The 57671-nt window shown below is 59.4% G+C and carries 53 protein-coding genes (1 of these 53 only partly in view); 30 read left to right on the top strand and 23 right to left on the bottom strand.

The window, feature by feature from the left end:
- Positions 1–220: 220 nt before the first annotated feature.
- The 3 genes from NPS56_RS15000 (at position 221) to NPS56_RS14990 (ending at position 2537) form a co-directional block, all read left to right on the top strand.
- On the top strand, positions 221–1042 hold the full coding sequence (locus NPS56_RS15000; protein ID WP_274075308.1) for an SDR family oxidoreductase: 822 nt from the start codon (positions 221–223) through the stop codon (positions 1040–1042).
- Between the two features lie 428 nt (positions 1043–1470).
- The gene (gene parS, locus NPS56_RS14995) at positions 1471–2040 is read left to right on the top strand and encodes a type II RES/Xre toxin-antitoxin system antitoxin (RefSeq protein WP_274075307.1); all 570 of its coding nucleotides are present in this window, start codon (positions 1471–1473) and stop codon (positions 2038–2040) included.
- Entirely contained in the window at positions 2040–2537 is a 498-nt protein-coding gene (locus tag NPS56_RS14990; RefSeq protein ID WP_274075306.1) for an RES family NAD+ phosphorylase, read from the top strand. Before parS ends, NPS56_RS14990 begins: the two co-directional genes overlap by 1 nt.
- Before the next feature lie 120 nt (positions 2538–2657).
- On the opposite strand, the gene NPS56_RS14985 is transcribed toward NPS56_RS14990, so the two are convergent.
- Complete coding sequence (locus NPS56_RS14985) at positions 2658–3839, bottom strand: fumarylacetoacetate hydrolase family protein (protein ID WP_274075305.1); 1182 nt, start codon at positions 3837–3839, stop codon at positions 2658–2660.
- A 112-nt stretch (positions 3840–3951) separates the two neighbouring features.
- Here NPS56_RS14985 and NPS56_RS14980 point away from each other — a divergent pair, with 112 nt between their 5' ends.
- The 5 genes from NPS56_RS14980 to NPS56_RS14960 all read left to right on the top strand — a co-directional run bounded on the left by NPS56_RS14980 (position 3952) and on the right by NPS56_RS14960 (position 7863).
- Positions 3952–4902 carry a LysR family transcriptional regulator gene (locus tag NPS56_RS14980; RefSeq protein WP_274075304.1) on the top strand — a complete coding sequence of 317 codons (951 nt, stop codon included), beginning with the start codon at positions 3952–3954 and terminating at the stop codon, positions 4900–4902.
- Positions 4899–5108, top strand: coding sequence for a hypothetical protein (locus NPS56_RS14975; protein WP_274075358.1), 210 nt, complete (start codon positions 4899–4901; stop codon positions 5106–5108). The genes NPS56_RS14980 and NPS56_RS14975 overlap by 4 nt, the downstream gene beginning before the upstream one ends.
- A 13-nt stretch (positions 5109–5121) precedes the next feature.
- Complete coding sequence (locus tag NPS56_RS14970; RefSeq protein WP_274075303.1) at positions 5122–5970, top strand: ureidoglycolate lyase; 849 nt, start codon at positions 5122–5124, stop codon at positions 5968–5970.
- 184 nt (positions 5971–6154) lie between these two features.
- Complete coding sequence (locus NPS56_RS14965) at positions 6155–6835, top strand: nitroreductase (protein WP_274075302.1); 681 nt, start codon at positions 6155–6157, stop codon at positions 6833–6835.
- A 131-nt stretch (positions 6836–6966) separates the two neighbouring features.
- Positions 6967–7863: a LysR family transcriptional regulator gene (locus tag NPS56_RS14960; protein WP_274075301.1), complete on the top strand. Its 897-nt coding sequence runs from the start codon at positions 6967–6969 to the stop codon at positions 7861–7863.
- 5 nt (positions 7864–7868) lie between these two features.
- On the opposite strand, the gene NPS56_RS14955 is transcribed toward NPS56_RS14960, so the two are convergent.
- The 3 genes from NPS56_RS14955 to NPS56_RS14945 are packed head-to-tail and all read right to left on the bottom strand — an operon-like array spanning position 7869 to position 12023.
- Positions 7869–9302 carry an aldehyde dehydrogenase family protein gene (locus NPS56_RS14955; protein WP_274075300.1) on the bottom strand — a complete coding sequence of 478 codons (1434 nt, stop codon included), beginning with the start codon at positions 9300–9302 and terminating at the stop codon, positions 7869–7871.
- Positions 9299–10489 (bottom strand): iron-containing alcohol dehydrogenase, encoded by a 1191-nt coding sequence (locus tag NPS56_RS14950; protein WP_274075299.1) that lies wholly within the window; start codon positions 10487–10489, stop codon positions 9299–9301. Before NPS56_RS14950 ends, NPS56_RS14955 begins: the two co-directional genes overlap by 4 nt.
- A gap of 58 nt (positions 10490–10547) precedes the next feature.
- Entirely contained in the window at positions 10548–12023 is a 1476-nt protein-coding gene (locus tag NPS56_RS14945) for an APC family permease (protein WP_274075298.1), read from the bottom strand.
- Between the two features lie 346 nt (positions 12024–12369).
- On the opposite strand from NPS56_RS14945, the gene NPS56_RS14940 reads away from it, so the two are divergent.
- Complete coding sequence (locus NPS56_RS14940) at positions 12370–13443, top strand: NAD(P)-dependent alcohol dehydrogenase (RefSeq protein WP_274075297.1); 1074 nt, start codon at positions 12370–12372, stop codon at positions 13441–13443.
- 47 nt (positions 13444–13490) lie between these two features.
- Here the strand turns inward: NPS56_RS14940 and NPS56_RS14935 are convergent, their stop codons facing one another.
- Positions 13491–15176, bottom strand: a complete 1686-nt coding sequence (locus NPS56_RS14935; protein ID WP_274075296.1) for a sigma-54-dependent Fis family transcriptional regulator — start codon at positions 15174–15176, stop codon at positions 13491–13493.
- A gap of 422 nt (positions 15177–15598) precedes the next feature.
- On the opposite strand from NPS56_RS14935, the gene NPS56_RS14930 reads away from it, so the two are divergent.
- The 7 genes from NPS56_RS14930 (at position 15599) to NPS56_RS14900 (ending at position 21279) form a co-directional block, all read left to right on the top strand.
- Positions 15599–15853, top strand: coding sequence for a phenol hydroxylase subunit (locus NPS56_RS14930; RefSeq protein WP_274075295.1), 255 nt, complete (start codon positions 15599–15601; stop codon positions 15851–15853).
- Positions 15854–15893: 40 nt separating this feature from the next.
- A complete protein-coding gene (locus NPS56_RS14925) occupies positions 15894–16889 on the top strand; it encodes an aromatic/alkene monooxygenase hydroxylase subunit beta (protein ID WP_274075294.1) in 996 nt (331 codons plus the stop codon).
- Positions 16886–17158: an MmoB/DmpM family protein gene (locus NPS56_RS14920; protein ID WP_274075293.1), complete on the top strand. Its 273-nt coding sequence runs from the start codon at positions 16886–16888 to the stop codon at positions 17156–17158. The genes NPS56_RS14925 and NPS56_RS14920 overlap by 4 nt, the downstream gene beginning before the upstream one ends.
- A 56-nt stretch (positions 17159–17214) precedes the next feature.
- Complete coding sequence (locus NPS56_RS14915; protein WP_274075292.1) at positions 17215–18771, top strand: aromatic/alkene/methane monooxygenase hydroxylase/oxygenase subunit alpha; 1557 nt, start codon at positions 17215–17217, stop codon at positions 18769–18771.
- Between the two features lie 73 nt (positions 18772–18844).
- Positions 18845–19204, top strand: coding sequence for a phenol hydroxylase subunit P4 (locus NPS56_RS14910; protein ID WP_274075291.1), 360 nt, complete (start codon positions 18845–18847; stop codon positions 19202–19204).
- Positions 19205–19214: 10 nt separating this feature from the next.
- Entirely contained in the window at positions 19215–20276 is a 1062-nt protein-coding gene (locus NPS56_RS14905) for an NADH:ubiquinone reductase (Na(+)-transporting) subunit F (protein ID WP_274075290.1), read from the top strand.
- A gap of 91 nt (positions 20277–20367) precedes the next feature.
- Positions 20368–21279, top strand: coding sequence for a SphA family protein (locus NPS56_RS14900; RefSeq protein WP_274075356.1), 912 nt, complete (start codon positions 20368–20370; stop codon positions 21277–21279).
- 165 nt (positions 21280–21444) lie between these two features.
- Here NPS56_RS14900 and NPS56_RS14895 read toward each other — a convergent pair whose 3' ends face one another.
- From NPS56_RS14895 to NPS56_RS14875, 5 genes are all read right to left on the bottom strand, one after another.
- Positions 21445–22692 (bottom strand): OprD family outer membrane porin, encoded by a 1248-nt coding sequence (locus NPS56_RS14895; RefSeq protein WP_274075289.1) that lies wholly within the window; start codon positions 22690–22692, stop codon positions 21445–21447.
- 241 nt (positions 22693–22933) lie between these two features.
- On the bottom strand, positions 22934–24118 hold the full coding sequence (locus tag NPS56_RS14890) for a M20 aminoacylase family protein (protein ID WP_274075288.1): 1185 nt from the start codon (positions 24116–24118) through the stop codon (positions 22934–22936).
- 4 nt (positions 24119–24122) lie between these two features.
- A complete protein-coding gene (locus NPS56_RS14885) occupies positions 24123–25412 on the bottom strand; it encodes an MFS transporter (protein WP_274075287.1) in 1290 nt (429 codons plus the stop codon).
- A 329-nt stretch (positions 25413–25741) separates the two neighbouring features.
- Positions 25742–26665, bottom strand: coding sequence for a LysR family transcriptional regulator (locus NPS56_RS14880; RefSeq protein ID WP_274075286.1), 924 nt, complete (start codon positions 26663–26665; stop codon positions 25742–25744).
- Positions 26666–26745: 80 nt separating this feature from the next.
- Positions 26746–27648, bottom strand: coding sequence for a LysR family transcriptional regulator (locus NPS56_RS14875; RefSeq protein ID WP_274075285.1), 903 nt, complete (start codon positions 27646–27648; stop codon positions 26746–26748).
- 322 nt (positions 27649–27970) lie between these two features.
- Here NPS56_RS14875 and NPS56_RS14870 point away from each other — a divergent pair, with 322 nt between their 5' ends.
- Positions 27971–29311, top strand: a complete 1341-nt coding sequence (locus tag NPS56_RS14870) for an MFS transporter (RefSeq protein WP_274075284.1) — start codon at positions 27971–27973, stop codon at positions 29309–29311.
- Positions 29312–29478: 167 nt separating this feature from the next.
- Positions 29479–30762, top strand: coding sequence for a salicylate 1-monooxygenase (gene salA / locus NPS56_RS14865; protein ID WP_274075283.1), 1284 nt, complete (start codon positions 29479–29481; stop codon positions 30760–30762).
- 62 nt (positions 30763–30824) lie between these two features.
- Here salA and NPS56_RS14860 read toward each other — a convergent pair whose 3' ends face one another.
- From NPS56_RS14860 to NPS56_RS14845, 4 genes are all read right to left on the bottom strand, one after another.
- On the bottom strand, positions 30825–32177 hold the full coding sequence (locus tag NPS56_RS14860) for an OprD family porin (RefSeq protein WP_274075282.1): 1353 nt from the start codon (positions 32175–32177) through the stop codon (positions 30825–30827).
- 245 nt (positions 32178–32422) lie between these two features.
- Complete coding sequence (locus NPS56_RS14855; protein ID WP_274075281.1) at positions 32423–33064, bottom strand: 3-oxoacid CoA-transferase subunit B; 642 nt, start codon at positions 33062–33064, stop codon at positions 32423–32425.
- A gap of 8 nt (positions 33065–33072) precedes the next feature.
- The gene (locus NPS56_RS14850; protein WP_274075280.1) at positions 33073–33765 is read right to left on the bottom strand and encodes a 3-oxoacid CoA-transferase subunit A; all 693 of its coding nucleotides are present in this window, start codon (positions 33763–33765) and stop codon (positions 33073–33075) included.
- Positions 33766–34011: 246 nt separating this feature from the next.
- The gene (locus tag NPS56_RS14845) at positions 34012–35835 is read right to left on the bottom strand and encodes an NAD(P)/FAD-dependent oxidoreductase (RefSeq protein WP_274075279.1); all 1824 of its coding nucleotides are present in this window, start codon (positions 35833–35835) and stop codon (positions 34012–34014) included.
- A gap of 244 nt (positions 35836–36079) precedes the next feature.
- Here NPS56_RS14845 and NPS56_RS14840 point away from each other — a divergent pair, with 244 nt between their 5' ends.
- Positions 36080–37975 (top strand): sigma-54-dependent Fis family transcriptional regulator, encoded by a 1896-nt coding sequence (locus NPS56_RS14840; protein ID WP_274075278.1) that lies wholly within the window; start codon positions 36080–36082, stop codon positions 37973–37975.
- 16 nt (positions 37976–37991) lie between these two features.
- On the opposite strand, the gene NPS56_RS14835 is transcribed toward NPS56_RS14840, so the two are convergent.
- From NPS56_RS14835 to NPS56_RS14820, 4 genes are all read right to left on the bottom strand, one after another.
- Positions 37992–38219 (bottom strand): AbrB/MazE/SpoVT family DNA-binding domain-containing protein, encoded by a 228-nt coding sequence (locus NPS56_RS14835; protein ID WP_274075277.1) that lies wholly within the window; start codon positions 38217–38219, stop codon positions 37992–37994.
- A gap of 102 nt (positions 38220–38321) precedes the next feature.
- Positions 38322–38816, bottom strand: a complete 495-nt coding sequence (locus NPS56_RS14830) for an aminoglycoside phosphotransferase family protein (RefSeq protein WP_274075276.1) — start codon at positions 38814–38816, stop codon at positions 38322–38324.
- A gap of 79 nt (positions 38817–38895) precedes the next feature.
- Positions 38896–40029, bottom strand: coding sequence for an aminotransferase class V-fold PLP-dependent enzyme (locus NPS56_RS14825; RefSeq protein ID WP_274075275.1), 1134 nt, complete (start codon positions 40027–40029; stop codon positions 38896–38898).
- Positions 40030–40156: 127 nt separating this feature from the next.
- Positions 40157–40435 (bottom strand): hypothetical protein, encoded by a 279-nt coding sequence (locus tag NPS56_RS14820; protein ID WP_274075274.1) that lies wholly within the window; start codon positions 40433–40435, stop codon positions 40157–40159.
- Positions 40436–40703: 268 nt separating this feature from the next.
- On the opposite strand from NPS56_RS14820, the gene NPS56_RS14815 reads away from it, so the two are divergent.
- The 6 genes from NPS56_RS14815 to NPS56_RS14790 all read left to right on the top strand — a co-directional run bounded on the left by NPS56_RS14815 (position 40704) and on the right by NPS56_RS14790 (position 46480).
- Complete coding sequence (locus NPS56_RS14815) at positions 40704–41204, top strand: CinA family protein (protein WP_274075273.1); 501 nt, start codon at positions 40704–40706, stop codon at positions 41202–41204.
- Between the two features lie 9 nt (positions 41205–41213).
- Positions 41214–41732: a hypothetical protein gene (locus tag NPS56_RS14810; protein ID WP_274075272.1), complete on the top strand. Its 519-nt coding sequence runs from the start codon at positions 41214–41216 to the stop codon at positions 41730–41732.
- An 8-nt stretch (positions 41733–41740) separates the two neighbouring features.
- The gene (locus NPS56_RS14805) at positions 41741–42187 is read left to right on the top strand and encodes a DUF421 domain-containing protein (RefSeq protein ID WP_274075271.1); all 447 of its coding nucleotides are present in this window, start codon (positions 41741–41743) and stop codon (positions 42185–42187) included.
- A gap of 4 nt (positions 42188–42191) precedes the next feature.
- Positions 42192–43568, top strand: a complete 1377-nt coding sequence (locus NPS56_RS14800) for a cytochrome ubiquinol oxidase subunit I (RefSeq protein WP_274075270.1) — start codon at positions 42192–42194, stop codon at positions 43566–43568.
- Positions 43569–43580: 12 nt separating this feature from the next.
- Positions 43581–44582 (top strand): cytochrome d ubiquinol oxidase subunit II, encoded by a 1002-nt coding sequence (gene cydB / locus NPS56_RS14795; protein WP_274075269.1) that lies wholly within the window; start codon positions 43581–43583, stop codon positions 44580–44582.
- Between the two features lie 110 nt (positions 44583–44692).
- Entirely contained in the window at positions 44693–46480 is a 1788-nt protein-coding gene (locus tag NPS56_RS14790; RefSeq protein WP_274075268.1) for a thiamine pyrophosphate-requiring protein, read from the top strand.
- A 291-nt stretch (positions 46481–46771) separates the two neighbouring features.
- Here the strand turns inward: NPS56_RS14790 and NPS56_RS14780 are convergent, their stop codons facing one another.
- Complete coding sequence (locus tag NPS56_RS14780; protein ID WP_274075266.1) at positions 46772–47008, bottom strand: hypothetical protein; 237 nt, start codon at positions 47006–47008, stop codon at positions 46772–46774.
- 37 nt (positions 47009–47045) lie between these two features.
- The gene (locus tag NPS56_RS14775; RefSeq protein ID WP_274075265.1) at positions 47046–47861 is read right to left on the bottom strand and encodes a DUF1206 domain-containing protein; all 816 of its coding nucleotides are present in this window, start codon (positions 47859–47861) and stop codon (positions 47046–47048) included.
- 558 nt (positions 47862–48419) lie between these two features.
- Between NPS56_RS14775 and NPS56_RS14770 the strand changes: the two genes are divergently transcribed.
- Positions 48420–49208 (top strand): enoyl-CoA hydratase/isomerase family protein, encoded by a 789-nt coding sequence (locus NPS56_RS14770; protein WP_274075264.1) that lies wholly within the window; start codon positions 48420–48422, stop codon positions 49206–49208.
- A gap of 41 nt (positions 49209–49249) precedes the next feature.
- Here NPS56_RS14770 and NPS56_RS14765 read toward each other — a convergent pair whose 3' ends face one another.
- Both NPS56_RS14765 and NPS56_RS14760 read right to left on the bottom strand, forming a co-directional pair.
- On the bottom strand, positions 49250–50371 hold the full coding sequence (locus NPS56_RS14765; protein ID WP_274075263.1) for an acyl-CoA dehydrogenase family protein: 1122 nt from the start codon (positions 50369–50371) through the stop codon (positions 49250–49252).
- Positions 50368–51510 carry an acyl-CoA dehydrogenase family protein gene (locus tag NPS56_RS14760; RefSeq protein ID WP_274075262.1) on the bottom strand — a complete coding sequence of 381 codons (1143 nt, stop codon included), beginning with the start codon at positions 51508–51510 and terminating at the stop codon, positions 50368–50370. The genes NPS56_RS14765 and NPS56_RS14760 overlap by 4 nt, the downstream gene beginning before the upstream one ends.
- 142 nt (positions 51511–51652) lie before the next feature.
- On the opposite strand from NPS56_RS14760, the gene NPS56_RS14755 reads away from it, so the two are divergent.
- Together NPS56_RS14755 and NPS56_RS14750 are read left to right on the top strand one after the other, a co-directional pair.
- A complete protein-coding gene (locus NPS56_RS14755) occupies positions 51653–52438 on the top strand; it encodes an enoyl-CoA hydratase/isomerase family protein (protein ID WP_274075261.1) in 786 nt (261 codons plus the stop codon).
- Between the two features lie 11 nt (positions 52439–52449).
- Complete coding sequence (locus tag NPS56_RS14750; RefSeq protein WP_274075260.1) at positions 52450–53106, top strand: TetR/AcrR family transcriptional regulator; 657 nt, start codon at positions 52450–52452, stop codon at positions 53104–53106.
- Between the two features lie 85 nt (positions 53107–53191).
- Here the strand turns inward: NPS56_RS14750 and NPS56_RS14745 are convergent, their stop codons facing one another.
- The gene (locus NPS56_RS14745; protein ID WP_274075259.1) at positions 53192–55879 is read right to left on the bottom strand and encodes a LuxR C-terminal-related transcriptional regulator; all 2688 of its coding nucleotides are present in this window, start codon (positions 55877–55879) and stop codon (positions 53192–53194) included.
- A 158-nt stretch (positions 55880–56037) separates the two neighbouring features.
- Here NPS56_RS14745 and NPS56_RS14740 point away from each other — a divergent pair, with 158 nt between their 5' ends.
- Together NPS56_RS14740 and NPS56_RS14735 are read left to right on the top strand one after the other, a co-directional pair.
- Positions 56038–57450: a coniferyl aldehyde dehydrogenase gene (locus tag NPS56_RS14740; RefSeq protein WP_274075258.1), complete on the top strand. Its 1413-nt coding sequence runs from the start codon at positions 56038–56040 to the stop codon at positions 57448–57450.
- Positions 57451–57519: 69 nt separating this feature from the next.
- Positions 57520–57671: the 5' portion of a Zn-dependent alcohol dehydrogenase gene (locus NPS56_RS14735; RefSeq protein ID WP_274075257.1), read on the top strand. 934 nt of this gene lie beyond the right edge of the window; 152 of the gene's 1086 nt are visible here — the first part of the coding sequence; the start codon lies at positions 57520–57522; its stop codon lies beyond the right edge, outside the window.

Genomic DNA, 57671 nt, shown 5'->3' with positions numbered 1-57671 from the left:
GACAGAGATCCAATGTAGGAGCGAGCTTGCTCGCGATGGTCGTCAACGAAGGCGCGTGCTTCCCGGGTGAATGCGGCGCTCTGAAGTTCTTCGCGAGCAAGCTCGCTCCTGCAGGAGAGGCGCGCAGTGCATATCGCTGTTGGCGGTGAGCAGGGTGGCGTTTGCCGAGGCAGTCTATACTCGGGGTCGATTTGGCAACCAGGTGGGGGCATCCGCTTTCATGACCGGTAAACTCACTTCCAAGACCGCGATCGTCACCGGTGCCGCCCAAGGGATTGGCGCAGCGATTGTGCGACTCTTCGCGCAAGAGGATTGTTTTGTCTACGTCACCGATATCAATGACGAGCTCGGCAAGACCCTTGCAGATTCACTCGGTGATCGCGCCAGCTATCTGCGCCTTGATGTGCGCCGCGAAGAAGATTGGCGGCGAGTGACGACGCAAATCCTCGAGGAACGCGGCAGGCTCGACATCCTGGTGAACAATGCAGGTATCACCGGATTTGAGCACGGCGCCGTACGGCATGACCCGGAGCATGCGCGCCTGGAAGACTGGCACGCCGTGCACCAGACCAATCTCGATGGTGTGTTCCTGGGTTGCAAGTACGCCATTCGCTCCATGCGGCCTCACGGAACCGGTTCCATTATCAACATCTCCTCTCGTTCGGGCCTGGTGGGCATTCCCGGAGCGGCGGCCTATGCGTCGTCCAAGGGTGCTGTGCGTAATCACACCAAGACGGTGGCGCTGTACTGCGCTGAGCAAGGACTCACCGTGCGCTGCAACTCGATTCATCCAGCGGCCATCCTCACACCCATGTGGGAGCCCATGTTGGGCACGGGCACCGATCGTCAGGCGCGAATGGATGCGCTGGTTCAAGATACACCGCTCAGGCGGTTCGGCATGCCCGAAGAGGTTGCAGCGGTGGCATTGTTGCTGGCCTCGGATGAGGCGACGTATGTCACCGGCAGCGAGTTCAATATCGACGGTGGGCTCTTGGCAGGCACGGCTGCGACGCCTGCCGTGGGCGATGACACTGGGGCCTAGCGCAAAAGGAAAGGACAGAACTGTAGGAGCTGTCGAGTGAAACGAGGCTGCGATCTTTTGATCTTGTTTTTGAGGGCAGGGTCAAAGGATCGCAGCCTGCGGCAGCTCCAGGGGGGACGGAGGGATGGGGGCGAACCGCGCCACCATCAGGGAAACCGGCACACCGCCAGCGCAAATGAAGGCCATCCGTGAGCGTATAGCGCGCCACAACAATTCGAATCCGCTCGCAGATCAGCTTGAACCCGGTGCCTCAGGGTTACGTCCTGAAACCTACAAAACCCGGCGCCATTGCCTACGACTACGCCAGAATGCGCCGACTTGTGGGCCATGGGCGTTCGTTCTACCGTTGCGAACCACCATATCCAGGTTGGCCATTCTGCCATTTGGCACTATAGTCAATGCCAGATGTCTGGGCGGTGGAGGTTGCCATGAGCGCCAAGAAAAAAGATGTTGTTGTCGAAGAAACTGTCAATGGAGCCGGTCGGATTAAAAAATCCGAACTGCGTGAGCGTGAAGCAGACATGAAGATTTCGATGAATGAGCAATCTGTGCTGAGGATGAGTGCTACACATCGCCCCCCTCAAATGGTTTCGATCTTGCTCTCCGGAAAAATCAGCGATGATCGTATGGATATTTATAGGGCCGTTAAAAACGGTTTTTCGCTGCAGTCGGTGCTGAATATGATCGAAAACAGTACTGTATATAAGCAAAGCGGTGTGTTGTCGAAGATCGTGGGGGCGTCTGATCGTACGCTTGCGCGGCGGTTGAAAACACCCAATGAAGCGCTGACCCCGGAGCAAAGCACGCGCGCGCTCAATTATGCCGAAGTGTTGGAAAAGGCCACGGATGTGCTGGGTTCGCGTGAGCTTGCCGAGCAGTGGATGGTCAAACCTGCCCGGGGTCTGGATGGTGAGACACCTATCGACCTGATTTCTAATTCAGTCGGGTATGAGTTGGTGAATGATTTTCTGACGCGCATGGAATACGGGGTCTATTGATGGCTAAAGACCCTTTAAGCAGTGAGATTCATTTTTGGCGACTTGATCCTGCTGAGTATGCCTCCACCTGGAATGCGGGCGTGGGCGCTGAAAAGGTGGGCGGGCGCTGGAACCCTAAAGGGATGACCACAGTTTATGCAGCCCTCGATGCATCTACGGCCATCCTTGAGGTGGCGGTGCATAAGAATTTCGAAGCACTGGATTGCAAGCCACATTGCCTGACGCAGGCCCTCGTGTTGGACCCGTCGAAGATTTATGTGGTGCAGCCTGAAAGCATTGCCAACGCCAATTGGCTGGCACCGGGTACCCCAAGCCGCAGCCAGCAACGGTTCGGTGCTGATCTGTTGAGCCAGCATCCCTTTGTGCTGGTCCCTTCCAGTGTCTCGCGACATAGCTGGAACTTGTTGATGAACCCGCAACTGGCTCTTGGGTTGTACGAGTTGGTGTTGCAGGAGCCTTTCGCCCTTGATGGACGACTTAATAGGCCGTTGCCCTGAAGACGGTTCTGCCTTCTAACGTGGACAGCTGGCCTACCAATTGCCGGTACAGCTCTTGCCAAGGAGTTTACGAGGCAGGGATGTCCAGTGCCGGGTCATCGATCCGGGTCTTGCAGGGCTTCAGCGTGCAAGCAGTCCTCGGGCGGCCAGGTTACGCAGCAAGGCACCCACGCCAAAGGTCCATGGCGCTGCCTCGGAACTGTGGGTCACCTGGTTGTGCAGGCTGCCAAGCAAGGGGCTGCTGATACTGACCCGGTCACCGAGTTTGTGGGTGAAACCGCTGCCGGCATGATCGCGATCTGCGGTAGGGGCGAACAGCGTACCGAGGAACAGCAGGAAACCATCGGGATACTGGTGATTGGCGTTGAGGGTCTGGCCGGCCAGGTCTTGCGGGTCCCGGCTGATCTGACTCATGGAGCTCGATCCGTGCATCCGGTAACCGTCCTCACCTTGTACCTCAAGGTCGACCACGCAGGCGCGGACATCGTCCAGGCTGAAGTGATCGTCGAACAGGCGGATGAAAGGCCCGATCGAGCAGGATGCATTGTTGTCCTTGGCCTTGCTCAGCAACAGCGCGCTACGGCCTTCGAAGTCCCGCAGGTTGACGTCGTTGCCCAGGGTCGCCCCGTGGATCTGCCCGCGACTGTTTACCGCGAGCACCACTTCCGGTTCCGGGTTGTTCCACTGCGAACCCGGGTGAATGCCAATCCGGCTGCCGCTGCCGACAGAGGCCAGCACCGGTGCCTTGGTGAAGATCTCCGCGTCCGGACCGATACCTACTTCCAGATACTGCGACCACATGTCCTGTTCGATAAGAAAGGCTTTCAAGCGCATGGCCTGCTCGGAGCCTGGAACGATCGAGCGCAGGTTGTCGCCGATCACCCCGTGCACGGTGGCCCGCACGGCTTCAGCCTTGGCGGCATCACCACCGGCCTGCTCCTCGATCACACGCTCGATCATGCTGGCGGCGAAGGTTACGCCGGCAGCCTTGATCACTTGCAAATCCAGGGGCGGTAGCAAGTACGGTCTGGATGGATCGGCGTCGGGCCCCGTGTTGGCCAGCAGGGCTTCGACGCTGGCGATGAAAATGCCGGGCGCGTCGCGAACTGCCGAAAGGGGAGCATCGGATTCCAGCAAGTCACTCAAAGTCGCGAAATGCTCCGACAGGTCGAATACGCCGTCGGCGCGCAGGACGATTGGCGAAGGTCCGGCGATTCGTCCTGGTACCCAGGCACGGCCAATCAGGGTTCCGGCTACACCATCGGCTGGCAGGGTGTTTTCGGGGGTAAGCATTAGCGACATGGCAATCTTCCTGGTTCGTAAAGACTTCACGCTAGGGCGCACAGCCGATAAACTCCAATGAGATAATTTCAATAATTGATAACGTACAGTTATCGCCTGGCGAGGTGTGCCCATGTCGGAACTTTCATTCACCCACTTTTGCGGATGGCTCAAATTCAGGCATTTGCAGCTGATCGACACCTTGGGGCGCACCCGCAACATGCACCTGGCGGCGCAACAGATGAATCTGAGTCAGCCGGCCATCAGCAAGATGCTCAAGGAAATCGAAAGCCTGCTGGGCTTTGCTTTATTCGAACGCCTGCCGCGTAGCATGCCACCTACGGCACTGGGAGAGCATGTGCTGCGCTATGCGCAGATTGCCCTGAATGACGCGCGCTCGTTCGTCGAACAAATCAGCAGCCTGCGCGAAGGCGGTCATGGCTACCTCAGGATCGGCGGTATTTTCGCCGCCACCGCCGTGGCGTTGCCCGAAGCCATCTTGCAGATCAAGGAACGCTGGCCGTTGCTATCGATCGAGGTGGTGGAGCAAACCAGTAACCACCTGATGAAAATGCTAGAAGAGAAAAAACTCGACCTGGCCATCGCCCGTTTCACCGATCAAAGCCAGCAGCAGCATTACGACTTCCAGCCACTGGCGCCCGAACCGTTCTGCATCGTGGTCAACGACCGACACCCGCTGGCCGCTGCCGGCCCCCTCTCATTGCAGCAATTGGTGGACTTGCCGTGGATTCTCTACCCGGTGGGTACACCCATTCGTGGCCGCATGGAACTGGCGTTCGCCGAAGCTGGCGTGGGCATGCCGCGAAACACCGTCGACACCATCTCCATGCAGACCTTCCTGCAGGTGCTGCAACGCGGGTCCATGATCGGAATGCTGCCCAACGCCATGGTCAATCCGCTCCTCGAGAGCGGCCAGCTCAAGATCCTGGATACGCCGTTGCACCTGGTGCCGCAGGATTACGGCATCCTCACGCGCAAGGGCGAGCAGCTGGTGGGGGCGGCCCTGGAGTTTGCCGAAATATTGAAGGACAACGCCCGGCTGGCCCGGGATTCGACGTTTTGAAAACGGCAACGTTCTGGATGCCCTCGATCATCAAGAGCACCGGTATCACCAACAGCTTGCACATGGGCTTCCTGACCGCCATTCCCTATGCGGTGGCCGTCGTGGCCATCCTGCTCAACGCCCGCCACTCCAACTGCAAAAACCGCGACCACATCCGCGAAGCTGGAGACGGCATGAAAGGGCAGGGGTTACACTTTTCAGTTTAAGCAGGAGAAGCAAATGAAACTGTTGCGTTATGGCGAAAAAGGTTCGGAGAAGCCCGGCCTGCTGGATGCCGACAATCAGGTACGCGATCTCTCGGGCCACGTGGCGGATATCGCCGGGACGGCCCTGAGTCCTGAAAGCCTGGCGACGCTAGCCGCGATCGATCCGGCCAGCCTGCCGATCGTTTCTGGGCAGCCGCGGATTGGCGCTTGCGTAGGGCAGGTCGGGAAATTTATCTGCATCGGCCTGAACTACGCCGACCATGCGGCCGAGTCGAACATGGAAGTGCCCAAGGAGCCGATCATCTTCAACAAATGGACCAGCGCCATCTGCGGTCCGAACGACAACCTCGAGATCCCGCGGGGCTCGCTCAAGACGGATTGGGAAGTGGAGCTCGGCGTGGTCATCGGCAAAGGCGGGCGCTATATCGATGAAGCCAACGCCATGGAGCATGTCGCCGGCTACTGCGTGATCAACGATGTCTCGGAGCGTGAATGGCAACTGGAGCGTGGCGGCACCTGGGACAAGGGCAAAGGCTTCGATACGTTCGGCCCGCTCGGCCCGTGGCTGGTCACCCGCGATGAAGTTGCCGACCCCCATGCGCTGGACCTGTGGCTGGAGGTCGACGGACACCGCTACCAACAAGGCAACACGCGCACGCTGATCTTCAATGTGCCGCAATTGATTGCCTACCTGAGCCGCTGCATGAGCCTGCAACCGGGCGATGTGATTTCCACCGGCACGCCACCGGGCGTCGGCTTGGGCATCAAGCCACAGCCGGTGTTCCTGCGTGCCGGGCAGACGGTTCGGCTGGGCATCACGGGGTTGGGCGAGCAGCGACAAGTGACCGTGCAAGCGGATTGAAGTGCCGACAAACAGACCCTCCTGGAACGCAAATGGTTTGATAGCAGCCTTGGATGCAAGGGTGGGGCAACCCGGACGTTCCCCCCACCCATTCAAGGGTGGGACATGCACGACCTTCTCTGGATAAGCTTGGATCTGGTAGCAGACTAGCCTGGTATCGGCTTTCATCAATGGAGACAGGATCATGAACCCGACCGAGTTCGATGCGCTTGAGGGTTTGCTGCACCGCCGCCGCAGCTGCCGCGCCTTTCTTCCACAACCCGTCGATCCCGCACTGATCACTCGCCTGTTCGCCTTGGCGCAACGCACTGCGTCATGGTGCAACACGCAGCCATGGCAGGTCATCGTGACCCGGGGCGATGCCACCGAGCGCTTCCGCGCCGCGTATATCAACGAGCTGCAGACGGGCTCTGCGGCGCCGGACTTGCCTTTCCCCGGTGAATACCAGGGCGTCTATCAGCAGCGTCGCCGTGAATGCGCACGACAACTGTACGAAAGCATCGGCATCGCGCCGGGCGACCGGGTCGCCAGCCAGCAACAGACCCTGCGCAATTTTTCACTGTTCGACGCGCCGCATGTCGCGATCATTACCAGTGATCGCACACTGGGTACTTATGGTGCAGTCGATTGCGGCGGCTACGTAGCCAACCTGCTGTTGGCAGCCGAGGCACTGGGCCTGGGGATCATTGCGCAGGCCGCGCTGGCCAGCCACGCCGGGTTTGTGCGTCGACATTTCGGCATCGACGAGGACCGGCTCGTGGTCTGTGGTGTTTCCTTTGGTTATGCCGACCACGATTCACCTGCCAATGGCTTCTACACGACGCGAGCACCCGCGCAGGAGACGCTGCTGTGGCATGACAGCTGAGATCGATTCGAGGCGCGTTTTCGAGCTTTTGCACAAACTTAGATTGACGCGCAACAGGCCCCGATCGTTGAATGGACCTCTTCCATTAGCGCCCGACAATGCGCCCCATTCAACTGAAAGCGAGATCATCGGTGCTCAGAAATGTGACGGACATGGATCTGCGCCTGTTGCGCATTTTCTCCATCGTCGTGAAGTGCGGTGGGTTTACGGCTGCGCAGGCCGAGTTGAACATGAGCCAATCCAACATCAGCACGCACATTTCAAGCCTGGAAAAACGCCTCGGTTATCGCATCTGCGAGCGCGGCAAGGGCGGGTTTCGCTTGACCGAAAAAGGCCAGCGGATACTCAAGGCTTCGGCAGCGTTGTTCGGCGCGGTGGATGCATTTCGCGACGAGGCACAGGACCTGGCCGGGCGCCTGGTGGGTGATCTGTATCTCGGCCTGGCCGATAACATCGCGACCTTGCCCACCGCCCGGATCGATGCGGCCATCGGCCGTTTTTATCAGCGCGACCACGACATGCACGTGCACATCTTCGTCAATTCGCCCACGGAGCTTGAGTTGGCGGTCATCGATGGGCAACTGGACCTGGCGATTTCCTATTTCAGCCGGCCGTTGCCGACGCTGGCCTACCAGCCGTTGTACAAGGAAGAAATCGGCATTTTCTGCGGGGACAGGCACCCGCTGTTCTCGGTCGATGCGCCCACTGTCGAACAGCTGCAGGCCAGTGACTGGATCAGGCATGGTTTCCTGCCGGCCGACCAGGTCCTGCCGGTGACGCCCGAGCGCGCTTCAGCCACCGCCCATCATATGGAAGCGGTGGCCCATGGCGTACTGGCCGGGACACACCTGGGGTATCTCCCGGCCCATTACGCCCGGCCCTGGCTGGCGAGCGGACAAATGCGCGCGTTGCAGCCGGCGACGCTACGCTACGAGGTACAACACAGCATGATCACCCACGTCGGTCACCCGCAAAGCGAAGCCGTGCGTGCCTTCATCGATGACTTGCTGGCCGAGCACAACCTCTAAGCCTGTCAGCCAAGGCAGCGGGTGATGTGTTTGACCGACTGATAGGCGGCCAGGCCCCACGGCCCCAGCTCACGACCGATGCCGCTGCCCTTGGTGCCGCCCCAGGACGTCTCGACGAACACCGCCTGGATCGAGTTGATCCAGACGTGGCCGACTTCCAGCGCCTGGGCGACCCGTTCGGCGCGAACCAGATCGGCGCTGATGACGGTAGCCACCAGGCCAAAGCGGCTGTCGTTGGCCAATGCCAGCGCTTCTTGCTCCGTGGAGAAGCGACGGGTACACAACACCGGGCCGAAAATCTCTTCGGTCCACAAGCGGCTGGTGACCGGCACGTCCGCATAGAGGGTCGGGTTGACGAACCAGCCCGGGTCACGCTGCTCGTCGCCGCCGGTCACGCAATGCAAGCCTTCGCTGCGAGCGATGGCAAAGTATTCCGACACTTTGGACCATTGCGCCTGACTGGTGAGCGGGCCCATGTCGACTTCGCCATTCAGCGGATTGCCGACCCGCAGTGTTTCGAATGCGCTCTTCAGGCGCTGCATCAATGCATCGGCGATGCTGTCCTGCACGAGCAGTCGCGAGGTCGCCGAGCACATTTGCCCGGCATTCCAGCAGATACCGGCGACGATCCATTCAACGGCCTGATCGAGGTCGCAATCGTCGAAAACGACAATCGCGGACTTGCCACCCAGCTCAAGCGTCAGAGGGCGGCAATGCGCGGCCGAGCTGCGCATGACCTGGCTGCCGACGGCGTTGCTGCCGGTGAATGACAGCTTGTCGATACCTGCATGGTTGCTCAGCGCTGCGCCGACTTCGGCTTTACCGCCGACGATGTTCAGCACGCCCGCGGGCAGGCCCAGTGCATCGGCGATGTGGCCGTAGGCCTGCTCGATCAACGGAGTGACCTCCGACGGCTTGAGCACCACCGTGCAACCGGCGGCCAGTGCCGGTGCGAGCTTCCAGGCACTGGTGACCAACGGGAAGTTCCACGGCACGATCAAGCCCACCACACCCACCGGCTCAAGGCGCGTGTAGGCATTGAAACCCGGTACGGCCAGCGGCACATCACGGTCCTGCCGGGCATCGAGTGCTTCAGCCAGGACTGCGTAATAGCGAAACGTCGCGACGGCATCGTCGATGTCCACCACGGCTTCATGGCGGGGTTTACCGTTGTTCTGCATCTGCAGCGCGATCAGTGCTTCGCGGCGCGTTTCGATCTGTTCGGCAAAACCATTCAAATAAGCTGCGCGCTGCGAGCCACTGAGGTTGCGCCAGCCGGGGAGTGCCTGGCGCGCGGCGGCAATGGCTTGATCGACTTGCGCGGCACTCGCTGCAGTCAGCTCGGCAAAGGGTTGGCCCAGTGCCGGGTCGAAGACGGTGATGCAGTCGACACCTTCACCGGCTACCCAACGGCCGTCGATGTAATGGGCGGCGGTCATGGTCGTACTCCCTGAAGCACGCCCTGTACAGCGTTGCGGAAAATCTGGCTGTAGTCGTCAGCACTGAGGACGCAGGCATTGGTGTCCGATGAGGAAATGTCGGCCAGCGCCTGTTCTCCCACCCAGGACGCGGCGTCGGCATCAAGACCGATTTCAGCCAATGAATGAGGAATGCCGAGGCGTTTGCGCAGGTCCAGCACCCAATCGAGAAAGCCGTCGAAATCCGCTTGCGGCAACTCCAGGTAGCGCGCCAGCCGCGCGATGTCCGGGGCAATCGTTTCCCGGTTGGCCATCAGCACATAGGGCAGGAGGATCGCGTTCAACAAGCCGTGGTGCTTGTGATAGCGGGCGCCCAGCGGATGGGCGAGGGCGTGCACACCGCCCAGGCCTTTCTGAAAGGCCACGGCAGCCATGGCGGAAGCCACGAGCATGCCTTCGCGCGCGACCATGTCCTGGCCATCGGCATGGGCATTGATCAAGTGCTGCTGGATCAGGCGAATGCCCTCCACCGCAACGCCCGAAGACATCGGGTGATACAGGGGCGAGCAAAAGGCTTCAATGTGATGGGTCAAAGCGTCCATGCCCGTGGCCGCCGTCAGGGTGGGCGGCAGGCCTCGGGTCAAAACCGGGTCGAGAATCACCGTGGCCGGGAGCAGTTCAGGGTGGCTGATCACCCGTTTGACGTTCTCTTCGCTCTGGGTCAACACGGCTTCGCGGCCGAGTTCCGAACCCGTGCCAGCAGTGGTCGGCAAGGCAATCAAAGGTGGCAACCCCAGGCGGGGAAAGTCCGCCAGGGTGGGGTAGTGGGCGATGACCTGGGACCATTCGAAGCGTTGCAGTCCTTGCCCGTCGACGGCCGCCAGGCTGATGCCCTTGGCGGCATCCATCGCGCTACCGCCGCCCAGGGCGATCAGTGAGTCATGCTTGCCGGCCTTGAACGCAGCAACGCCTTGGGCCACGTCCGCCATGCTCGGGTTGCTGGCGACTTCGCTGAACACGCTGAACGGTATATCGGCCTGGGTCAGGTGAGCCTTGAGCAGCACCAAGGGTTCCAGGGACAACATGCCAGGGTCGGTGACCAGCAAGGGATTGCGCATGCCCAGCAAGGTGCAGCGCTCCGCCAACGCATCGAGCGCACTCGGTCCGCAGAAAATATCCGTGGGGTAATTCCAATAGTGAAGGGACATCTGAAACTCCAGATCGGCAAGGCGCAGGAGAGGCGCCTTGCACGGCAAGACAAGGGCGTTATTGAACGTGCAGGTGGGGGCTGACGGTGCGTTGATAGGGTTTGGCGTAGACCATGTAGATCAGGCCCAGTACCGCCAGGATCGAGAACACCAGGATCACCGCCCAGACCTGAAACCAGGGCGCACCGGGTGGGGCGAGGGATTCCCGTGGCCAGGCCACGTTAATGCTTTCGAACACCAGCCAGAAGAACGCGGCAAGGTTGATCGGCACACCCCAGCGGCCGAGGCTGAACACGCCAGGCTCGGCTTTCCATTTACCGCTCAGGCGAGCGAGCAGGGCGCAGGTCACCACGATCAGGAACACCACGAAGAAACCGCCGCTGCCAAACGCGATCAGGGTGCCGACGGCCGTTGCGTTCAAGCCCAGGGCCAGGCCGAAGCTGGCAAACAGCGTGCTGAACAGCATGGCGGCAAAAGGCACTTTGCGCTTGTCCACGCGGCGCAACAGCTTTGATGCGGGCAGGATCGAGTCCCGTGCCATGCCGAATACGGCACGACCGATGTAGGTCTGGACAGAGACGACACAGGCGATGAACGCGACCAGCACGATGCCCACGAATGGCCGTTCCGACCAGGCGCCAAAGGCATCGACGACAGCAGGCGTGACCGGGTCGACGACCTGCCCGGACACCATCGCCGCCGTGTCGGTGTAGGACAGGGTGACGGCGAACGCAGTCAGCATCACGGTCAGCCCGACCAGAATCATCGAGCGCAAGATGGCCCGTGGGGTCGATGTGCGGGCGTCTGCGGTTTCCTCGGACACTTGCGAGCAGGCATCAAAACCGAGGAACGCCCATCCACCCACGGCCATGGCTGTCAGGAAGCCCGACAGGTAGGAACCGTCGGAACCCTGCGTAGACGTCAGGCCTTCAAACACCAGCGACAACGAATGGTTGCGGAAGAACAGCAGCAACAATACGCCGATGCCAATGGAGGCAATCGCCTCGGCGATGATGCCGGCATTGACGAAATACTTGAGCGGGTTGATCCCGAACAGATTCACCCCAAGACCCAGCAGCAACAACACTGCACCACTGAACACCTGGGCGTTGGCGGAAGGCGGTAAGCCTGTGAAAAACAGCCACAGCCAGAACCCGCCCAAATAGGCCACGGTGGTTAACGAGGCCAGTGCGGATGCCAGGTACATGAACCCGGTAAACCACGCCCAACGATCGCCCGCCAGGCGCTTGACCCATTGGTAGCAACCACCGGCAAGCGGGTACTGCGAGGCCAGCTCGGCATAGACCAGGGCCACCAGCAATTGCAACGCCAGGCACAACGGCACGATCCAGACCCACGAAGGACCCACACTCATGGCACCCAGCGACATGACCGAATAGATACCGACCACGGGCGAAACCGTGGCGAAGCCGACCGAAAATGATGACCACAGAGACAGCCCCCGATGCAGCTCCTGGGCATAGCCCTGGCTGTGCAGCAGGTGTTCATCGGCGCTTTGCCGTGTAGATGACATAGGAATTCCTTGAGTCGGCAGACACATTTATTTTTAGGATCGCCTTGTTCGTTCAGGCGTACCGACGAAACGAGCTCCTTCGGGAAAGGAGTGACAAGGAGCTTAAAGCGGGGAAACATCAAAGAAAATTCATATGTATTGAGGCTGACATCTGGATTTATTGATGTATTGGAAAGCCATTCCGATACCTTTGCGCCTCCCCCGTAGGAGCGTGGCTTGCCCGCGATGAACGATAACGCGGTGTACCTGAAGGCATACAGCGCGCGATCAACCTTTGATCCGGCAATCCGTCAGCCTCCCGATTTCGTGCTGAACTCAATCGCAGCACTGATCAGGAGGGATCACCATGGCCACCATGAAAGCCGCAGTATTCGTCGAGAAAAACCGGATAGTGCTCGACGACAAACCCATACCCGAAGTCGGCCCGCTCGATGCCCTGGTTCGCATAACCACCACCACGATCTGCGGCACCGACGTGCATATCCTGCGTGGCGAATACCCTGTCGCCAAAGGCCTGACAGTGGGCCACGAGCCAGTCGGCGTCATCGAACGACTGGGCTCGCAGGTGCGCGGTTTTGCCGAAGGCCAGCGAGTGATCGCGGGCGCAATCACCCCCAGCGGGCAAAGTTACGCCTGCCTGTGCGGCTGCGGTTCACAGGATGGCCCGGACACCCGGCACGGTTTTCGGGCCACCGGTGGCTGGAAATTCGGCAATATCATCGATGGTTGCCAGGCTGAATACGTATTGGTGCCGGATGCGTTGGCCAATCTGTGCCCGATACCGGACGGCCTCAGCGACGAACAGGTGCTGATGTGCCCGGACATCATGTCCACCGGCTTTTCCGGGGCCGAGCGAGGCGGGGTGGAAATCGGCGATACCGTCGCGGTGTTCGCGCTGGGGCCTATCGGGCTCTGCGCGGTGGCCGGCGCACGCCTTAAAGGCGCGACCACGATTATCGGCGTCGATGCGGTCGCCGAACGCATGAGCGTCGCCAAACAACTGGGTGCAACCCATGTGGTCAATTTCAAGGACGGCGATGTGGTTGAACAGATCATGGCCCTGACCGATGGGCGTGGTGTCGATGTCTCCATCGAGGCATTGGGCACCCAGGGTACGTTTGAGTCGGCACTGCGGGTTTTGCGTCCGGGTGGTCGGCTTTCCAGCCTGGGGGTTTACTCCAGCGACCTGCGCATTCCGCTGGACGCTTTCGCTGCCGGTCTGGGCGACTACAGCATCATCACGACCTTGTGCCCCGGCGGCAAAGAACGCATGCGGCGCTTGATGGCGGTGGTGGAAAGTGGCGGGGTGGATCTGTCGCCGCTGGTGACTCATCGCTACAGGCTGGATGACATTGAAGCGGCGTATGATTTGTTTGCTCATCAGAGGGATGGGGTGATGAAGGTGGCGATTACTCCGTAGAGCTGATTGCAACCTTTCGCCCCCACCTGCGAACCTCAACCTGATCCTTAGCCCACGGGCAGCTTCTTCAATCGATAGGCCAGCGCTGGTCGCGTTATGCCAAGTAAGCGGGCAGCTTCCGAGACGTTCTGATTCGCTCGATCCATAGCGCCCTGTAACAGCTGTTGTTCCACGTCATCCAGACTCACCCCCATATCGAGGAGCCTGTCCACCCAATCATCTGCGGGCTGAAGCTTCTGGCTGACCAGGTTACCTTCGCTCGACAGCCCAATGCTCAGTGCCTCTACAGACATGTGCGGGAAGAGCGCCTCCACCGATATCGTCTTGTTGTTGTCCGTGATGATCACACCACGCTCCAGCAGGTTTTCCAGCTCGCGAATATTGCCCGGCCAGTCATAGCGCAAGCACGCCTCGTAGGCACGATCGGATAGGCCGAGGGTCTTTTTTTCGTAGCTCTGGTGCAACTTTTCCAGGAAGTGATCAATCAAGAGGGGGATGTCTTCGCGACGATCACGCAATGCCGGAATTCGAACGGGATAGACATTCAGGCGGTAGTAGAGGTCGGCTCGAAATCTTCCATCCTTTACCGCCTGGCCCAGGTCTTCGTGTGTCGCGCCGATTACGCGCACGTCCACTCGTCGAGTCTGGCTATCGCCCACCCGTTCGAGTTCTCCCTCCTGCAGCACACGCAATAAACTCGCCTGGGCGCGTGGAGAGAGTTCGATGATCTCGTCAAGAAACAGGGTGCCTCCATGTGCCCGCTCGAAGCGGCCCATGCGAGATTGTTGTGCACCGGTATACGCGCCTCTTTCAACGCCAAACAGCTCGGCTTCTATCAGGTCCGGGCTGATTGCCGCACAGTTCATGGCAATGAAAGGACCTCCCGCACGCTCACTGCGCAAATGCAGGCTGCGGGCGATGACTTCCTTTCCGACGCCCGTTTCACCCAACAGCAACACGGATGCTTTTCCTGGCGCGACCTTGTCAATCAGTTCACAGGTCTTGCGGTAAACGGCAGATTGGCCAATCCCGTAAAACTGACCTTCACGCAACTCGAGGCGTTGATTCATGTTTTCGACTTGAAGCTGCAGGGTGCGCAACTCATCGATGATTGGATCACTCTGGAAGTAGCGCATGAAGGTATCGGCATCCTCCCACTCTTCAGCGGGTTTACCGATGATGCGACACATGCTGTCGCCACAGCCGCGGCAGCTGACTTCCTTGTAGATGATCTGACGACCCGTGAAAAATGACGAATAGCTGATCGCGTACCCGAGCAAGGTCCAGCAGACGGGTTGATCGGAATGCAGCTGCTCGCTCTGATGGTTCTCGACCTCGAACGAGTCGATCCATTCGATTTCGGCGTAGAAGGTTCCTGCCTCGATATCAATGTTCATGACGATCGGACGTACCTTGACCATACCCTTGAGCGAGTGCAGTTGAGGGCCTATCAGGAACATGTCGATGTCACTGCCGTTGGGGCGTAATTTGCGGGCCAATTCAGCATCTTTCAGGCCGGACTGATAGCCCAGCCGCAGGAAAAACCCCTTTGCACGCTCTTCGCCGATCGTCTCGATGAGCTCTCGGCGAAACGATGCCATCGATGAAACCTGCATCAGCATCATCCGCTGTTCATCCAGCCAGATTTTCCCCTCACTGCCGAGGAAGTGGATGCGATCGGTCAGATCCTTGAGCAGCGCGGAGTGCTCCGAGGCTCGGTACTTCATGGTCATGCAAACACACCCCTAAGTCTTTTTTGTTGGTGGGGATGATTCGTCACCCTACGCCCAGGCTGAGGCGCGTTTTGGGGGTGCGAACCAGAACTCTTGCTACTTGCGCTCCTTGAAAACTCCCTATCCGGAGCGTCCTGAAAACTGTCTTGAAGGCATCGCCAACACAGGGTCAAGGATAGTCCGAATGGTCATTGTCATGTATGGGCTATTTGCTCAAATCGGCAGGCCCGGGATTGATCAAATGATCAAATCGTCGCAATCAGCACTCACTCCAAATTAACCCCGGGATTAGAAAGCAGAACCCTGGAGAGTGGTTTATCTATCTGTTTTATAAGATATATATTTTTTGTTTTTTCCTCACTGCTGTTGCTGGCACCGTTGTTGCTCCGTCTCCCTGCAGAACAACAGGGGAGTACCCGAGCATGAACCAACCTGGTAGCAACTTCGACCAAATGCCGCGCTTCATCCGAGTGCGCAGCAAGCCGGAAGATGCCTTTGTCGAATTCGATTTCGCAATCGGCTACCCGGAGCTGTTTGTCGAGCTGGTGCTGCCGCATCAAGCCTTCAAGCAGTTTTGCCAGAACAACCATGTGCAACACATGGACGCGCAAATGTCCGACGCCCTGGACGCCGATGCACGCAAGTGGCGTTACGGCGACTCCCGCGAAGCTGAATAAGCCGCCCCCCCAAACAACAACAACTACAGGAGACCGCTCCATGAGTGTCGAGATCAAGACGACGACTGTCGAGACGATCCGCAACACCTTCAGCCATACCCGTCGCCGTTTTGGCGACAAGGTTGCCAGCCGTTATCAGGAAGCCAGTTTCGACCTGGAATCGGCGACCAATTTTCATTATCGGCCGCTGTGGCAACCCGACAAACTGCTCAACGATGCCACCCGTACCGATGTGGTCATGGCCGACTGGTATGCCGTCAGCGATCCGCGCCAGTACTACTACGGTGCCTATGTCCAGGCCCGGGCCAAGATGCAGGAAAACGCCGAGCACGATTACGCCTTCTGTGAGAAGCGCGACATGCTCGCCAGCCTGTCGCCAGAAAATATCCGGCTGATCAGTACGCTGTTGCTGCCTCTGCGCCATGCGGAGCTGGGCGCGAACATGAACAACAGCAACATCGCCGCCGATGGCTTCGGCACCAGCGTCACGCAGATGCACATGTTCCAGGCGATGGATCGATTGGGCATCGCTCAATACCTTTCGCGCATAGGACTGATGCTCGATGACGGCGACGTCCAGCTTCTCGCCCAGGCCAAACAGTTGTGGCTCAACGATTCTGCCTGGCAGGGGATGCGCCGCTACGTCGAAGACACCCTGGTCATACGTGACTGGTTCGAACTGACCGTGGCGCAGAACGTGGTCAGCGATGGCCTGGTTTACCCGCTGATGTTCCACAAGCTCGACGAGCATCTGTCGGCCAACGGTGCCTGCCAGGTCGGCATGCTGACCGAGTTCATGCGCCTGTGGTTCGCCGACAGCCAGCGCTGGGTGGACGCCCTGCTCAAAACGGTGATCAACGAAAGCCCTGAAAACAAGGCAATGGTGCAAGGCTGGGTCGATCGCTGGAGCCAGCGCTCGCTTGAAGCCTTGGCCCCATTGGCAGCCAAAGGTCTCGGTGTTGCTGCACTGGAAGCCGTCCAGGCGGATTTCACCGCTCGCTTGAAAAAAATTGGCCTGACAGGAGCTGCCGCATGACTTCCCTCGTTTACATCAACCTGCAAGACACCGATTACGCACGCTCGATCGTCGAAGCCATCACGACCGACAACCCCCACGCGGTTGTCCAGCATCAGCCGTCGATGATCCGCATCGAAGCCAGTAATCGCCTTGAAATTCGTCGCGAAACCGTAGAGCAGATCACCGGTACTCCTTGGGATATCCAGGAAATGCTGATGTACGTGATCACCCTGGGCGGCAACGTCGAGGAAGAGGACGACAGTTTTTCCCTGCACTGGAACAGCTGAGTGCGGCCATCGCGCCGTTAGCGTTTGTTCGATAACAAGAATTCTGGAGAGCCAGCATGGCCGTGAAAAAACGCCTCAATGCCAAAGAAAAATATCGCTGCATGACCCGCGACCTGGACTGGGAACCCAGCTACCAGACTCACGAGGACATCTACCCCCACGAGCGTTTCGAAGGGATCAAGATTACCGACTGGGACAAGTGGGAAGACCCGTTCCGCCTGACCATGGACACCTACTGGAAATACCAGGCCGAGAAAGAGAAAAAGCTGTACGCGATCTTCGATGCCTTCTCGCAAAACAACGGCCATACCACGCTGTCGGACGCCCGTTATGTCAACGCGCTGAAGCTGTTCCTGTCCGGTGTGACACCACTGGAGTATCAGGCCTACCAGGGCTTCGCCCGGGTTGGCCGGCAGTTCAGCGGCGCGGGTGCGCGCATCGCTTGCCAGATGCAGGCGATCGACGAACTGCGTCACGTGCAGACGCAGATTCACGCCATGAGTCATTACAACAAGCACTTCAACGGCCTGCATGATTTCGCCCATATGCATGACCGTGTGTGGTTCCTCTCGGTGCCCAAGTCTTTCTTCGAAGATGCGCGCACGGCGGGTCCGTTCGAGTTCCTGACGGCGATCTCGTTCTCCTTCGAATACGTGCTGACCAACCTGTTGTTCGTGCCGTTCATGTCGGGTGCCGCGTTCAACGGCGACATGGCCACGGTGACCTTCGGTTTCTCCGCACAGTCCGACGAAGCCCGGCACATGACCCTCGGTCTTGAGGTGATCAAGTTCCTGCTGGAGCAACACGAGGACAACGTGCCGATCATCCAGCGCTGGATCGACAAGTGGTTCTGGCGCGGCTACCGCCTGCTGACGCTGGTCGGGATGATGATGGACTACATGCTGCCCAACAAAGTCATGTCCTGGTCCGAAGCCTGGGGCGTGTACTTCGAAGAGGCCGGTGGTGCGCTGTTCAAGGACCTGGAGCGTTATGGCATCCGTCCGCCAAAGCATGTCGAAGAAGCCAATATCGGTAAGGACCACATCAGCCATCAGGCGTGGTCGATCTTCTATCAGTACAGCCAGGCAACCAACTTCCACACCTGGATGCCGACCGACGAGGAGCTGGACTGGCTGTCCTCCAAGTACCCGGACACCTTCGACAAGATCTACCGCCCACGCTACGAGCACTGGCGCGCGCTGCAAGAGAAGGGTGAGCGCTTCTACAACCCGACGCTACCGATGCTCTGCCAGATCTGCCAGATCCCGCTGGGGTTTACCGAGCCTGATGAGCTCACGACCTTGAGTCATCGCAGCGCTGAGCACGAGGGTGAGCGTTATCACTTCTGCTCCCAGGGTTGCTGCGACATTTTCGAGTACGAACCCACGAAGTACATACAGGCCTGGTTGCCGGTGCACCAGATCCTCCAGGGCAACTGCGGGGCTGGCGATGTCGAGGGAGTTGTGCGCGATTACTACAACATCAATTCCGGTGAGGACAACTTCGAGTACCTGGGCTCCGCCGAGCATCGACGCTGGCAGGACTGGCACCCGAATGATCGTAACAGCGCGCCGACTACCCCTGCCGATCCGGATCTGCGCAAGACCGGTTGAGGCCTGGCGCTGAGCGACGAAGCGGGTGTTCGCATCCGCTTGCAAACTACCTGACAAGAAGAAGGACAAGATCATGCCCGTGACTGCCATTGGTGCCTACAGCGCCCAACCCCTGGATAGCCAGGACAACTTCAATGGCCTGCAGCTGGTGTACCTGTGCTGGGAAAAACACCTGATGTTCTGCGCGCCCTTTACCTTTCCTCTGCCACCGACCATGCCATTCGCAGCGTTCATCGAGCAGGTCGTGAAGTCGTCCATTGCGCAACATCCGGATGCCCCTCGTGTCGACTTCAGCCAGGCACTGTGGCGATTGAACGACCGGCCTTTCACTCCGGACTACGCGGCCAGCCTGATCGATAACGGCATAGACCATAAAAGCCTGCTGCATATGAACACACCCGGCTTGAACGGCATTGCCGGCACTTTCAACTGAGGAACCGGTCATGAGCTACCAAGTAACCATCGAACCCACCGGCGAGCAAATCGAAGTGGAGGAGGGCCAGACCATCCTGCAGGCCGCCTTGCGTCAGGGTGTCTGGCTGCCTTTCGCCTGCGGCCACGGTACCTGCGCCACCTGCAAGGTCCAGGTGCTCGAAGGCGAGGCAGATCTGGGGGCGGCATCGTCATTCGCCTTGATGGATATGGAGAGGGATGAAGGCAAGGTTCTCGCCTGCTGTGCCATTCCTCAAAGCGACATGGTGATCGAAGCGGATATCGACGCCGACCCGGACTTCCTCGGACACCCTGTCGAGGACTATCAAGCGGTTGTCACCAGGCTTGAGGATCTGTCGCCCACCATCAAGGGCGTGCATCTGAAACTCGACCGGCCCATGGCGTTTCAGGCCGGTCAGTACATCAACCTGCAACTGCCAGGTGTTGAAGGGACGCGGGCGTTCTCGCTGGCCAACACGCCAAGGCGCGCAGACGAAGTTGAACTGCACGTGCGCCGTGTAGACGGTGGATTGGCCACCACCCTGATCCACGATCAACTTCAAGTCGGTCACGCAGTGGAATTGTCCGGCCCCTATGGCCAGTTCTTCGTACGAACATCACAAAGCGGTGATCTGATATTCATCGCCGGTGGCTCGGGATTGTCGAGTCCTCAGTCGATGATTCTCGATCTGTTGGAAGCCGGTGATACCCGCCAGATTGTGCTATTCCAGGGCGCACGCAATCGAGCTGAGCTCTACAACCGCGAGTTGTTTGAAGAACTGGCACACGAGTTCAGCAATTTCACCTACGTACCTGCGCTCAGCCAAGCGGAGGACGACGAGGAGTGGAAAGGTTTCAAGGGCTACGTCCATGACGCTGCGAAACAGCACTTCGAAGGGCGTTTCAGCAGCCGCAAGGCCTACCTGTGCGGACCACCAGTGATGATTGATGCAGCCATCACCTGCCTGATGCAGGGGCGATTGTTCGAGCGCGACATTTTCATGGAACGCTTCTATAGCGCCGCGGATGGCGCAGCCGAAAGCACCAGATCGGCGCTCTTCAAAAAAATCTGATTTCACCCTGGAAAAAACGCCAACCCTGCTGGTTTGCCGACAACCGGCAGGGTACCGGCTGACTATAAAAACAACAAAATGGTCATCAACTATGAAAGCAGTACCAAACAAGACTTGCGCTCGTCATCTGTGCCACGCCGGTTTGATTTTGCTGGCCGCCACCAGCATTGGGGTTCAGGCCACCGAGAACGGCGGTTCCTCCTACCCCATGGGTTCTGAAAACTACATGTCGGGGGCGATGCCTCCACCGGGTCTTTATTCGCAGTTCTTCGTCAATCATTACGAGGCCGATTCACTGCGTGACAATAGCGGCGCCAAAGTGCCGGTGGATTTCAGGGTGCGGGCCAACGCCATTGCGCCGCGGTTGATCTGGGTCACTGAGCAACAAGTATTCGGGGGGAGCCTGGCTTTCCACGCAATCGCTCCACTCGTGGATTTGAAAGTAGAGCTCAACGGGCAATCGCAAAGCAAACAGGGCTTGGGCGACATGATTTTTGGTCCGGCACTCGGCTTTCATCACAGCGAGAAACTTCACAGCATTGTCGCCCTGGACTTTATCGCGCCCACCGGCGAGTACGATAAAAATGACTTGGCCAACCTCGGTCGTAACTACTGGGTGATCGAGCCTGTATTAGCGGTGTCTTATATCGACCCGAACGGGCTGAACATCGATGCCAAGACCATGTATGACTTCAACCTGCGCAATAAAGCGACTGATTACCGCTCAGGTCAGGAGTTACACATGGATTACGCAGTGGGTTGGGGGCTTGGTAATGGCTGGGTCGTGGGGGTGGGGGGGTACATTTACCAGCAGACCACGGATGACCGACAAGATGGCGATACCATAAAGGACAATAAAGGCAAGGTATTCGCTATTGGCCCTTCGGTGAAATACACCAGTGATAAGGGCTGGTTCTTGACTGCTAAATGGCAGCAGGAGTCCCAAGTTCGGAACAGGGCAGAGGGAGAGGCTTACTGGGTGAAACTGACCGTGCCTTTCTAATTTACTTTCAAGTTGATAGCCACACACCCCGGCCCGCTATTGCGGCAACTACCGCAATAGCGGGCCGTGCAAAAGCCGTCAGTGCGAATGACTTTGGCTTACTACCACTTCGGGCGATGACCCGCAAATGCAGGGTGGCCGGCTCCAGGCAGCCGAATGAGCGGCCTAGAACACCTTGATCGGTACGTTGACGATAAGCCTGAGCTCGTCCTCATTGCCTTCCAGTTGATAGTCACTGGCACGGTGCGAGGAATAACTGGTGATCAGGCTGATGTTCCTGAAGGTTCCCGATTGCACGGTGTAGCTGGCATTGACGCCCACTTCATAGTGGCTTTCACCCTGTTGCTTGAGTACCGAGTTGTAGATGCCGTTCGGGCCACCGTCGTAATGACTGCCGTCGATGCCCATGCCCTTGATGTACCAGAGCGTAGTCTTCAGGCCCGGTAGCCCATAAGCGACCAGGTCGTTGCTGTAGAACGCCCCGATCGAGTGCTCATTGGGGCCGTTGAAGAAGGACATCATGATATTGGGCAGGCTGATGGCATTGGACTCGAAGGGATAATCGAAATATTCGTCACCCTTGATTTTCTGCAGGCCGATCTTCAGCGAGTGGTTGCGCCATTGCGGCGTGATACTCAGGCCGTAGGCCTGCTGGTCGATTTTGCCGCCGATTTCGCGACCACTGGACCGGGTGTTATAGGCATCCAGTTGCACATCGACGTTGACCGGCCCCCAGTTGGTTTTTTTGCCCAGGCCCAGATACTGGCGATCCCAGATATCGTCGAAGCGAGAGACGTAGGCGCTGCTGCGCCAGCCCGCGCTCGACAGGTAGTCGGCCCCGGCGTAAGCGTTGAAGTCACTGGTGACCAGGGGCGAGCCATAAGTGGGCGTCAAGTCCTGGCTTCCGGCTCCCGTACGCGGCGAGCCCTTGTCGAAGTAGCCAGACTTGATCGTCAAACCTTCGATGTCACGGCTTTCCAGGGTCACCCCATTGAACGATGAAGGCAAGGTTCGGGTGTCGGTGTAGGACATCATCGGCGTCCGGACTTGCTGCCTGCCCACCTTGAGCAGTGTGTCGGCAACCTTGAACTTCAGCGCCGCGATGCCGAGTTTGCTCCAGTCATCGACCACATCGCCGTCCTGGTTCACCAGCAATCGGTTACTGCCGCCTGCCGCGGCTTCGCGGCTGCGTTCCAGCGCCACGGCCGAGAAGGTCGACAGATCCAGGCCAAATTTGACCGGCCCTTGGGTAAAACCGGAAACGAAGTCGAGCCTGATGCCTTGCAACCAGGCGGTACGGTCACGCAGCTTGCGGACCCCGTCGGGTGTTTGCAGTTTGAAAAAAGTATCCTTGTGGCCGACCTCGTGTGAGTACCACTGACGGGTATTGAGCGTCAGTGAGCTGTCTTGCACAAAACCTTGTTCCTGGGCCTGGGCCTGGGAAGAACAAACTGCGGCCGCCAGCGAGCCGACGGTGAATAACGCCAAATTACCTGTGCGATACATAGACCTTGCCTGTTGTTGTTTTTAGGGCAGATAAGAAGTAAGTCGCCGAGTCATCGTTATGGAGTTTTTGCGCGGGCAGGGCGTGGCCCGACTAGCCCATCAGGCCGCAGTGGGCCTGATGGCGGTCGTTCAAAAGCGGGTTGTCGGTTTAGCGGCTGCAGAGATAATCCTTCACCAGTTTCAGCCAGCAGTCAGAGCCGATGCGAATCAGCTCGTCATTGAAGTCGTAGTGGGGGTTATGCACGGAGCAGCCATGAAACTCGCCTTCGCCGTTGCCCAGGAAGAAGTAGCAGCCCGGAACCTCGGTCAGCATCCAGGCGAAGTCTTCTGTCGCCATTATCTTCGCCGCCTGGGGTAACAAGTGACCGGGCTTGAATAGCGGCTCCAGGCTTTGACGAAGCATCTGCGTTTCCGTCGCCGTATTGACCAGCGCTGGCGCCAGCTGCGTAGTTTCAAGTTCGATGTCGACGCCGAACATCTGTTCATGACCTTGAGCGATCTGTGCCAGGCGCTGATTGATTTTGCCTTCGGTCTGCGCAGTGTCTGTGCGCACGCTGATCAGCATCGAGGCCGTGTCGGGAATGATGTTGTAGACGGTGCCGGCCTCGACCATGCCGATGCTGATCACGGCGTGTTCATCAACACACAGATTGCGAGACTTCACTGTCTGGATCGCGTTGATCATGCTGGCCAGCACCGGTATTGGATCTACGGCGCGCTCGGGCATTGCGCCGTGACCTCCACGACCTTTGATCAAAACCTTCACGCATTCCGAAGAGGCCATGGTGGGGCCGGCCTGGACCACAGCGGTGCCCAGCGGTATTCCCGGCAAGTTGTGCAAGGCAAAGATCGCGTCACACGGAAAACGCGTGAACAGACCGTCGTCCATCATGGCCTTGGCGCCGCCCAGGCCTTCCTCGTCCGGTTGGAAAATCAGGTTGAGGGTGCCATTGAAGTCGGCGGACCGGGCGATTCGCCACGCGGCAGCCAGCAGGATGGCGGTATGGCCGTCGTGGCCGCAGGCGTGCATGCGGCCAGCGATCCGGCTGGCATGGGCGAAGCGGTTGTTCTCCTGCATCGGCAGAGCATCCATGTCGGCACGCAGGCCCAGGCGACGAGTGCCGCTGCCTCGACGCAGTACACCGACCACGCCATGGCCACCGATACCGCGATGCACTTCGTAGCCCCATTCTTCGAGCTTGCTGGCCACCAGTTCGGCGGTCAGCGGGGTGTGCGCGCCCAGTTCAGGGTTCTGGTGGATGTCCCGGCGCAGCTGGATGAAAGCATCCAGGTCCAGTTCGGCCGGGGTTTGGGTTTGGGTCAATGCATTCATCAGGTCACTCCCGACCAGGGTTTTCGGGGAATACCGCCAGGCACGCCAGGCTGATGGCGCCGCCGGCGAGCAGGTACAGGGCGGGCGCCTGGGGGTTATCCAGGGCCGCCGTGAGCCAGGTGGCGATCAACGGCGAGAAGCCGCCGAACAGGGTGACGCCGAAGCTGTAGCTGACGGCGGTGCCCAGCGCCCGGCGATTTTTCGGGAAGGCTTCCATGATCAGGGCGAAGAAAGCACCCGAACCGATACAGCCAGGCAGCACCAGCATCGCGATGACGAACATCGCCACCCACAAATTTGTGCTCAAACCGAGCAGGTAGAAGGCAGGCCACGCCATCAGCACGGGCAGGGTGATGGTCCAGGCCAGCAGTTTCTTGCGCAGGCCGTGGCGATCGGCAAAGCGCCCGGCCAGGGGCGTGATGACCGCCAGGCAGGCACTGGCCACGCAGGCAATGGCCAAGGCGCTGCGCTGCGGGTAACCCAGGGTGACCGTCAGGTAGGCGGGCATGTAGAAAATGAACAGGTAGATGCCGATGGTGGCGCTGGCCATCAGGCCGATCGCCAGCAGGGTGTGCCGCAGGTCGATGTGATCACGCAACCGACCGTCGCGTTTGCTCGGTTCGGCTTCGTGGGTTTCCGGCAGGCAACGGCGGATGTACCAGCCCAGCGGTCCGATCAGCAGCCCCAGCATGAAGGGGATGCGCCAGCCCCAGCTTTCAAGGTCCTCGACACTCAACGCGTTGTTGAGCAGCAAACCGAGACCAGCCCCGACCATGGCCGCGTAGCCTTGGCTCGCAGCCTGCCAACTCACATTGCGGCAGCGATTGGCCGTGGCGCTGGACTCCATCAGGTACACCGATGCTGTCCCTATTTCTCCGCCGGCGGAAAAGCCCTGGGTCAGGCGGCCAGCCACCAGCATCAAGGTGCCGAACAGGCCTATGTCCTGATAGGACGGCGCGAAGGCGATCAGCGCGGTGCCGAAGGTCATCAGACTGATCGTCAGGCTCAACGCGGCCTTGCGACCCCGGCGGTCGGCGAAGCGACCAATCACCACGGCGCCCACCGGGCGCATGAGAAAGCCGACGCCAAAGGTGGCCAGCGACATCAGTAGCGAGGCCATGGCCGATTGTGCGGGGAAGAAGTTTTTCGCGATCACCACGGCGAAGAAGCTGTAGATCGTGAAGTCATACATTTCCAGGGCGTTGCCTAGCGCGCAGGCGACAGTGGCTTTCCTGGAACCGATCGCGGGGGGCGTCGCGGCGCAGCGGAGGGGGGGCGCTTGCAGGGTAGTCATCGGTTTTTCCTGTGACAGTTTTGTTGTGCCCCGAATATCCGGCAAACACTGTCACTGCGCACTTGCGCTTTTCTTCGAGGATTAACCGTTGGTTAAGATGCGTAGCCGCCCTTGGCAAAGGCGGCGCCAGTTCGGTGCGATATTGCCCGATTATCGATCACACGCACTGTTTGACGACAGCGGCGCCGTCTTGCTGGCACAGCGCGCAGGCGGTTGCTGCAAGTTCCGGCCCTCTATCCGGGAGGTTAGGGCGACCGGGCCCAACGGATGGGGAGAGACTTAACCGTTAGGCATATCGTTGCGTTTTTCTTAAGTTTCTCGGGCCTGCGCTAGCGCGAAGAATCCGCTGTTTGATGCTTTGAGAGCACGTCTCTGATCGCGTAATAAAGGTCACGAGCCGTTGTGGTCAGCGCATTGCGGTCGATACAGACCAGGTAAATGGGGTACTCGGGGATGATTTCTTCGATCCTGACCTGTACCAGGTCTTCATTGAGCCCCTTGGGCAGTGAATTTTCCATGCCGGCTTCGCTGAGCGTCATGAAAGCATCGGCGTGGTGCAGGAGATCAAGCGCCAACAATACCGATGAGCACTCGGTAATCCGCTGCGGTGGAGGAATCTCGTTGTCTTCGAACATTTGATAGAACTGCGACGAGTGATCGTCGATGGCATCGAGGCTGATCCAGTTGGCGAACTGCAACTGACGAAGCGAGTGGGAATGGCGCAGCGGATTGTTTTTTCGACAGACCACCAGGCCCTGCATGCGGCTCAGCGCCTCCCAATCCAGGTTCAGCCTTTGGGTATGCTGTTGCGAGGTAATGGCGAAATCCAGCGTACCGTCCCGCAGTCGCTGCAGCATCAGGTTGGGCCGAAGATCCACCAGGCGGATGCGCACACGCGGATTCCTGGTCTGGAACCCGGCAATGCATTCGCCCAGGCCTTTGAGCACCGATGTCAGGGAAGTGACACCGATGGTGACTTCACCGACCTGCATATCCTTGATGTTTTCCGCCTCCAGTTGCAGGCGTCGCATGCTCTCGACCGTCAACTGTGCATGGCGAATGATGCGGCGTCCTTCGTCGGTGAGCGACATGCCCTTGTGGGATCGCTGCAACAGGGCCAGGCCCAGTTCGCTCTCCAGATCCTTGATCGATCGGCTGATGGCGGGTTGGGTGACATGCAGAATCTGCGAGGCTTCACTGATGCTGCCGGTCTGGTGGATGGCGACCAGTGCCTTGATTTGATGGAGTTTCACTTAACGACAGGTCCTTGCAGTGCGACGAAGGTGCTGCACGTTACTGCAAGGCCTGGGCGCAAAGAAACCGCTCAGGTGAATTAATCAGAGAACAACTCGAACATCAGCTGACGCAGCCAGCGATTGGCGGGATCCTTGTTATAGCGTGCATGCCAGAACAGGTTGATTTCGATGTTGGGCAGTTCTACCGGCGTCGGCAGCACCGTGAGCCCGAAGGGTTGTTCGCAACTGCTGGCAAATCGTTCAGGCACCATTGCCATCAAGTCGGTGCGTTGCAGGATGTGGCCTACTGCGACGAAGTGGGGGACCTCCAGGCATATGTTTCGCTCGATGCCGGCCCGCGCCAGGAACGTATCGACTTCGCCGTGCCCGGTGTTCGCCGCTACCACGCGAACGTGGTCATAACTGCAATAACGCTCCAGGGTCAGCGGTTCCCGGGTAGCGGGGTGGTCCTTGCGGCACATGCAGACATAACGATGGTGAAACAGGCGCTGCTGGAAAAATCCGGCCTGCAGGTGCGGCAGTAATCCGACGGCGAGGTCGATCGCCCCGTTCTGCAAGCCTTCGGCCAGGGTATCGGAGGTGTTGCGCAGGGTGCTGATCGAGCAACCCGGAGCGCGCTCGGCCAGGGCATCCATCAGCCGCGGCATGAAGTAGATTTCGCCAATGTCGGTCATCGCCATGGTAAAGCGGCGATTGCCGTTGAGTGGGTCGAAGGTGTCCTGGCGGTTAAGCGCATCACGCAAGGTCTGAATGGCCATGGCGACCGGTTCAGCCAGCTGCTGGGCGTAGGGGGTGGGCTCCATGCCTTGATAGGTCCGAACGAACAGTTCGTCGTTCAAGGTGATACGCAGTCGCTTGAGCGCGTTGCTTACAGCGGGCTGGGTCAGGTCGAGATGATCCGCCGCCGTCGATACCCGGCGATCGATCAGCAGTTGGTTGAAGACCAGCAGAAGGTTGAGATCAAGTTCACGTAATTCCATAACGCCTCGTGCAGATTGCGCGCTCATGAGGGCGAAGATTTTCGCCCGTGGATGGGTCTGCACCGCTCTGAAATCACCGCTGCAAGCGCCAAAGCCTAACAAGTGCCAGACCGTCGCGTCCATCGTGGGATCGATGGGACTTTGCTCTCCTTCGATCTTTATTCACGTTCGAAATAATGGGTATTCGCCTGGCTGCATTTATCAGGGTTGATGGTTTGCCCATGATCGACTCCATGCCCAATCTTGCACGTTCTGGGCACCGCGCTATTCCCGGAGGCGACAGATCCTCCGGCTCTATAACAATGACAAGAAGAGCGATGCCATGCGTACGATAGATGTATCGGCCCTGATTGACGGGGCACGTTTCAATACCTTCCATGCGCGCGTGCTGTTGTGGTGCGCGCTGATCATCATTTTCGACGGTTACGATCTGGTCATCTATGGGGTCGTGCTGCCCTCATTGATGGCCGAGTGGGGCCTCAGTTCGTTGCAGGCCGGAGCGCTGGGCAGTTGCGCGCTGGTGGGCATGATGCTGGGTGCGTTGTTTTTCGGTTCATTGTCGGATCGGATAGGCCGACGCAAAACCATCATGATGTGCGTCGCCATCTTCAGCGGGGTCACGGCCATCAATGGCCTGGCCCAGAGCCCCGAGGCGTTTGCGATATGCCGGTTCATCGCCGGCCTTGGCATCGGCGGGGTGATGCCCAACGTCGTGGCGTTGATGAACGAGTACGCGCCGAAGAAATCGCGCAGCACCCTGGTCGCGATCATGTTCAGTGGTTACTCGTTAGGCGGAATGCTCTCGGCGAGCCTGGGCATGGTGCTGATCCCGCAGTGGGGATGGCAGGCCGTATTCTATGTCGCGCTGATCCCACTGTTGGCCCTGCCGCTGCTGATACGCCAGTTGCCCGAGTCGATGGATTTCCTGCTGCGCACCGGACAGACCGTCAAGGCGCAACACCTGCTGGCACAAGCCGTGCCGTCTTATCAACCAGGCGCCAATGACCAGTTGACCCAGAGGGTCGCCAAAGGCACGAGTGTGTCGATTGCGCAGCTGTTCCAGGACGGGCGTAAGGTGAACACCTTCATGCTGTGGCTGGCGTTTTTCTGTTGCCTGCTGATGGTGTACGCACTGAGCTCGTGGCTGCCCAAACTCATGACTGCCGCCGGTTATGGGCTGAACTCCAGCCTGGCGTTCCTGCTGGCGCTGAACCTCGGTGCGATCATCGGCGCGGTCGCTGGAGGATGGCTGGGGGACCGGATTGGCATCGCCAAGGTCCTGTTCACCTTTTTCACGTGTGGAGCCTTGGCCCTGAGCCTGTTGGCGCTCAAGGCGCCGTTACCCGTGCTCTATCTGCTCATCGCCATCGCCGGGGCGTGCACCATTGGCACGCAGATCCTGGCCAACGCCTGCACGGTGCAGTATTACCCCGCACACATACGCTCTACGGGGCTGGGATGGGCGATGGGCATCGGGCGCACCGGCGCCATCATCGGTCCCTTGCTGGGCGGCGCGCTGCACGCCTCGTCACTGCCGCTGCAGGCGAGCTTCCTCATCTTTGCCGTACCAGGACTCATAGGCGCGATCGCTATTTTGGTCTTTCTCATGCAGACCGCTTCAAGCCGTCAGGCGGCTTCATCCCGGCAAACCGTGTCGCAGTAACGAAGGCCAGAGCCCACGGAGGGGGGCACTGGCCAATGCCTGCTCGTGTACAAAAGTAATATTCATACCCGTGATGAAATGTATGGCAGTTGCGGTATTTATCAATAGCGCTCGGATAGCGATGATCTGGCTACACCAATAACAATCAGCCTCATGGGTAACTTGCTATGCGTACTTCTCAATCCAAACTGCAAATCGGCATTGTTGGCGGCGGTATTGCCGGCGTGGCCCTGGCCCTGGACCTGTGCCGTCATTCCCACCTGAGCGTGCAGTTGTTCGAATCGGCTCCTGCCTTTGGCGAGGTGGGGGCAGGTGTTTCATTCGGCGCTAATGCCGTGCGCGCCATCGCGGGCCTGGGTATTGCCGAACCCTACCGCAAGATTGCCGACCAGACCCAGGACCCTTGGCAGGACATCTGGTTCGAATGGCGTCGGGGTGAAGATGCCGGTTATCTGGGTGCCAGCCTGGCTGAAGGGGTAGGGCAGTCGTCGGTACACCGTGCCGACTTCCTCGACGCGCTGGCCAGCCAGTTGCCCGAAGGCATCGCCCGGTTCGGCAAGCGTGCCGTCAGCGTGGAGCAGGATGGCGACCAGGCTCGCGTACTGTTCACCGACGGCACCGAGCATCGCTGCGACCTGTTGATCGCCGCAGACGGCATCAAGTCTTCCATTCGTGATCATGTGCTCAACGGTCTTGGCCAACCGCTGGTGGCACCGCGTTTCAGCGGTACCTGCGCCTACCGCGGGATGATCGACAGCGAACAGCTGCGTGCGGCGTACCGGGCGCGCGGTGTCGATGAGCACTTGATCGATGTCCCGCAGATGTACCTGGGACTCGATGCCCATATCCTCACATTCCCGGTCAAACAGGGCCGCCTTATCAATGTCGTGGCCTTCATCTCCGATCGCAGCCGCCCTGATCCGACCTGGCCAAGCGATGCTCCTTGGGTGCGCAATGTCAGCCAGGAAGAAATGCTCTCTGCCTTCAATCACTGGGGAGATGCTGCCCGGGTGCTGCTCGAATGCATTCCGGCACCGACCCTCTGGGCGCTGCATGAACTCGACGAGTTGCCTTGCTACGTGCACGACCGCGTAGGGCTGATCGGCGATGCCGCGCACGCCATGTTGCCGCACCAGGGCGCTGGCGCAGGCCAGGGGTTGGAAGACGCCTGGCTCCTGGCGCGACTGCTGGCCGATCCGCAGGTTCTGGACAGCCAGCCACAAGCGGTGCTCGCGGCTTACGACGCCATCCGTCGCCCCCGTGCCTGCCGTGTGCAGCGCACCTCCTGGGAAGCCGGCGAGCTGTATGAACTGCGTGACCCGGCGGTAGCCAACGACGAACAACTGCTGGGCAAGACCCTCGCCGAGCGGTTCGACTGGCTGTGGAACCACGACATGCAGGCCGACCTGCAAGAGGCGCGTGCCCAATTAGGTTGGCGAGCAGTCGCCTGATGAGTTGAGACGTGGATGCAAAGGGACGACTGAACGGAACCATAGGTTGTCCCTGAGCTGTTTTAAAACCGCCCAAACTTGAGCGGGTATTCGATCACAATGTAGAGCCTGTCGATGTCACCGCCGCCTTGGGCGCTGTTTGCCCGATGGACCACGTGGGACAGCTGCACAGACAAGTCCTTGGCCGGCCCTGACTGCAGCACATACCGAAGATCGATATCGCGCTCCCAGTGTCGTCCACCATCGCCTTGTTGAGGAACGTACTCTCCAGTCGATTCGTCGAAAGGGTTATAGCCTCCGCCTTGGGGCGCGTGGGTTCCGTCGATACCGCGTCCGTTGACGTAACGCGTCATGAATTTCAATCCAGGTATGCCGTAGCTGCCCAGGTCGAGGTCATAACGGGCCTGCCAGGAACGTTCATGGGGGCCATTGAAGTCGGCATACTTGATCGAATTGGCAAGGTAGATGGAGTCGCCGCCGACAAAATCGAACGGGGTGTCGCCGTTGATCTTTTGGTAGGCGAGGGTGAAACCATGGCCTGCGGCGGTGTATTTGCCAGCCAGGCTGTAGGCAGTGTTATCAATGGCTCCGGCCACCGACTCGCCATAATCCCTGGTGTGGTAAACGTTGCCGTCGACGAATACGCCGGACTGCTTCAGGTGCAAGTTGCCATAGTATTGGTGCCAGGTGTCACTCAGCTGTGAGACATAAAGCGCACCCCCTATCGGGCGTTCTTCAAACAGGTTGGCGCCAATGAAATCGATGCCGCCCGTTCGGGTACTCACACCGTAACCTGCGAAATCGCCTTTACTGGTCGATGCGTTCTGATTCTTGAAAGCCGTGAAGTGACCTGCCAGCAAGTGCATGTCATCGATTTCCCGGCTATCCAATAGCAGGCCGGTGGCGTACTCGGGTTGCAGGCGCTTGTCCGCCGTGTCGAATACCGGCGTTTCCACGGTCATTTCACCGAACGACAAGGTGGTGCGAGAGGTGCGCAGCTTGAGGGCGCCACCACCACTGGAATAATCGTCTTCGCTACGTCCCTCTTGGTCGAGTGGCAGTAATCCCGTCCCGGAATGCCCCTTGCCACCGTCGAGCTTCAATCCGAGAAACCCATGGGCATCGATGCCAAAACCAATAGCACCGGAGGTAAATCCGGACTCGAACGACGTAATGAACCCTTGGGCCCATTCCTGGGTGTAGTTTTTGCCTGAAGGCGAAGGTGAGCGGTAGTCATTGCTCAAGTAAAAGTTTCGACTGAGCACTTCAAGTGAAGAGCCTTCTCGAAACCCTTGTGACGGTTGCGCCGCTTGCGACGCCAAGGCTGTTCCACTGGGGGTGCAGGTGACCAGAACAAGCGCGCAAGCGACTCGCAGCTCTTGAGCGGCAAACAGGGTTTTCGATGCAACCAGCATGGGTCAGCTCACCGGCTGGGGTTGGCGGCGCGACCCACTCATTTTAGCCTGTGTTGTATTCATCGCTTGCATGTCCATCGCCTCACGGAAGTCGAAGAGATGGTCGCGCATTTTGGAAAGGGAGAATTGGATAGACGTGCGGTTTTTTGCATTGCTGCGCGCGCATTGGCAATGATTCGCCGGCTAGCGCTTCGCAACCACGACCGCTGGAAAGTTGCGCCGTTGCAAACGGCGCAATCGATCTGTTATCGAATCAACGGCACGCCACTGAGCGTTTGCAAGTCTTCAAAGCTGATATCGGCAACAATCTCCCGGACCTTCAAGCCGTCTGAAGTGACGTCCAGAATAGCCAGGTCGGTATAAATCCGCGTCACGCAGCCAATGCCGGTCAGCGGGTAGGTGCATTGCGGCACCAATTTGCTTTCGCCGGTCTTGGTCAGGTGATCCATCATGACGAACACCTGGCGTGCGCCTGTCGCCAGGTCCATCGCACCGCCCACAGCCGGGATGGAACCTTCGGCGCCGGTGTGCCAGTTGGCGAGGTCACCGTTGACCGCGACCTGGAAGGCGCCCAGCACGGCAATATCGATGTGCCCACCGCGCATCATCGAGAACGAATCGGCGTGGTGAAAATAGGCGCCACCGGCCAGCAGCGTCACGTGCTGTTTGCCCGCGTTGATCAGGTCATCGTCTTCCTCACCCGGTGCAGGGCTTGGGCCCATGCCCAGTACACCGTTTTCACTGTGCAGGAACACTTCCTTGTCACCCAGGTAGTTGGCCACCAGCGTGGGTACGCCAATGCCCAGGTTCACGTAGGAACCTTCGAGAATATCGTCGGCCACACGTTGGGCCATTTCGCTACGCGATAGTTTTTTCATGACAGTCATGGCGGGCCTCAGTTGACGTTGGCGTTCGAGTAAGTGGCGCGCGGCACGGCGACCACGCGCTGGACGAAGATCCCCGGGGTGATGATGTGTTCCGGGTCCAGCTCTCCCAACTCGACGATCTGATTGACCTGGGCGATAGTGTTTTTCGCTGCCATGGCCATGATCGGTCCAAAATTACGCGCAGCCTTGCGATAGGTGAGATTGCCCCAGCGATCGCCTTTTTCGGCCTTGATCAGTGCAACGTCGGCGTGCAACGGCATTTCCAGCACATAGTTGCGACCGTCGATCACCCGGGTTTCCTTGCCTTCGGCCAGCAGCGTGCCATAACCGGTCGGCGAATAAAACGCACCGATGCCAGAGCCTGCCGCACGAATACGTTCGGCCAGGTTGCCTTGCGGCACGACCTCAAGCTGCACCTTTCCGGCCAGGTAGAGTTCGTCGAAAACATAGGAATCGGACTGGCGTGGAAACGAGCAGATCACCTTGGCAACGCGCCCGGCCTTGAGCAAGGCGGCCAGGCCGATTTCACCGTTGCCGGCATTGTTGCTGATGATGGTCAGGTCGCGAGCGCCCGAAGCGATCACGCCATCTACCAATTGCGACGGCATCCCGGCAGTGCCGAAGCCACCGACCATGATGACCGAACCATCGGCAATGCCGTCCAGTGCGGCAGCGACGGATTCAAATGTTTTATTGATCAAGGCGTACTCCTGTTTTTATTCGGCTGAACAGAATGATCCAAGGGAAAACCGCGTGAATCACGGTTAATGCAATGGAGCATAGGGTGCCAAACAATGGGTCGAGGAGGGTGCCCCGAGACGCGATGTCGTGCGATTAACGAACACAAATCGATTATCGAACACAGCGTTGAATGGTCATTCGAAAGTTGGATCTGCGTGCAGGGTACTGTGGAGAGGGCGCCCAACCAAGGCTGGGCGCCCCTTGACTCAGCCAGTATGGTGACTCTCGGCAAGTCCATAGACGGACGTGTCGATGCCTTCGAAACGCGCTTTCAACTGCAGCGCCAGATACAGCGAATAATGCCGTGACTGGTGCAGGTTGCCACCGTGGAACCAGAGGTTGTCCTGCTGAGTCGGCTTCCACATGTTGCGCAGCTCGCCCTCGTACGGGCCAGGATCATTCGTGGTGCCAGAACCTAGGCCCCAGCAGCGGCCGACCTTGTCAGCGACTTCCTGGGAAATCAGCTTCGCCGCCCAACCATTCATTGAGCCATAGCCCGTGGCATAGACGATCAGGTCTGCCGGGAGTCGGCTGCCATCGTTGAGCACGACGGCATCGGCTTCGATGCGTTCGACACCCAGGCCAGGCGCGCTCTTGAGCTTGATCGTGCCATTGGCAATCAGTTCGCTGGCGCCGACGTCGATGTAGTAACCGGAACCACGGCGAACATACTTCATGAAAAGGCCAGATTCGTCGTCACCGAAATCGAGCATGAAACCTGCCTTGGCCAGGCGCTCATAGAAGTCCTTGTCACGCTCCTTGATCGCGTCAAAGATGGGTTGATGAAAGCTTGGCATCACCTTGTAGGGGATCGAGGCGAACAGCATGTCGGCCTTGTCCGTGGTCAGCCCCGTTTCCACGGCGTCTTCGGAGTAGAGCCCGCCGAAGACAAGATCCATCAGGCTGTCGGAACGCACGATGTGGGTACTGGAGCGTTGCACCATGGTCACCTCGGCGCCGTTCTCCACCAGGTCGGCGCAGATATCGTGGGCCGAATTGTTCGCACCGATGACCACCGCGCGCTTGCCGCGCCAGGCGTCTCCGCCGGGATGGCGGCTGGAATGATGCTGCTGGCCATTGAAAACCTCGGCACCCGGGTAATCCGGAACATTGGGTACGCCAGACATGCCGGTGGCGAGGATCAACTGGGTCGGCTGTAAAGTCACAGGCTCGCCATCGCGCTGCACTTCAACCTTCCAGGTGCCACTTTGCTCGTCAAAGCTGGCGCTCACGCATTCTGTACGCGGCCAATAATTGAGCTCCATGACTTTGCTGTACATTTCCAGCCAGTCGCCAATCTGGTCCTTTGGGGTGAAGACCGGCCAGTGATCGGGGAAGGGCAGGTAAGGCATATGGTCGTACCAGACCGGGTCGTGCAGGCACAGCGACTTGTAGCGACCGCGCCACTGATCGCCAGGACGCTCGGCCTTGTCGACGATCAGCGTTGGCACGCCCATTCGCTTGAGCCGCGCAGCGAGCCCCAGTCCACCCTGGCCGCCGCCCACGATCAGGCAGTAAGGTTGGGTGGTGATGCCCAGCGAAGCTTCTTCGTCACGACGGCGTTCCAGCCAGTTGCGTTTGTCGGTGTGGGCGTGACCATGATTGGCACCCATTGGACGCCGACGGCCCCTGGGTTCTTCAAAGCCCTTGAGCTCACGCATGGTCGTCAGCAGCGTCCAGCACAGGCCCTCCTTCAGACGCACGTAGCCTTTACCTCGCGCCGCCTCGGTTTCCAGACTGATCCAGCCTTCGAGCACACCGTTATTGAGCGTCGCCTCACCTTCGAGTTTCCATTGCTCGGGACGCGTCGGGTCGAGGCGTGTTTCGAGCATGTCGCGGATGGCAGGCTGGCCTTCCAGGGTCACCAGGTTCCAGCTGAAAAGCAGCAGGTCACGCCAGTGACACTCTTGCGCAAACAGTTCCAGCGCGCCGTCCAGATCACGTTGGGCGAGACGCTCGCCGAGGTTTTCGACCCAGGCCGCGAGCTGGGCAGTTGGCGTTTGCAGAGGGGTTTCGACAGCGATGTTCATGGAGCCTCTCCCGATCTTGTTGTTGTGGTAACAACTGCCCTTGAGCAAGGCTCGGGCCATCTTCATGAAAGCCCCGTTACAGAGCGGTTGGCGCAGTACCGCCCAGGCTGTGGCGCGGATTCATGTCACGATTTTGGGAATGGCGGATGACAGAGTGTCACCCGGTGCAAAAAGCGCTGTTTGCGATCTTTTCATATAAGCTTCGAACAGCCCCGTGTCCTGACCGTAACGGAGAACAAGAACGATGAAGCCGGCCTTGATCAACGCCCATGCACAACAAGTGCTCCAAGCCGTGCAAGGCACGCCCGCCAGCCACGACACTCCCGTCAACCTGGCAATCACACGGTCCTGGCGCCGTTGCCTGGATCAGCATCAGCTCGATCCCGCCAGCCGCCGCGCGCCTAATGTAGTGGAGCACCCACGCCTGCAGGATCACCGCGCGCCGCTGGAAAGCATCATGTCCGTGGCGCACTGGCAGATGAGCAGTTTGCACCAGCAGCTCGGGCGTGACGGCCACGTGGTGCTACTTACCGATGCTCGCGGTGTGGCGATCGACAGTGTGTTCAACGACTCCGAACGCGCCGAGTTCCAGCGTGCCGGACTGTGGCTCGGTTCGGTATGGAGCGAAGATTGCGAGGGTACCAACGGTGTCGGCACCTGCCTGGTCGAGCGGCAGCACGTCACCATCCGTCGTGATGAACATTTCCGCGGCAAGCACGTCGGCCTGACGTGTTCGGCCAGCCCGATATTCGATGCGAGCGGAGAGTTGCTTGCCGTGCTCAACCTCTCCTCGGTGCGGGAGGAACACAGTCTGGCGCAACACTTCAAGGCCATGGCATTGACCAACCTGTCCGCCAGGTTGATCGAGAGCAGTTTTTTCCTGGGGCATGATCCGCAGCGCTACTTGCTGCGCTTTCATCCTGAGGCCGGTTTCGTTGGACTGCTGGGCGAAGGCCTGCTCGGTTTCGACGAGAGTGCCCGTATCTGCTCAGTCAATCAGGCTGCGCTGGAGCTGCTGGGTCTCAGCCGTGAGCAGGTGCTTGGACAATCGCTGACGATGCTGCTGGAAACACCCATCGATCAGGTGATGAGTCAGGCCAGCGCTCAGCCGAGTGTCTGCTGGCCAATGCGCCTGATGGATGGGCGCCTGCTCTACGGACAGTTGCGCGAACCCTTGCGCCACGAGCCTTCAGTCACGCCTGCAATTCCCAGGATCAACGACGTGCACGTGTGCCTGGAAGACCCGCGCCTGCAACGCGGCTTTGCGCGCGCATTGCGTGTTCTGGAGCGTGATGTACCGGTGTTTCTACAGGGCGAAACCGGTACCGGCAAAGAAGCTTTTGCGGCGGCGCTGCATCGCGCCAGCGCCAGGGCGGGCCAGCCGTTTGTGGCGATCAATTGCGCGGCCATTCCAGAGTCGTTGATCGAGAGCGAGCTGTTCGGCTATCGCGGCGGCAGCTTCACCGGCGCACGCAAGGACGGGATGATCGGCAAGCTGGAGCAGGCCCATGGCGGCATACTGTTTCTCGATGAGATCGCCGATATGCCACTGGCGTTACAGACTCGCCTGCTGCGTGTGCTGGAGGAACGCCAGGTGGTGCCGCTGGGCGGCGCGACGGCCCGTGCGCTCGACATACGCCTCGTCAGTGCCAGCCACCAGGATCTGCAAGCCTGTGTGGCCGAAGGGCGTTTTCGCGAAGATCTGTTCTATCGCATCGCCGGCTTCGCCGTGCAGCTCCCGCCGTTGCGTGAGCGTTCAGACAAGGGCCGTTTGCTCGACCTGTTGCTGCGCGAGGAGGCAGCAGGGGCGAGGGTTCGGCTGGAAGCGGGTGTCAGGGAGCGCTTGCTGGCGCAGCCATGGCCAGGCAATGTCCGACAGCTGCGTACGTGCCTGCGCACACTGGTGGCATTGGCGTTGGAGGGGCGTGTCACCCTGGACGACCTGGCGGAGTTGCTGCCGGCAGCGCCAGCGTCAGCCGCGCTGGCCGAAAATCCGCTTGGACTTTCCGAACGGCAGACGCTACTGAAGTTGATCGAGGCGGAACACTGGCATATCGCCCATGTTGCCGCCCGCCTGGGGATCAGTCGCAATACGCTCTATCGCAAACTGCGCCATCACGGTATTTCACGACCTGGTTGAATGCAGAGTGACTTCCTCATTTACCCTCGGCGCTACCGTGTTGTTCGCTATCCCAGGCTTCAGTGAACTCGTCTATTCGATCCGCGATTTGAGGTTTCGTTGACAGGACCAGGCAGCGCGTGTTACCGACGAATTCCTCTATCAAGTACAGCGAGTCGCCAACATCCAACTCCAATTCCTGCAACGCCTCATCAGGAATTCGAATCGCACCGTCGCCATCCCATTCCTCGATGATGATTTTCATAGGCGGCTTTCTCACGTGTGGTCTCCATTGTTTTGAGTCGGCAATGTAACAATCGACCCAAGGCTGACAGAAAATTATCCTGGCTGTGCCTTACTGTAAAACTCACAACCCAAGCGCCGACGCTGCAAGCTTCGCCACCCCAAAGGGGATGGCCGGCTCAATGTCGTCCTCGAGCATCCAGGCTGCTGACAACCCGGTCCAGGCGAGCACCCATTGCAATAACCGGAGGCGATCGATGTCGGCGGCCTGTGTCACGATATCGATCCGGCGCGAGAAACAATCTGGCGCCAGAGCGCTTTTGCTATCGGGATTGCAGAAAATATTCGCGTAATCGAAGCCGCGCTCACCGTACAGTCCCTTGGGATCGATAGCGAGCCATCCCTTGGGTCCGAAGTCCAACACATTGCCGTGGTGGATGTCACCATGCAGTACCCTGACGTCGCGTGGCGCATCCAGGAGTTCGCGAGCGGTTTTTGCGCATTGTTCAAAGATCCCTCGGCGTGTTGCCGCTGCGCTCCACAGGGCTTCGAACCGTTGCTCCAGTGGGACCAAAGCAGGAACCGGTTTTGCGTGTGGTGCATGAAGGCGGTCGGCCACAATAGCGGGACTGAATGTCCGCTATTGGCTGTGGATTCAACCGGTCAACGCAACAGATTGGCTAAATCGTTATGAGGGCTTAGTCAACCATCACCTCGTCCAGTGCCTGCTCGAGGGTGCTGACCGTGCGCTCGATATTGTGCAGCTTTTCGAGCCCGAACAGACCGATGCGGAAGGTCTGGAAGTCGGCCGGCTCGTCGCATTGCAACGGCACTCCGGCGGCGATCTGCAGGCCATGGTTGGCAAATTTCCTGCCGTTCTTGATGTCGGCATCATCGGTGTAGCTCACCACGACGCCAGGGGCCTGGAAGCCGGCGGCGGCCACGCTTTTGAAACCTTTGCCGGTCAACATGGCGCGCACCCGATCGCCCAGCGCCTGCTGTTCGTCGCGGACCTTGTCGAAACCGTAGGCTTGCGTCTCTTTCATCACTTCGTTGAATCGCGCGAGGGAATCGCTGGGCATGGTCGCATGGTAGGCATGTCCGCCCTGTTCGTAGGCCTGCATGATCTGCAGCCACTTTTTCAGGTCGCAGGCGAAGCTGCTGCTTTGCGTCTTCTCGATGCGCGCGAGGGCCAGGGAGCTGAACATCACCAGGGCGCAGCAAGGGGAGGCGCTCCAGCCTTTCTGCGGTGCGCTGATCAGCAGGTCGACTGCGCATTTGTGCATATCGACCCAAAGCGTGCCTGAGGCGATGCAGTCCAGCACGAACAGGCCACCCACCGCGTGCACGGCGTCGCCGACGGCCCGCAGGTACTCGTCGGGCAAGATAATCCCTGATGAGGTTTCAACGTGGGGGGCGAAGACAATCTGTGGCCTCGACGCCTCAATGGCTGCCAGCACTTCGTCCAGAGGGGGTGGGGCGTAGGCCGCCTGGCGACCTGTGTCGACCGGTCGGGCTTTGAGCACCGTGGTGGCCGCCGGTATGTTGCCCATCTCAAGGATCTGGCTCCAGCGATAACTGAACCAGCCGTTGCGTATCACCAGGCATCGCTGGTCGGTGGCAAACTGACGCGCGACTGCTTCCATGCCGAATGTGCCGCTGCCCGGGACCACCGCAACGCCCTGGGCGTTGTAGACCTGCTTCAGGGTCTTGGAAATGTTTTTCATCACGCCTTGAAATGACTGCGACATGTGGTTGAGCGAGCGGTCGGTGTAGACCACTGAGTACTCGACCAGTCCTTCGGGATCGATACTGGGATATAGCTTTGACATGGGTGACTCCTTTGACAGAAATCTCGGTGGTATCGACCCTGCCCTAAGCCTTGGCAAATGACAAGCGGCTCGGGATTGAATTGAGATTTCTGTCGAGCGGCTGGCATCACGGCGTTGACCAGGCTATTCAAAATACCTGGTTGCGGTGTGTCAGCATCAGTTTCACCCTGCTTTTGTAAGCAAGCTTGCCTTCGCTATTCGAAAAAACATGGTCGATGTCGACTACTCGATATTCCTCTTCCTCGGAGGCCGTTCTGCCCCAGGCAACCTCAAGGCCCAGATGATTGAAACGATCACCTATCGACACAGCCGGGAAGGGCGTTGTTGCTTCAACGCTCCAGACAGGGGCATTAGCGAAAGACTCCTCATAGACCTCGAAAGAGTACTCAATTGGCTGCGCGCTCATGAAACCTCCTACACTGGTTTGCTCACAAAATAGGCAGTCCGTCAATGGATTCCCCTCCATTTGCTCATAGAGTGGCAGTGCACGAAAAAATTCAAAGCTATTTTATGGAATGGTAAGTAATTGATTTTATTGATGTTAACAAATCGCCTTGTTTTTTTGGCACTCAGTGAATTGGCTCGGAACAGGGAAGTACATGTCCCGTGAGCAGAACTTGGAATGAACGAGCCTTGCAAGGGTCAACTGCGAAGACCTCATCGGAAAAAATGTGATGTCCATTGCAGCCAGGATTGTTGATTACCTTCGTGAGCACAATCTTGTACTCACAACCGCAGAGTCGTGTACGGCAGGAAAAATTGTGACGCTTTTGTCGGAGATCGAGGGAAGCGGTGAGCTGATCGAAAGTGGCTATGTGGTTTATTCCCCTGAAGCCAAGCAGCGTCTATTGCGAGTCAATCCCCAGACCATCGAGACCTTCAATCTCACCAGCTGCGAGGTCGCCCGAGAGATGGCCCTGGGTGCGTTGTACGACAGCACGGCCAATGTTGCCGTGGCGACCACTGGAATACTGGGCCCGGAAGATATCGATGGTATTCCGGCAGGAACAGTCTGCTTCGCCTGGGCTTTTCAATCGGAACAGGGCCGAAGTGTGTTCAGTCATAAACATCGTTTTTTCGACACTCGTTGCCAGGTGCAGCGCCAAGCCGCCGAATACGCGTTGAAGCATTTACCGGACTTTCACCGCCGTGCACTGGCGGGTGAACGAGGGTAGGAACATGCCATGAGCGATAAAGGCAGCCACGACGACTACAAGAACCGAGACTACCCCGTTCGTGAAGACATGGCCTGTCAGATCAAGGTTTGGCGGTTCGAGCGATGCGGTTGGTACGTGTTGGTGCTGTTGGTTGTGCTGGGATTATGCGGAATGTTCTCACGCGGGCCGATGAGCTCCCGAGACGTCAAGGGCAGCGATGGCAGACTCAGAGTGCAGTACGAGGTTTTTCACCGTAACGGTTCGACCAATCCAATGGTGATCAGTGTAGTCGGCGCGCCGGATGCGATGGTCGAGCTCGAGCTCTCCGGGGCGTTACTGGATGGTTTCAGCATCGAATCAATGCTGCCGGAGCCAGGCCGCGCCAGCAGTGGCGGGGAGGGTATGAAGCTATGGCTGCAAGCGGATGCCCAAGGACGTGCGAATCTGTATATGACGTTGCGTGGTGACGGATTGGGACTGTTCAGTACCCGCGTGTTATCACCAGGCGCGGCACCTGTGGCCATGGATCAATTCATTTTCCCTTGAGGTGATATATGGATTCGGTATTGCGTGCCTTCGCGATGTATCTGGTGTTGATGGTGCTGTTCAAGATCGCCGGCAGGCGTTCACTGGCGGAACTGACGACATTCGATTTTGTGTTGTTGATGATCATTGGCGAAGCCACGCAGCAGGCATTGCTGGGGGATGACTTTTCCCTGACAAATTCTGTCCTGGTGATCGTCACGTTGATCGCCATCGATGTCGGCCTTTCACTGCTCAAGCAGCGCTCGGGCTGGGTGTCAAAACTCATTGATGGCGGTCCTACCATCATCGTTGAAAACGGAAAGCTTTTAAGTAAGCGCCTACGACATGCCCGGCTGGTCGAAGCAGATGTGATGGAAGCGGCCCGCTCAAGCCAAGGCATAGAAACCATTGACCAGATCAAGTTTGCGATCCTGGAGCGTAACGGCAAGATTTCTGTCATCCCGTTAGAGCGTTGAGGGCATGGACACCGTTGATTCGGCGCTGATGGCTGCGCGTGCTCAGTTTGCGATCACCATAAGCTTTCATATCGTGTTGGCTGCACTCACCATCGGGCTGGCCAATTTTTTGATGGTGCTGGAAGGTCTCTGGCTGTGGCGCGGGCAAAAAATCTATCTGGATGTTTACCTCTACTGGCTCAAGATATTCGCGCTCAATGTGGCGGTGGGCACGGCGTCGGGTCTGATTCTGGAGTACCAGTTCGGACTTAACTGGTCGCGCCTGTCCACCCAGGCAGGCGATATCCTGGGCCCGTTGATGTTCTACGAAGTGCTTGCCGCTTTTTTCCTGGAGGCGGGCTTCCTGGGCATCATGCTGTTTGGCCTGAAGAAGGTCGGCCCTCGTCTGCATTTCTTCGCCACCTGTGCGGTTGCCGTGGGCTCATTGATTAGCGCGTTCTGGATCCTGTCGGCCAACTCCTGGATGCAGACGCCCGCCGGTTACACCCTGGGCCCTGATGGCCGCTTCATGGCCGAGGACTGGTGGGCGATCATTTTCAATCCATCGTTTCCCTATCGGCTGGCCCACATGACGCTGGCGGTGTTTCTCGGCACCGCCACCCTGGTGGCCGGTATCAGCGCTTGGCAACTATTGCGGCAGCCGGAAAACCCTAGAGCACGCCTTCAGTTTTCCATGGCGTTATGGATGATCGTCGTACTCTCACCTCTGCAAATCCTGGTGGGCGATCTGCATGGGCAACACAGTCTCAAGGTCCAACCTCTGAAGGTTGCTGCTATTGAAGGCTCGTGGACGCGTCCGCCTGACGGCGCGGGTGAACCGTTGCGACTGTTTGCCATTCCCGACATGACCGAACGACGGAATCATTGGGAAGTGGCTATTCCTCGTGTTGGCTCTTTGTACCTGCGGCACGATCTGACGGGCACCATCGCCGCGCTGGACGAATTCCCTCCCGAAAACATTCCGCCGGTGCCGATTGTGTTTTTCGCGTTTCGGTTCATGGTGGGTCTGGGGCTGTTGATGGTTGGGCAGGGGCTGACCAGTTTGGTGTTGCGCTGGCGCCATAGGGTGTACACCGCGCGTTGGATGCTGCGCGGGTGTGTGCTGATGGCCCCGGCTGGATTCCTCGCGATGCTTTGTGGCTGGGTAGTGACAGAGGTAGGTCGCCAGCCTTTCACCGTCTATGGCTTGCTGCGCACAGCTGACAGCCTGTCGTCGGTGTCGCGCCAGCAGGTGATAGGCGCGACGTGGACGATCCTGGTGTTTTACCTGCTGACCTTCGGTATCGGTCTCTGGGTGCTGTTGCGAATTTTGCGCGAGCCACCGCGAAAGGGCGAAGCCGGGCCGCAACCGACGCTGGCAGACGAGACAGGGCAATCCTGAGGAGCTCAATCCATGCCGGACACTGATTGGATCGTTCTACTTTCTGCCGCGGCCTTGGCCTTCTCGGTGATGAACTATGTGCTGCTCGACGGCACTGATCTGGGCGTCGGGGTGCTGATGGGCCTTACGCCTTGCGGTAAGGATCGACGGGCGATGGCCGTGACAATCTTGCCGATCTGGGATGCCAACGAAACGTGGCTGGTGCTGGGAGGAGGCGGTCTGCTGGCGTTGTTCCCATTGGCTTACGCCATCCTGCTTCCGGCGCTTTATTGGCCATTTATCTTGATGTTTCTGGCGCTGATTCTGCGCGCCGTTGCGTTGGAATTTCGTGATTACGCCCCCAGCGATGGTCTCAAGCGCCTGGTCGATGGATTGCTGTCGTGCGGTTCATTGCTGGCCGGCGGGACACAGGGAATCATCTTGGGAACCCTCGTACAAGGTGTACCGAATCATGGCGGCCAATACAGTGGTGATGGCGCGGAGTGGCTCAACGTGTTCCCGCTGTTCTGTGGTGCAGTGCTCGTGGTGGGGTATACATGGTTGGGGGCTTGCTGGCTCTATTGGCGCACCGTAGGGGAACTCCAGAGGCGATCCAGCTTGCAGGCGAAGAGGCTGGCGGCCGTCACCATCGTGTTGTTGAGCCTGTTGGTGGCCTGGACGGCGACTTTGGATACTCGCTATGCACAACGGCTGGCAGATCCCCTGGTGTGGATGCCGGCCATGACGCTGCTGGTTGCACTGCCGATTGGTTTTGTCCTGGGGTTTCGAAGCCGTCGTCATTTTCTGCCACTGTTCTGTGCATTGGGCGTTTTCATAGTGGCGTTTGCATTGATGATCGCGGCGCTCTTTCCAATGATCGTGCCGCCGCAGCTGACCTTGCAGGCGGCTGCCTCAAGCCCCAACAGCCAGATCTTCATGCTGGTCGGTTTCGCGGTGCTGATCCCGGTAACGCTCATCTACAACACCTATGGCTTCAGCGTCTTTAGCGGGAAGGTTCGAGTTCAACGCGACTGACTGACATCCGGCAGAACTTCGATCTGCACCCGAGTGTCCAGACCCTTACACGTTCCGACGGGATGTTCTGTCGGAAATGCTCGATGCACGGGTTGAAGGCGAGGAACGACATGACGACGACAGTGGGCGACTTTCTGATTGAACGGCTTAGCGAATGGGGTGTGACCCGGATCTTTGGTTATCCAGGGGATGGCATCAATGGCGTGTTCGGAGCGCTGAGCCGGGCCAAGGGGAAGATTGAATTCGTTCAGGCCAGGCATGAGGAAATGGCTGCCTTCATGGCGTCGGCGCATGCCAAGTTCACCGGTGAGTTGGGCGTGTGCATTGCCACTTCGGGCCCTGGCGCATCGCACTTGATCACTGGGCTTTACGACGCCCGGATGGATCACATGCCAGTGCTGGCCATCGTCGGCCAGCAGGCGCGCACGGCGCTGGGCAGCCATTACCAGCAAGAGCTGGATTTGTTGTCGATGTTCAAGGATGTCGCCGGAGCCTTTGTCCAGCAGGCTTCGGCGCCGGCGCAAATACGGCACTTGATCGATCGGGCCGTGCGCACTGCCATCGGTTTACGGCGCGTGACGGCAATCATTCTGCCCAATGATGTGCAAGATCTTGAGTATGAGGCGCCGGCCCGTGCCCATGGCACGGCGCATTCGGGCGTTGGTTACAGCAAGCCGAGAGTGGTGCCTTACGAGACGGACCTGCAGCGAGCTGCAGACGTTTTGAACGCGGGACAGAAGGTCGCGATCCTGGTTGGGGCCGGCGCGCTGCAGGCCACCGATCAAGTGATTGCGGTGGCGGAGAAGCTTGGCGCCGGTGTGGCGAAGGCGTTGCTCGGTAAAGCCGCACTGCCCGACGATTTACCCTGGGTCACCGGCAGTATCGGTTTGCTCGGCACCGAGCCCAGTTACAAGCTGATGAGCGAATGCGACACCTTGCTGATGATCGGCTCGGGCTTCCCGTATTCCGAGTTCTTGCCCAAAGAAGGGCAGGCGCGCGGCGTGCAGATCGACTTGCAACCGGACATGCTCAGCTTGCGTTATCCCATGGAGGTCAACCTGGTGGGCGATGCTGCAGAAACACTTGCTGCATTGCTGCCGTTGCTCGAACAGAAAACCGAACGCAAATGGCGCAAAAAAGTCGAAGGCTGGCGCGGTAGTTGGGAGAAGACCCTGGAAAAACGCGCCATGGTCAAAGCCAAACCGATCAATCCACAACGGGTGGTCTACGAGCTGTCACCTCGTTTGCCGGAGCGGGCGATCATCACCAGCGACTCCGGTTCGTGCGCCAACTGGTATGCCCGCGATCTGAAAATTCGTCGCGGCATGAAGTGCTCGCTTTCCGGCGGATTGGCCTCAATGGGCGCAGCGGTGCCCTATGCGATTGCGGCGAAGTTTGCGTTTCCCGAACGCACGGTGATTGCGCTGGTGGGTGATGGTGCCATGCAGATGAACAACATGGCCGAGCTGATCACCGTCGCCAAATACTGGCAACAGTGGGAAAGCCCAAAATGGATCTGTGCGGTGTTCAACAACGAGGACCTCAATCAGGTCACCTGGGAGCAACGGGTGATGGAGGGGGATCCGAAGTTCGAGGCATCGCAAAGCATTCCAGACGTGCCGTACCACCTGTTCGCCATTTCGATTGGGCTGAAAGGAATTTTCGTAGACCGCGAGGAAGACGTCGCCGCCGCCTGGGAACAGGCGCTGGCCTCGGATGTTCCGGTGCTGATCGAGTTCAAGACCGATCCCGACGTGCCGCCGTTGCCGCCACACATCAAGCTCGAACAGGCGAAAAAGTTTGCCACGACGTTGCTCAAGGGTGACCCGAACGAGGCCGGGGTGATCTTGCAAACAGCCAAGCAGGTATTGGGAGCGGTGCTACCGCACAAGAAGTAAGTGGTGACTGCTGGAGCGAGCGGAGGGAAATACCTTGGAATACGCCGATTTGCTGCAATGGCCCGCGATGATTGTGACAGTGATCTCGGCCTGGTTCATTGGTTCGCAACGACCACGTCGGCGGATGATCGCCTTTTGGGGCTTCATCGTGAGCAATGTTTTGTGGGTTGTTTGGGGGCTACACTCCAACGCTCAGGCGTTGATCGTCCTTGAGTGTGTACTCCTGGGCATGAATGCCCGAGGGTTCAGAAAAAATCTTTACGGCTCCCGAACGTCCCGGGAACACTAGTTCTACTGGCCTTTACAGTTCTTTTTAAACCCGCGAAGGTTCATGAGGAAGAGGCAAATCTGCAGGACGATCAGCGCGTAGGCGTGTGCATACAGGCCCCAAATCACCCACAAAACATTGCTTAAGCTGAAACAAACGAACCCGATCATTCGCCTTTTTGGCTGCTGAGATCCGATCAGCCATGCGGCCAGCACAGTAACAACCATCGCCGGCCATTGAACCCAATCAAGATAGGCCAAACGCGTTACCTCCTTCTGAATTGCCATCCCGTAGCGATTAGGATCCCGATACTCCCGGCACATCCATGTTTATCTTGCGCCAGGCAGCCTCGGAAAAGCTGTAAGCCGAAAAGGCAATCAAACCAAATGCCATCACCATCAGGATCAAAACCCCGGCTGGCAGGTTCTGGAGCGCATCAAGGGCCTCCTTCATGCCTGGAGGATCAGCGGTTTTATAACGGGAGCCGCTGATTGCCAGCAGCAGAGCTATCTCGATAAACACCACGCCTCGGGCTATGAGTCCGAAACGAGCCACCGGTCGTACGTAGCGCATCACGTCCTCATCAGCCTCAAAATACTTCTCGAACGAGGCCTTCCATCCCTTGATGATGTGAGCAATGCCTACGCCGAGTGGGACCAGCGCCACGAGGTAGACCAGCACGTTTGAGTGATCCCAGGACAAAAGATGGGCCAGTAGATCCTTTGTCTCCCCACCTGCGGAATTGCCTGAGCTTCTGACGCCGCTGATGAGCAGGCCCAATGCAAAAAACGCAAGAGCGCCGTTGATCAAACCTCCCGCCAACAAACCTGCACGAATCACCAGCCCCTTGAGTCTCGTACCGTGATGATCGACGTCGCGAATGGCTTGCAATACTCGCCACCCGGCGAAGGCGATCAGGCCCGCCACAACCAGTCCTACCAGCACATAACCGAAAGGCTGGCTTAACAACGCTTCCAGGCTTTTGTGACTGTCCTTGGGTTTTGTCGAGTCTTGAGCCGCCAGCAGAGCGAAGATACCTATGATCAGATACAGGACGCCCCGAGCGGCATATCCGCCCCGAGCGAGTACGACAAGGGTGTGTTGAGCGGACATTGGATTATTCCGAGGAGGTATACAGGATCAGACCTTTCGCTTCGGGAGGGGTTCGATAAACCGACTCGTTTCGACGATGTTGACCCGACGCCTCGCCAGCAGGCTGGCTCCCACAGTGTGATCTACAGCGTACGCAAGTCCTGCAGCCACCACAGATCCCTGTGGGAGCTAGCTTGCTGGGGATGAGGGCATCAGCTTCAACATCCAGGTTGACTGACCCGACGCCATCGCCAGCAGGCTGGCTCCCACAGTGTGATCTTCAGCGTACGCAAGTCCTGCAGCCACTACAGATCCCCTGTGGGAGCTAGCTTGCTGGGGATGAGGGCATCAGCTTCAACATCCAAATTGAGTGACCAGCGGGGTGGGGCAGGCGGGGGCAAATCAATGCTCCCACCCTTTTCAGGGAGTACTGCTCGACGCATTCGCTCCTTACCGTTTGACAGCACTTCATTGGCTGGCAACGGATGCCGATTTTCCCGGCAACGTTGCAAGCGGTCCATCCAAACCACAGATGAGCTCGAGCGCGACCTGCAAACCGCGCGGGCCCAATGGGATCACATGTCCAATACCCTTGAATTATCCATAGAAGATGGCCTGGCGACCCTGACATTGATGCGAGCCGAGCGTAAGAATGCACTCACTGGGCAGATGGCCGATGAGTTACGCGAAGTGCTGGTGAGCCTTCGCACCAATCCAGAGGTCAAGGCGTTGTTGTTGACGGGCGCCGGTAGCGATTTCTGTTCGGGTGCCGACGTCAGCAAGATGGGTGACGGCTTCGCAGCGATCGATGTTCTCCAGCGCATGGATCATTACAACCGCTTGCTTGGCGAATTGGCAAACTTCGATCGACCCGTGATCGCAGCGGTCGATGGCGTCGCATTCGGTGCCGGCTTCAGCCTGGCGCTGGCCGCAGATTTTGTGATCGCTTCGCAACGGGCACGCTTCTGCATGGCCTTTGCCCGGATCGGCCTGGTCCCGGATCTGGGCGCGACCCATACCTTGCCGCGCATCGTTGGCCTGCCCAAGGCCAGGGAAATTATCTATTCCGCGCGCGAAGTTTGCGCGCAAGAGGCACTGGCGCTGGGTATTGCCCTTGAAGTGCATCCCGCCGACCGGTTTCGCGCCCGTGCAGAAGAACTGGCGCGCAGCATGAGCAATCTGTCGACAGTCGCGTTTGGCCTGACTAAACGCTTGCTGTCGCGCTCCTTCGAGGTTGACCTGGCGGCGCAGCTGGATGCCGAAACGAACGCCCAGGCCGTGGCAATGAGTTCGCCGTATGTCCAGCAAGCCGCCGCACGGTTCATGCGCAAAGAACCGGCACTGTATCAATGGCCGGTCGCGAAGTGAGCGTGTGAGGGGCATTGCCCGTCGCCGGGCAATGCCTGTTGTCAGAACTGGCGCTGTGTCAGTCCTGCCCAGAAGCCCTTGCCACCGGCCGCTATCGCCGCTTGGCCGAGGACTTCAGCCCACTGCGAATCGCTGCCGAATTCATCGCGCCACGACCACAGGCGCCGGGTGCTGAAATGCAGGGTGTGCTCGTGGGTGAAGCCGATGGCGCCATGAACCTGATGCGCAATCGAGGTAGCCAGGGTGGCGGCCTCGCCGGCGCAGACTTTGGCCACCGCTACATCGAACGCGAGGCTGCTACGGCATCCGGGTTCGGCCTGCAAGGCGTCGCAAGCGCTGCGCAACGCCACTTGAGTCGCCATGCGCGCGGCACCAATGGCACCGGCCATCTGCGCCAATTGCTGCTGGATCGCCTGGAATTTACCGATGGCCTTGCCGAACTGGACGCGCTCGTTGGCGTAGCTGACAGCCTTGTCCAGGCTCGACTCCAATGCACCGACCAACGCGCAAGCTCGGATCAATGCACCAAACACCCAGACAGGTTCCTGCACATCCGCTATCTGCAATTGGCCGCTGGTGTGAACGCGAGCGTTGGCGAAGTGCAGGGTATCGCGCTCTTCGCCGGCAAAATTGCTGCCGGCCTCCAGGCTGACATTGGCCTGACGCAGGTCCACCAGCGCAACTTGTCCCGTGCCATCGGCTACCACGGCCCAGCGACAGCTGCGGGCCCACGGCACATTGAATATGCGGCCGTCGAGATGGCCATCCGCAGACAAGGCCAGCTCACCGAGGCGACCGTTCTGAATCAGCGTGATGGGCTCTTCGGGCACTTGCAGGCCAGCTCGGGCCAGCAGCATCGAAGCGAGCATGGTTTCGCTCAACGGCAGGGGTGCGTTCCAGTAACCAATGGCCCGCAGTACCGGACTGACTTCCAGCCAACTGGCCGCGCTGCCCCCGGCTTCTTCGGCCATCAAGGCGCCAGGCAGGCCTTGCTCGACCACCTGTTGCCACAACGCTGTCGCGGCGTGCCCGGCATCGAAACGGGCCAGCACCTCAGAGGTGATCTGTTCGGCGAACAGGCGCTCGACGCTGTCGGCGATGATCGATTGCAATTGCGATGGAGCGCTGTCGTCCATCGCTTGATAGTGGGTGGCCTGGTTCATCGCAGTCCTAATCCTCTGGCAATGATGCCGCGAAGAATTTCGCGGGTGCCGCCACGCAGGGAAAACGACGGGGCGGTCTGGGTCAGGTAACGCATCACCTGGTCAAGTCGGGAACCGGGTTGGCGGGTGCCGCCAAACAGGTCATGGGCGAGGTCGGGCAGGGATTGTTCGAGCAAGGCACCCTGGTCCTTGACCAGCGCTGCCGGGGTCGCCGGGTTGTCGCCACGGGCGAGCATGCCGGCGACGCCCAGCGACATCTGCCGCAGCACCGCGTAGCGCGCGGCGACGCGACCGAGGCTGACGCTGTGGCGCGAGTTCTGTGGATCGGCGGCGTCGAGCATTTCCAGGTACAACTGGGTGCTGCTCAGGTAGCGTTCCGGCCCGCTGCGTTCGAGCGCCAGTTCGGCACCGACCTGCTTCCAGCCATCGCCAGGCTGACCGATGACGAAGTCGTCGGGAACAAACACGTCATCGAGGAACACTTCGTTGAAGTCGTGCTCACCCAGCATGTTGTAGATCGGGCGAACCGTGACGCCGGGGGCGCGCATGTCGATCAACAGTTGCGACAGGCCCCCATGGCGATTGCTGTCATCCCTGGGCCCGGTTCGCAGGAGGGTGACCATGTAGTGGCAGCGGTGGGCACCGGTGGTCCAGACCTTGCTGCCGTTGACGACCCAGCCGCCTTCGGTCTTGACCGCCCGGGTCTGGACCGACGCCAGGTCGGAGCCGACATTCGGCTCGCTCATGCCAATGCAGAACAGCAGCTCGCCGCGTGCGATGGCCGGCATCAGCCGTGGCGCCAGCACATCCGGGGAAAACTTCATCAGCAGCGGACCCGATTGACGCTCGGCGATCCAGTGCGCATTGACCGGCGCGCCGGCGGCGAGCAGCTCCTCAAGCACCACATAACGCTCCAGGGCACTGCGTTCGTGGCCGCCATAGCGCTTGGGCCAAGTCATGCCCAGCCATCCGCGCTCGCCCAGCTTGCGGCTGAATTCAGGGTCGGCGCCATTCCAGTTTTTCGCCCGTTCGTGGGCCGGGTAGTCCTTTAGTGCCTCGGCGATGAATTCGCGCACTTCGGTCCGTAAAGCCAGGGTTTTGGCGTCCAATTGACAGGGACGGATATCGAGTGCCTGCATGGCTTTTCGCTCATGTGGAAAGTGGTTGATGGTCTTGTTTTTCTTACTTGCTGAACGCCCAACAAGTAAATAAGCTAACAGCAACCTTGGCAGCGAATCAAGCCGCTGCCACCCTTGAAGACCGCCAAGATCCGGAGCTTTCATGTCGACCGATACCTCCTTTACCCCCGGCCGCGGCCTGACACTGGGCCTTGAAGGCCATGTCGCGACCCTCGATTTCAATCGTCCGCCACTGAATTTTTTCGATGCCGAACTGATCAATGACCTGGCCGACGCCCTGCAATATCTCGATGACTTGCCGCAGTGCCGGGTGGTCGTGCTACAGGCTGAAGGCAAGGTGTTTTGCGCCGGCGCGGATTTCTCTGGCGCCGACCAGCGCGACCCGCAATACCCGCGCCGTGTCTACAAGTCGGCCGTGCGCCTGTTTCGCAATCGCAAGCCGCTGATCTGTGTGGTCGAGGGCGCCGCGATCGGCGGAGGCCTGGGCTTGGCGCTGGTCGCGGACTTTCGCGTCACCAGCGAAAAAGCGCGGTTCTCGGCCAATTTCAACCGGTTGGGCATTCATCAAGGCTTCGGGATTTCGGTTACCATGCCGCGTCTGGTCGGCCCGCAAATGGCCTCGCTGCTGATCGCCACCGGACGCCGCATCGATGGCCGTGAAGCGGTGCGAATCGGTTTGGCCGATGTGTTGGCAGAGCCGGGCACGGAGCGGCAAAAGGCTCGTGAGCTAGCCGAGGAAATCGCCGCGTCGGCACCGGGCGCGGTCATGTCCAGTCGCGAAACCCTGCGCATGGGCCTGGCCGATGCGGTTGACCGGATTATCGATCGCGAGGCGTCCGAGCAGGAATGGCAGATCGTCAGCGCCGATTTTGCCGAAGGCACCCGCGCCATGGCGGAACGTCGCACGCCCGTGTTTACAGGACAGTAAGGAATTGCCCGATGGAACCCGTTGAAAAAACCACCCAGCCGACGTCGCGGCGCACTCAACTGGAGCGTCGCGCCGAAGCCGAACAGCGGCTGCTGATCGCTGCCCGACAAATCGTCGCGCGCAAGGGTTGGGTCGGCATGACGCTATCGGAGGTGGGCGAGGAGGCGGGCTACAGCCGTGGTCTGGCGACTCACCATTTCGGCAACAAGGCCGGTCTGCTGCGTGCCCTGGCGGGTTTCGTCAATTCGACATTCATGGAACTGGTGCAGGCCCGGTCGCCGCAGTGGCGCCCGGGGATAGATGCGCTCAAGGGATTTGTCAGTGTCTATCTGGCGCGCCCGGACGGCGACTGGGTCAATACCCGTGCGCTGTTGGCCCTGATGTCGGAGGCCGTGACCCAGGACTCGGAAACCGTGCAGGTCCTCGCCGAGTACAACCTCTCGGTGCAAAAGCATCTGGCGCGCTACATCAGCGAAGGCATCGATAAGGGCGAGATCCGCCCGGACGTGGACCCCATGACGGGGGCCTTGCTGTTCCTGGGCGTTTTGCGCGGCATGATGCTCCAGATCCTGCTGAACCCATCGGCCGTTGACCTGGAGTTGGTGCACACGCAGATGTTGGCCTTCATCGAGCATGCATTGGCGAATACCTTGCGCACCCCCCTGTAGGAGCGAGCTTGCTCCGGGCGGCGCTCCGACGAAAAGCGCGCAAGCGACTCGGTCATTCAGACAATACGCGTCATCGTTGGCGCGTTCAGTCCAGCAGGCCCTGGGCCCGGGCGATCGATACCGCTTCGGTGCGGCCACCGGCACCGAGTTTGCTGTTGATCTTGCGCAAGTGTGATTTCACCGTCAGCTCTGAGAGAAACATCTTTTCGGCGATTTCCCGGTTGCGGTAACCCAGCGCCAGCAAGCGCACCACCTGCAGTTCACGGTTCGAGAGGTTGGTTTGTGCCTCGTCTTCGCGCTTGGCCTCGGCTTTCTTGCTGCTGCTCTCACCCTGCAACAACTGGGCGACGAAGCCTGGGCGAATACCCAACGCCTCTTCCTGGCCATGAAAGGTCACCGACCAACGCTCCAGCACAGCCGCCAACGGTGCGCCTTCATCGAGAAAGGTGCGGATAAACCCGACGTGGCTGGCCAAGCGCAAGGCTGCCGTCAAATGTTCAAGCGCCTCTTTGTGCTGTTTCGCGCCGTCGAGTGCGAGGATCAGCAACAAACGCAGCTTCAAGGCCCGACGATGCTGGTGTCGTTGAAGTGCTTGATCCATGGCCTGACGCAAGGTTTCGACGCAAGCGGTATCACCTTGCGCGATACGCAGGCGCTGACGCGCGATGAAAGGCGTGTCGACATCATTGGCGCTCAATGTCACGCCCGGTTGTTCCCAGTCACTCAGCTGCTCGGCGGCGCGCATCGCGTGATCGGCGGTATCCAGGCGATTTTCCAGGGTGGCGACACGCGCTCGTTCCAGCCAGGTCGAACAGAGGATGCGCGTTGAACCGGCTAACTGGCCCAACTGATCGAGGTCGGCCAGATAACGCATCCAGGCCGGACGGTCGCCGTGCAGGTAGGCGAGGCGGGCCAATAGCACATGGGTGCTGATCAACGAATCCGGTGCCGCGTGCTCCCGGGCATAGGGCAGCAATTCCGTGAGTCGTCGCCGCGCTTCGTCGACCGCGTCCGTTTCGTAGAGCACCACGCAATGGATGGTCTGCAGGACCGGATACCCCACCGGTGGCGTACCCGCCAGGGTCTCGCGACTGCGGCGCATGGCCGTGTCCGCGCGGGTCAGGGCGCTGTCGAGTTGCCCCTGGGTCAGGTCGAGCATCGCTTGCAGCGCATCGGTGACATCGCGCAGGTAGGTCGACTCCTGTTGAGCTTCGCGCAGCCCGGCACTGCCGAGCTTTTTGCGCGCTTCGTCGAAGTGGCCGGTGTAGAACAGCGAGCAGATTTGCACAAACGCCGTGACTCGATACTGCAATTTGTCCTCAGGACCCAGCTGCATCAACAGCTCGGTAGCCGCCACCAGGGCTTCATCGACACGGTCGCCGATCAACAGCAACAGTGGGTGAACATAGTGGTGCTCTGCCGCCAGCGCCGGGTTTTCCAGGACCTGCAATGCGTCCTTGTGGCGACGCGCATGCAGCAGTGCCCAGGCGTAGGCAATGCCCAGGCGCGGATGCACATCGCGGATCTCCACGGGAATGCGCGAAAGCCAGCGCATCAACAGACTGGCATGGCCGTTTTCCACCAGTTCGTCGATGTGCAGCACCAGTTGCGTGGCAGCTTCGTCAACGGCATGGGCGGTGAACAGATGTTCAAGGGCTTCTACCGGCCGCTCATTGGCGAAGTACCAACTTGCGGCCTTTTGATGCTGCTGCTCGAACTGGTTCGGGTGGCGCTTGAGGGTTTGCAGGAGGAAATCGGCGAACAGCGGGTGATAGCGAAACCATTGGCGCTGGTCGTCCGTTGCGATCACGAACAGGTTCGCCCGCTCCAGTGCCTCGATCATCGACTGGCTGTCGTGGCGACCTGTGACGGCATCGCACAAGGCTGGACAGAATCGTGTCAGGACGCTGGTCTCTAACAGGAATTGCTGCAATTGCCCGGTTTGCCGGGCCAGCACGTCTTCGCCGAAATACTCCGCCAATGCCGGGTTCGAACCGTTGTAGGAGGCGATGAACGCGGCAGGATCGCCGTGTCTTTGCAAGGACAGGGTGGCCAGGAAAATCCCGGAAATCCAGCCTTCGGTGCGCTCGTGCAGGTTGTCGATATCGGCCAGGTCCAGGGGCAATTGGCGCTTTTGCAAGATGTAGGTGGCGGTCTCGTCAGCGCTCAGGCACAGCGAATCGGTGCCGATCTCCAACAGTTCGCCCCGGGCGCGCAATCGGCCCAGATTGATGTCCGGGGTAGTGCGCGATGCGATGGCCAGGGTCGCGCCCATGGGTAACGCCTTGAGCAGCTGCTGGATAAATTCGAGGGCCGGCGGCTGATCAAGGACTTCGAATTCGTCCATCAGCAGGGTGAACGCCCCATTGCTCGCGGCGATGTGCTCGAGCAGCCAATGCTCACGTTGCGCCGGACTGCTGTCGGCCGGGGGGGTGTCGCCAGCCTCGATCAAGCCGATATCGCGCAGGCCGGTGAGCAGTACCTGGGTCAAGCGCTGCGGATCATTGTCCAAGGCGTCGAGGTTGCACCACAACACGCGCCGGCCTTCGGCCAGGCAACGTTCGCGGTATTGCTGCAACAGCGTGGTCTTGCCGTAGCCGGGGCCAGCACTGATCAGGACAAGCCGCAAACCATCCCGGGGTTGCAGCTGGTCAAGCAAGGTCGAACGTTCCAATTGACCCGGCAGGTTGGCCGGCGCGAGGAATTTACCCGCGCGAATGGGCGGCGTTGCTCCCTGTGCTGGTTCGTTGGAACTACGTTCAAAACCTTCCATGCATCCTACCTTTGGTTGTCGTCGCGCCGGTGCGGCCCTTTCTAGTATCGCCTGTCATGAGCGACACCCGATTCATGGTTCGAGCCCGCCAGTGTAGCGGGCCAACACCGGATTGGCAGCTCCCCAACCGCCCACCCTTGCATGGAAGTCCGAACACCATGAGTGCCAACGAAAACCTGAAGGCTGCCGATATTCGCGTGATCCTGGACAAGCAACGTGCCGCAAGCCTTGCCAGTGAGCCGTGGACGGCCGAGCAACGCTGCGAATTGATCGACCGGGCCATCGGCTTGCTGGTCGATTACCAGGACGACATCATCGAAGCCCTGTCGGCGGACTTCGGTCATCGCAGCCCCGATTTCTCGCGCATGCTCGATGTTCTGGGGCCATTGGCATCGTTGAAGTATACCAAGGCCAAAATTGCCGAATGGATGCAGCCGGACCAGAGGGCCACCGACCGCGGCGAGGCCTGGGTGCAGTACCAGCCGTTGGGCGTGGTGGGCATTCTCACGGCCTGGAACTTCCCCGGGAACATGGTCTTCAACGGACTGGCCGGTGCCCTGGCCGCCGGCAACCGGGTGATGATCAAGGTGTCGGAATACAACCCGAAAACCTCGGCGTTGCTGGCGCGGATCTTCCGCGAAGTCTATGCCGAAGACGAAGTGGCGATCATCACCGGTGGCCCTGACATTGGCCACGCCTTCAGCCAGCAACCCTTCGACCACCTGTTGTTCACCGGTGCCAGCAGCATCGGCAAGCACGTCATGCGCGCCGCCGCCGAGAACCTGGTGCCGGTCACGCTGGAGCTGGGCGGCAAGTCGCCGACCATCATTTCGCGCACCGCCGACCTCAAAGTCGCTGTCACTAAAATCCTCACCGGCAAGCTGCACAACGCCGGGCAGATCTGCCTGGCGCCGGACTATATATTCGTGCCCGAGGAGCAACAGGAAGCGTTCATTGCAACGGTCCGCGAAGTGGTTGCCACCCTGTTCCCGACCTTGCTCGAAAACCCGGATTACACCTCGCTGATCAACGCCCGACACTTCGAGCGCCTGCACGGTTACCTCAACGAGGCACGCGAAGCAGGCGTCGAATTGATCGAGCTGAACCCGGCCGATGAGGATTTCAGTGGCCAGCCGCACCACAAGATGGTGCCGACCCTGCTGCGCAACCCCGGTGATGAACTGCAGGTCATGCAGGACGAGATCTTCGGCCCGCTGTTGCCGTTCAAGACCTACAACTCCTTCGCCGAAGTGGTCAGCTACATCAATTCGCGTCCGCGTCCGTTGGGCCTGTACTACTTCGGCAACGATGCCGGCGAAGAGGCGTTCGTACTGAATCGCACCACCTCCGGTGGCGTCACCCTCAACGACGTGCTGCGCCATGGTGGTGTCGAGACCTTGCCATTCGGTGGCGTCGGCAACAGCGGCATGGGCTGCTACCACGGCATTGACGGCTTCCGCACCTTCAGCCACGGCAAATCGGTACTGCGCGCTGTCGATGGGCCGGACGCGATGCGTCCTCCGTACAGCGAACAGGTACGTCAGTTCGTCGGTTCGATGATCAAGCGCTAAGACAACCACTGGCATGGCGGATGCGTTCGCCATCGCCGGCCACATCCTGCTTAAAAAGAGAATAAAAATATGAAAGCTGCCGTTCTACATGCCCCCGGTACGCCACTGATCATCGAAGAGGTCGGTATCAGCAAGCCCGGCCCACGGGAAGTGCTGGTGCGCACAGTTGCGGTGGGCGTTTGCCACTCCGACCTGCATTTCGTCGATGGCGCCTATCCGTA

The sequence above is a fragment of the Pseudomonas putida genome (assembly GCF_028682635.1).
GTDB lineage: Bacteria > Pseudomonadota > Gammaproteobacteria > Pseudomonadales > Pseudomonadaceae > Aquipseudomonas > Aquipseudomonas putida_AE.
The sequence above is the reverse complement of the archived record's forward strand: the minus strand, read 5'-3'. Positions and strand labels throughout refer to the sequence as shown.

Excerpts from the sequence above, each read along its gene's own strand:
- NPS56_RS14800 (WP_274075270.1), top strand. The coding sequence starts at position 42,192 with ATGGACACCGTTGATTCGGCGCTGATGGCTGCGCGTGCTCAGTTTGCG.
- NPS56_RS14775 (WP_274075265.1), bottom strand. The coding sequence starts at position 47,861 with ATGTCCGCTCAACACACCCTTGTCGTACTCGCTCGGGGCGGATATGCC.
- NPS56_RS14770 (WP_274075264.1), top strand. The coding sequence starts at position 48,420 with ATGTCCAATACCCTTGAATTATCCATAGAAGATGGCCTGGCGACCCTG.
- NPS56_RS14965 (WP_274075302.1), top strand. The coding sequence starts at position 6,155 with ATGAACCCGACCGAGTTCGATGCGCTTGAGGGTTTGCTGCACCGCCGC.
- NPS56_RS14940 (WP_274075297.1), top strand. The coding sequence starts at position 12,370 with ATGGCCACCATGAAAGCCGCAGTATTCGTCGAGAAAAACCGGATAGTG.
- NPS56_RS15000 (WP_274075308.1), top strand. The coding sequence starts at position 221 with ATGACCGGTAAACTCACTTCCAAGACCGCGATCGTCACCGGTGCCGCC.
- NPS56_RS14885 (WP_274075287.1), bottom strand. The coding sequence starts at position 25,412 with ATGACTACCCTGCAAGCGCCCCCCCTCCGCTGCGCCGCGACGCCCCCC.
- NPS56_RS14955 (WP_274075300.1), bottom strand. The coding sequence starts at position 9,302 with ATGACCGCCGCCCATTACATCGACGGCCGTTGGGTAGCCGGTGAAGGT.
- NPS56_RS14915 (WP_274075292.1), top strand. The coding sequence starts at position 17,215 with ATGGCCGTGAAAAAACGCCTCAATGCCAAAGAAAAATATCGCTGCATG.
- NPS56_RS14825 (WP_274075275.1), bottom strand. The coding sequence starts at position 40,029 with ATGTCAAAGCTATATCCCAGTATCGATCCCGAAGGACTGGTCGAGTAC.
- NPS56_RS14820 (WP_274075274.1), bottom strand. The coding sequence starts at position 40,435 with ATGAGCGCGCAGCCAATTGAGTACTCTTTCGAGGTCTATGAGGAGTCT.
- NPS56_RS14935 (WP_274075296.1), bottom strand. The coding sequence starts at position 15,176 with ATGACCATGAAGTACCGAGCCTCGGAGCACTCCGCGCTGCTCAAGGAT.
- NPS56_RS14945 (WP_274075298.1), bottom strand. The coding sequence starts at position 12,023 with ATGTCATCTACACGGCAAAGCGCCGATGAACACCTGCTGCACAGCCAG.
- NPS56_RS14920 (WP_274075293.1), top strand. The coding sequence starts at position 16,886 with ATGACTTCCCTCGTTTACATCAACCTGCAAGACACCGATTACGCACGC.
- NPS56_RS14870 (WP_274075284.1), top strand. The coding sequence starts at position 27,971 with ATGCGTACGATAGATGTATCGGCCCTGATTGACGGGGCACGTTTCAAT.
- NPS56_RS14855 (WP_274075281.1), bottom strand. The coding sequence starts at position 33,064 with ATGACTGTCATGAAAAAACTATCGCGTAGCGAAATGGCCCAACGTGTG.
- NPS56_RS14925 (WP_274075294.1), top strand. The coding sequence starts at position 15,894 with ATGAGTGTCGAGATCAAGACGACGACTGTCGAGACGATCCGCAACACC.
- NPS56_RS14930 (WP_274075295.1), top strand. The coding sequence starts at position 15,599 with ATGAACCAACCTGGTAGCAACTTCGACCAAATGCCGCGCTTCATCCGA.
- salA (WP_274075283.1), top strand. The coding sequence starts at position 29,479 with ATGCGTACTTCTCAATCCAAACTGCAAATCGGCATTGTTGGCGGCGGT.
- cydB (WP_274075269.1), top strand. The coding sequence starts at position 43,581 with ATGCCGGACACTGATTGGATCGTTCTACTTTCTGCCGCGGCCTTGGCC.
- NPS56_RS14910 (WP_274075291.1), top strand. The coding sequence starts at position 18,845 with ATGCCCGTGACTGCCATTGGTGCCTACAGCGCCCAACCCCTGGATAGC.
- NPS56_RS14900 (WP_274075356.1), top strand. The coding sequence starts at position 20,368 with ATGAAAGCAGTACCAAACAAGACTTGCGCTCGTCATCTGTGCCACGCC.
- NPS56_RS14745 (WP_274075259.1), bottom strand. The coding sequence starts at position 55,879 with ATGGAAGGTTTTGAACGTAGTTCCAACGAACCAGCACAGGGAGCAACG.
- NPS56_RS14805 (WP_274075271.1), top strand. The coding sequence starts at position 41,741 with ATGGATTCGGTATTGCGTGCCTTCGCGATGTATCTGGTGTTGATGGTG.
- NPS56_RS14905 (WP_274075290.1), top strand. The coding sequence starts at position 19,215 with ATGAGCTACCAAGTAACCATCGAACCCACCGGCGAGCAAATCGAAGTG.
- parS (WP_274075307.1), top strand. The coding sequence starts at position 1,471 with ATGAGCGCCAAGAAAAAAGATGTTGTTGTCGAAGAAACTGTCAATGGA.
- NPS56_RS14980 (WP_274075304.1), top strand. The coding sequence starts at position 3,952 with ATGTCGGAACTTTCATTCACCCACTTTTGCGGATGGCTCAAATTCAGG.
- NPS56_RS14750 (WP_274075260.1), top strand. The coding sequence starts at position 52,450 with ATGGAACCCGTTGAAAAAACCACCCAGCCGACGTCGCGGCGCACTCAA.
- NPS56_RS14950 (WP_274075299.1), bottom strand. The coding sequence starts at position 10,489 with ATGTCCCTTCACTATTGGAATTACCCCACGGATATTTTCTGCGGACCG.
- NPS56_RS14760 (WP_274075262.1), bottom strand. The coding sequence starts at position 51,510 with ATGCAGGCACTCGATATCCGTCCCTGTCAATTGGACGCCAAAACCCTG.
- NPS56_RS14790 (WP_274075268.1), top strand. The coding sequence starts at position 44,693 with ATGACGACGACAGTGGGCGACTTTCTGATTGAACGGCTTAGCGAATGG.
- NPS56_RS14740 (WP_274075258.1), top strand. The coding sequence starts at position 56,038 with ATGAGTGCCAACGAAAACCTGAAGGCTGCCGATATTCGCGTGATCCTG.
- NPS56_RS14765 (WP_274075263.1), bottom strand. The coding sequence starts at position 50,371 with ATGAACCAGGCCACCCACTATCAAGCGATGGACGACAGCGCTCCATCG.
- NPS56_RS14985 (WP_274075305.1), bottom strand. The coding sequence starts at position 3,839 with ATGTCGCTAATGCTTACCCCCGAAAACACCCTGCCAGCCGATGGTGTA.
- NPS56_RS14840 (WP_274075278.1), top strand. The coding sequence starts at position 36,080 with ATGAAGCCGGCCTTGATCAACGCCCATGCACAACAAGTGCTCCAAGCC.
- NPS56_RS14755 (WP_274075261.1), top strand. The coding sequence starts at position 51,653 with ATGTCGACCGATACCTCCTTTACCCCCGGCCGCGGCCTGACACTGGGC.
- NPS56_RS14835 (WP_274075277.1), bottom strand. The coding sequence starts at position 38,219 with ATGAAAATCATCATCGAGGAATGGGATGGCGACGGTGCGATTCGAATT.
- NPS56_RS14810 (WP_274075272.1), top strand. The coding sequence starts at position 41,214 with ATGAGCGATAAAGGCAGCCACGACGACTACAAGAACCGAGACTACCCC.
- NPS56_RS14890 (WP_274075288.1), bottom strand. The coding sequence starts at position 24,118 with ATGAATGCATTGACCCAAACCCAAACCCCGGCCGAACTGGACCTGGAT.
- NPS56_RS14815 (WP_274075273.1), top strand. The coding sequence starts at position 40,704 with ATGTCCATTGCAGCCAGGATTGTTGATTACCTTCGTGAGCACAATCTT.
- NPS56_RS14875 (WP_274075285.1), bottom strand. The coding sequence starts at position 27,648 with ATGGAATTACGTGAACTTGATCTCAACCTTCTGCTGGTCTTCAACCAA.
- NPS56_RS14845 (WP_274075279.1), bottom strand. The coding sequence starts at position 35,835 with ATGAACATCGCTGTCGAAACCCCTCTGCAAACGCCAACTGCCCAGCTC.
- NPS56_RS14990 (WP_274075306.1), top strand. The coding sequence starts at position 2,040 with ATGGCTAAAGACCCTTTAAGCAGTGAGATTCATTTTTGGCGACTTGAT.
- NPS56_RS14970 (WP_274075303.1), top strand. The coding sequence starts at position 5,122 with ATGAAACTGTTGCGTTATGGCGAAAAAGGTTCGGAGAAGCCCGGCCTG.
- NPS56_RS14860 (WP_274075282.1), bottom strand. The coding sequence starts at position 32,177 with ATGCTGGTTGCATCGAAAACCCTGTTTGCCGCTCAAGAGCTGCGAGTC.